The 56,533-nt window shown below is 64.1% G+C and carries 56 protein-coding genes and 1 tRNA gene (1 of these 57 running past the window's edge); 19 read left to right on the top strand and 38 right to left on the bottom strand.

Translation table 11 applies throughout. The features are described 5' to 3' along the window. Positions 1–165: 165 nt before the first annotated feature. The 3 genes from JYK05_RS05780 (at position 166) to JYK05_RS05770 (ending at position 1,285) form a co-directional block, all read left to right on the top strand. On the top strand, positions 166–501 hold the full coding sequence (locus JYK05_RS05780; protein ID WP_175940196.1) for a hypothetical protein: 336 nt from the start codon (positions 166–168) through the stop codon (positions 499–501). A gap of 105 nt (positions 502–606) precedes the next feature. After that, positions 607–981 (top strand): recombinase family protein, encoded by a 375-nt coding sequence (locus tag JYK05_RS05775; protein WP_175940195.1) that lies wholly within the window; start codon positions 607–609, stop codon positions 979–981. Positions 982–1,027: 46 nt separating this feature from the next. Next, the gene (locus tag JYK05_RS05770; RefSeq protein ID WP_175940194.1) at positions 1,028–1,285 is read left to right on the top strand and encodes a hypothetical protein; all 258 of its coding nucleotides are present in this window, start codon (positions 1,028–1,030) and stop codon (positions 1,283–1,285) included. Between the two features lie 214 nt (positions 1,286–1,499). On the opposite strand, the gene JYK05_RS05765 is transcribed toward JYK05_RS05770, so the two are convergent. Then, positions 1,500–1,576 (bottom strand) — tRNA-Met (locus JYK05_RS05765). A 230-nt stretch (positions 1,577–1,806) separates the two neighbouring features. On the opposite strand from JYK05_RS05765, the gene JYK05_RS05760 reads away from it, so the two are divergent. The 3 genes from JYK05_RS05760 (at position 1,807) to JYK05_RS05750 (ending at position 3,073) form a co-directional block, all read left to right on the top strand. After that, entirely contained in the window at positions 1,807–2,169 is a 363-nt protein-coding gene (locus JYK05_RS05760) for a DUF2946 domain-containing protein (RefSeq protein WP_175940193.1), read from the top strand. Between the two features lie 84 nt (positions 2,170–2,253). Then, positions 2,254–2,616, top strand: coding sequence for a copper resistance protein CopC (locus JYK05_RS05755; RefSeq protein WP_175940192.1), 363 nt, complete (start codon positions 2,254–2,256; stop codon positions 2,614–2,616). Positions 2,617–2,623: 7 nt separating this feature from the next. Beyond that, positions 2,624–3,073 carry a copper chaperone PCu(A)C gene (locus JYK05_RS05750; protein WP_175940191.1) on the top strand — a complete coding sequence of 150 codons (450 nt, stop codon included), beginning with the start codon at positions 2,624–2,626 and terminating at the stop codon, positions 3,071–3,073. Positions 3,074–3,135: 62 nt separating this feature from the next. Here the strand turns inward: JYK05_RS05750 and JYK05_RS05745 are convergent, their stop codons facing one another. Next, positions 3,136–5,679, bottom strand: coding sequence for a penicillin-binding protein 1A (locus tag JYK05_RS05745; protein WP_175940190.1), 2,544 nt, complete (start codon positions 5,677–5,679; stop codon positions 3,136–3,138). A 556-nt stretch (positions 5,680–6,235) separates the two neighbouring features. Here JYK05_RS05745 and JYK05_RS26275 point away from each other — a divergent pair. The 3 genes from JYK05_RS26275 to JYK05_RS05730 all read left to right on the top strand — a co-directional run bounded on the left by JYK05_RS26275 (position 6,236) and on the right by JYK05_RS05730 (position 8,923). Then, positions 6,236–6,655, top strand: a complete 420-nt coding sequence (locus JYK05_RS26275) for a hypothetical protein (protein WP_241269853.1) — start codon at positions 6,236–6,238, stop codon at positions 6,653–6,655. 225 nt (positions 6,656–6,880) lie between these two features. Continuing rightward, positions 6,881–7,561 carry a PspA/IM30 family protein gene (locus tag JYK05_RS05735; protein WP_206468063.1) on the top strand — a complete coding sequence of 227 codons (681 nt, stop codon included), beginning with the start codon at positions 6,881–6,883 and terminating at the stop codon, positions 7,559–7,561. A gap of 123 nt (positions 7,562–7,684) precedes the next feature. Further along, positions 7,685–8,923 (top strand): tetratricopeptide repeat protein, encoded by a 1,239-nt coding sequence (locus JYK05_RS05730; RefSeq protein WP_175940188.1) that lies wholly within the window; start codon positions 7,685–7,687, stop codon positions 8,921–8,923. A gap of 321 nt (positions 8,924–9,244) precedes the next feature. Here JYK05_RS05730 and glgX read toward each other — a convergent pair whose 3' ends face one another. Next, a complete protein-coding gene (gene glgX, locus JYK05_RS05725; protein ID WP_175940187.1) occupies positions 9,245–11,458 on the bottom strand; it encodes a glycogen debranching protein GlgX in 2,214 nt (737 codons plus the stop codon). 205 nt (positions 11,459–11,663) lie between these two features. Between glgX and JYK05_RS05720 the strand changes: the two genes are divergently transcribed. The 4 genes from JYK05_RS05720 (at position 11,664) to JYK05_RS05705 (ending at position 14,826) form a co-directional block, all read left to right on the top strand. Continuing rightward, positions 11,664–13,049: a DUF2252 domain-containing protein gene (locus tag JYK05_RS05720; protein WP_206468062.1), complete on the top strand. Its 1,386-nt coding sequence runs from the start codon at positions 11,664–11,666 to the stop codon at positions 13,047–13,049. Between the two features lie 185 nt (positions 13,050–13,234). Further along, entirely contained in the window at positions 13,235–13,678 is a 444-nt protein-coding gene (mscL, locus tag JYK05_RS05715) for a large conductance mechanosensitive channel protein MscL (RefSeq protein ID WP_206468061.1), read from the top strand. Between the two features lie 339 nt (positions 13,679–14,017). Next, positions 14,018–14,509 carry a hypothetical protein gene (locus tag JYK05_RS05710; protein WP_206468060.1) on the top strand — a complete coding sequence of 164 codons (492 nt, stop codon included), beginning with the start codon at positions 14,018–14,020 and terminating at the stop codon, positions 14,507–14,509. A gap of 107 nt (positions 14,510–14,616) precedes the next feature. Beyond that, positions 14,617–14,826 carry a dodecin gene (locus JYK05_RS05705; RefSeq protein ID WP_175940183.1) on the top strand — a complete coding sequence of 70 codons (210 nt, stop codon included), beginning with the start codon at positions 14,617–14,619 and terminating at the stop codon, positions 14,824–14,826. An 81-nt stretch (positions 14,827–14,907) separates the two neighbouring features. Here the strand turns inward: JYK05_RS05705 and JYK05_RS05700 are convergent, their stop codons facing one another. From JYK05_RS05700 to JYK05_RS05685, 4 genes are all read right to left on the bottom strand, one after another. Continuing rightward, positions 14,908–15,993, bottom strand: a complete 1,086-nt coding sequence (locus JYK05_RS05700; protein WP_175940182.1) for a BMP family ABC transporter substrate-binding protein — start codon at positions 15,991–15,993, stop codon at positions 14,908–14,910. A 191-nt stretch (positions 15,994–16,184) separates the two neighbouring features. Beyond that, positions 16,185–17,114, bottom strand: a complete 930-nt coding sequence (locus JYK05_RS05695) for an ABC transporter permease (RefSeq protein ID WP_206468059.1) — start codon at positions 17,112–17,114, stop codon at positions 16,185–16,187. A 22-nt stretch (positions 17,115–17,136) separates the two neighbouring features. Then, on the bottom strand, positions 17,137–18,243 hold the full coding sequence (locus JYK05_RS05690) for an ABC transporter permease (RefSeq protein WP_206468058.1): 1,107 nt from the start codon (positions 18,241–18,243) through the stop codon (positions 17,137–17,139). 2 nt (positions 18,244–18,245) lie between these two features. Beyond that, the gene (locus tag JYK05_RS05685) at positions 18,246–19,817 is read right to left on the bottom strand and encodes an ABC transporter ATP-binding protein (protein ID WP_206468057.1); all 1,572 of its coding nucleotides are present in this window, start codon (positions 19,815–19,817) and stop codon (positions 18,246–18,248) included. Between the two features lie 270 nt (positions 19,818–20,087). Here JYK05_RS05685 and JYK05_RS05680 point away from each other — a divergent pair, with 270 nt between their 5' ends. Further along, complete coding sequence (locus JYK05_RS05680) at positions 20,088–21,020, top strand: LysR substrate-binding domain-containing protein (RefSeq protein WP_175940178.1); 933 nt, start codon at positions 20,088–20,090, stop codon at positions 21,018–21,020. A 166-nt stretch (positions 21,021–21,186) separates the two neighbouring features. Here the strand turns inward: JYK05_RS05680 and JYK05_RS05675 are convergent, their stop codons facing one another. Further along, the gene (locus JYK05_RS05675) at positions 21,187–22,557 is read right to left on the bottom strand and encodes an 8-oxoguanine deaminase (protein ID WP_206468056.1); all 1,371 of its coding nucleotides are present in this window, start codon (positions 22,555–22,557) and stop codon (positions 21,187–21,189) included. A gap of 465 nt (positions 22,558–23,022) precedes the next feature. Between JYK05_RS05675 and uraH the strand changes: the two genes are divergently transcribed. Together uraH and JYK05_RS05665 are read left to right on the top strand one after the other, a co-directional pair. Beyond that, positions 23,023–23,376: a hydroxyisourate hydrolase gene (gene uraH / locus JYK05_RS05670; protein ID WP_206468055.1), complete on the top strand. Its 354-nt coding sequence runs from the start codon at positions 23,023–23,025 to the stop codon at positions 23,374–23,376. Between the two features lie 76 nt (positions 23,377–23,452). After that, positions 23,453–24,646: a urate hydroxylase PuuD gene (locus JYK05_RS05665; RefSeq protein WP_175940174.1), complete on the top strand. Its 1,194-nt coding sequence runs from the start codon at positions 23,453–23,455 to the stop codon at positions 24,644–24,646. A gap of 54 nt (positions 24,647–24,700) precedes the next feature. On the opposite strand, the gene ltaE is transcribed toward JYK05_RS05665, so the two are convergent. The 23 genes from ltaE to guaB form a co-directional block, all read right to left on the bottom strand. Next, a complete protein-coding gene (gene ltaE, locus JYK05_RS05660; protein WP_175940173.1) occupies positions 24,701–25,720 on the bottom strand; it encodes a low-specificity L-threonine aldolase in 1,020 nt (339 codons plus the stop codon). Positions 25,721–25,828: 108 nt separating this feature from the next. Next, positions 25,829–26,329 carry an ureidoglycolate lyase gene (locus tag JYK05_RS05655; protein WP_206468225.1) on the bottom strand — a complete coding sequence of 167 codons (501 nt, stop codon included), beginning with the start codon at positions 26,327–26,329 and terminating at the stop codon, positions 25,829–25,831. Further along, positions 26,329–27,339: an allantoicase gene (gene alc / locus JYK05_RS05650; protein ID WP_175940172.1), complete on the bottom strand. Its 1,011-nt coding sequence runs from the start codon at positions 27,337–27,339 to the stop codon at positions 26,329–26,331. Before alc ends, JYK05_RS05655 begins: the two co-directional genes overlap by 1 nt. Positions 27,340–27,370: 31 nt before the next feature. Then, entirely contained in the window at positions 27,371–27,892 is a 522-nt protein-coding gene (gene uraD, locus JYK05_RS05645) for a 2-oxo-4-hydroxy-4-carboxy-5-ureidoimidazoline decarboxylase (RefSeq protein WP_175940171.1), read from the bottom strand. Next, on the bottom strand, positions 27,889–28,845 hold the full coding sequence (puuE, locus tag JYK05_RS05640) for an allantoinase PuuE (protein WP_206468054.1): 957 nt from the start codon (positions 28,843–28,845) through the stop codon (positions 27,889–27,891). The genes uraD and puuE overlap by 4 nt, the downstream gene beginning before the upstream one ends. 134 nt (positions 28,846–28,979) lie before the next feature. Then, complete coding sequence (locus JYK05_RS05635; protein ID WP_206468053.1) at positions 28,980–29,714, bottom strand: aspartate/glutamate racemase family protein; 735 nt, start codon at positions 29,712–29,714, stop codon at positions 28,980–28,982. A gap of 68 nt (positions 29,715–29,782) precedes the next feature. Continuing rightward, entirely contained in the window at positions 29,783–31,285 is a 1,503-nt protein-coding gene (locus JYK05_RS05630) for an NCS1 family nucleobase:cation symporter-1 (RefSeq protein ID WP_206468052.1), read from the bottom strand. 328 nt (positions 31,286–31,613) lie between these two features. Further along, complete coding sequence (locus tag JYK05_RS05625) at positions 31,614–32,369, bottom strand: GntR family transcriptional regulator (protein ID WP_206468051.1); 756 nt, start codon at positions 32,367–32,369, stop codon at positions 31,614–31,616. Positions 32,370–32,666: 297 nt separating this feature from the next. Continuing rightward, positions 32,667–33,590: a muramoyltetrapeptide carboxypeptidase gene (gene ldcA, locus JYK05_RS05620; RefSeq protein ID WP_241269884.1), complete on the bottom strand. Its 924-nt coding sequence runs from the start codon at positions 33,588–33,590 to the stop codon at positions 32,667–32,669. Beyond that, a complete protein-coding gene (tadA, locus tag JYK05_RS05615) occupies positions 33,584–34,165 on the bottom strand; it encodes a tRNA adenosine(34) deaminase TadA (RefSeq protein WP_206468049.1) in 582 nt (193 codons plus the stop codon). The genes ldcA and tadA overlap by 7 nt, the downstream gene beginning before the upstream one ends. Further along, positions 34,162–34,560 carry a DnaJ family domain-containing protein gene (locus JYK05_RS05610; protein ID WP_159836014.1) on the bottom strand — a complete coding sequence of 133 codons (399 nt, stop codon included), beginning with the start codon at positions 34,558–34,560 and terminating at the stop codon, positions 34,162–34,164. Before JYK05_RS05610 ends, tadA begins: the two co-directional genes overlap by 4 nt. Before the next feature lie 250 nt (positions 34,561–34,810). After that, entirely contained in the window at positions 34,811–35,560 is a 750-nt protein-coding gene (locus tag JYK05_RS05605; protein ID WP_206468048.1) for an ABC transporter ATP-binding protein, read from the bottom strand. After that, a complete protein-coding gene (locus JYK05_RS05600; protein WP_371826415.1) occupies positions 35,557–36,447 on the bottom strand; it encodes an ABC transporter ATP-binding protein in 891 nt (296 codons plus the stop codon). The genes JYK05_RS05605 and JYK05_RS05600 overlap by 4 nt, the downstream gene beginning before the upstream one ends. Further along, a complete protein-coding gene (gene nikC / locus JYK05_RS05595) occupies positions 36,428–37,339 on the bottom strand; it encodes a nickel transporter permease (protein WP_206468047.1) in 912 nt (303 codons plus the stop codon). Before nikC ends, JYK05_RS05600 begins: the two co-directional genes overlap by 20 nt. A 46-nt stretch (positions 37,340–37,385) precedes the next feature. Then, positions 37,386–38,456: an ABC transporter permease gene (locus tag JYK05_RS05590; protein WP_206468046.1), complete on the bottom strand. Its 1,071-nt coding sequence runs from the start codon at positions 38,454–38,456 to the stop codon at positions 37,386–37,388. A gap of 4 nt (positions 38,457–38,460) precedes the next feature. Next, positions 38,461–40,050, bottom strand: coding sequence for an ABC transporter substrate-binding protein (locus JYK05_RS05585; RefSeq protein ID WP_206468045.1), 1,590 nt, complete (start codon positions 40,048–40,050; stop codon positions 38,461–38,463). A 15-nt stretch (positions 40,051–40,065) separates the two neighbouring features. After that, complete coding sequence (gene ddpX, locus JYK05_RS05580) at positions 40,066–40,629, bottom strand: D-alanyl-D-alanine dipeptidase (protein WP_206468044.1); 564 nt, start codon at positions 40,627–40,629, stop codon at positions 40,066–40,068. A gap of 96 nt (positions 40,630–40,725) precedes the next feature. Continuing rightward, positions 40,726–41,286: an RNA 2',3'-cyclic phosphodiesterase gene (thpR, locus tag JYK05_RS05575; protein ID WP_175940158.1), complete on the bottom strand. Its 561-nt coding sequence runs from the start codon at positions 41,284–41,286 to the stop codon at positions 40,726–40,728. 175 nt (positions 41,287–41,461) lie between these two features. Then, positions 41,462–42,709 (bottom strand): type II toxin-antitoxin system HipA family toxin, encoded by a 1,248-nt coding sequence (locus JYK05_RS05570; protein ID WP_175940157.1) that lies wholly within the window; start codon positions 42,707–42,709, stop codon positions 41,462–41,464. Next, on the bottom strand, positions 42,702–43,040 hold the full coding sequence (locus JYK05_RS05565; RefSeq protein ID WP_206468043.1) for a helix-turn-helix domain-containing protein: 339 nt from the start codon (positions 43,038–43,040) through the stop codon (positions 42,702–42,704). The genes JYK05_RS05570 and JYK05_RS05565 overlap by 8 nt, the downstream gene beginning before the upstream one ends. Before the next feature lie 362 nt (positions 43,041–43,402). Beyond that, positions 43,403–44,986 carry a glutamine-hydrolyzing GMP synthase gene (guaA, locus tag JYK05_RS05560; protein WP_175940155.1) on the bottom strand — a complete coding sequence of 528 codons (1,584 nt, stop codon included), beginning with the start codon at positions 44,984–44,986 and terminating at the stop codon, positions 43,403–43,405. A gap of 160 nt (positions 44,987–45,146) precedes the next feature. Then, positions 45,147–45,977 carry a hypothetical protein gene (locus JYK05_RS05555; RefSeq protein ID WP_206468042.1) on the bottom strand — a complete coding sequence of 277 codons (831 nt, stop codon included), beginning with the start codon at positions 45,975–45,977 and terminating at the stop codon, positions 45,147–45,149. A 55-nt stretch (positions 45,978–46,032) separates the two neighbouring features. After that, positions 46,033–47,493, bottom strand: a complete 1,461-nt coding sequence (gene guaB / locus JYK05_RS05550) for an IMP dehydrogenase (protein ID WP_175940153.1) — start codon at positions 47,491–47,493, stop codon at positions 46,033–46,035. A 195-nt stretch (positions 47,494–47,688) separates the two neighbouring features. On the opposite strand from guaB, the gene JYK05_RS05545 reads away from it, so the two are divergent. Then, a complete protein-coding gene (locus JYK05_RS05545; RefSeq protein ID WP_206468041.1) occupies positions 47,689–48,663 on the top strand; it encodes a DMT family transporter in 975 nt (324 codons plus the stop codon). Positions 48,664–48,675: 12 nt separating this feature from the next. Here JYK05_RS05545 and JYK05_RS05540 read toward each other — a convergent pair whose 3' ends face one another. Both JYK05_RS05540 and JYK05_RS05535 read right to left on the bottom strand, forming a co-directional pair. Continuing rightward, complete coding sequence (locus JYK05_RS05540) at positions 48,676–49,005, bottom strand: RnfH family protein (RefSeq protein WP_206468040.1); 330 nt, start codon at positions 49,003–49,005, stop codon at positions 48,676–48,678. Continuing rightward, positions 49,002–49,439, bottom strand: a complete 438-nt coding sequence (locus JYK05_RS05535) for a type II toxin-antitoxin system RatA family toxin (RefSeq protein WP_175940150.1) — start codon at positions 49,437–49,439, stop codon at positions 49,002–49,004. The genes JYK05_RS05540 and JYK05_RS05535 overlap by 4 nt, the downstream gene beginning before the upstream one ends. Positions 49,440–49,570: 131 nt before the next feature. Between JYK05_RS05535 and smpB the strand changes: the two genes are divergently transcribed. Next, a complete protein-coding gene (gene smpB, locus JYK05_RS05530; protein WP_175940149.1) occupies positions 49,571–50,020 on the top strand; it encodes an SsrA-binding protein SmpB in 450 nt (149 codons plus the stop codon). A 50-nt stretch (positions 50,021–50,070) separates the two neighbouring features. On the opposite strand, the gene JYK05_RS05525 is transcribed toward smpB, so the two are convergent. The 3 genes from JYK05_RS05525 to ppsA form a co-directional block, all read right to left on the bottom strand. Then, positions 50,071–50,997, bottom strand: coding sequence for an SPFH domain-containing protein (locus JYK05_RS05525; RefSeq protein WP_206468039.1), 927 nt, complete (start codon positions 50,995–50,997; stop codon positions 50,071–50,073). 40 nt (positions 50,998–51,037) lie between these two features. Beyond that, positions 51,038–51,466, bottom strand: coding sequence for an NfeD family protein (locus JYK05_RS05520; RefSeq protein WP_175940147.1), 429 nt, complete (start codon positions 51,464–51,466; stop codon positions 51,038–51,040). 93 nt (positions 51,467–51,559) lie between these two features. Next, positions 51,560–53,977 (bottom strand): phosphoenolpyruvate synthase, encoded by a 2,418-nt coding sequence (gene ppsA / locus JYK05_RS05515; protein ID WP_206468038.1) that lies wholly within the window; start codon positions 53,975–53,977, stop codon positions 51,560–51,562. A 440-nt stretch (positions 53,978–54,417) separates the two neighbouring features. Between ppsA and JYK05_RS05510 the strand changes: the two genes are divergently transcribed. Next, a complete protein-coding gene (locus tag JYK05_RS05510) occupies positions 54,418–55,236 on the top strand; it encodes a pyruvate, water dikinase regulatory protein (protein ID WP_175940145.1) in 819 nt (272 codons plus the stop codon). Between the two features lies 1 nt (position 55,237). Here JYK05_RS05510 and JYK05_RS05505 read toward each other — a convergent pair whose 3' ends face one another. Further along, positions 55,238–56,014: an RNA methyltransferase gene (locus tag JYK05_RS05505; RefSeq protein WP_175940144.1), complete on the bottom strand. Its 777-nt coding sequence runs from the start codon at positions 56,012–56,014 to the stop codon at positions 55,238–55,240. Between the two features lie 24 nt (positions 56,015–56,038). Beyond that, positions 56,039–56,533, bottom strand: partial view of a ribonuclease HII gene (gene rnhB, locus JYK05_RS05500; protein ID WP_175940143.1) — the 3' portion only. It continues 210 nt past the right edge of the window; 495 of the gene's 705 nt are visible here — the last part of the coding sequence; its start codon lies beyond the right edge, outside the window; its stop codon occupies positions 56,039–56,041.

The raw sequence follows: 56,533 nt of genomic DNA, 5'->3' as shown, positions 1-56,533 counted from the left end.
ACGGCCCGTCCCGCTGATGAAAGCGGTGCACTGACTAGGTGTCTTACTTTTTCTCGCCTATCGGCAGCAATACCTGACGCATTGGATCCACGCACGTCAGGCACGGTAAGGCGACCACTGTCATTGCCGCTGTCGGCGATACTATTCGAATCGCCTACGATCTCGATGATCGTGCAGTTGGGCAGAAACAGCAGCGCCGCACTCGTGCGCACGATCCTGAACATGATCCCCTCCGCCTTGATGTCGCTCGCCCGTCATCTGAGGCCGACGAGCGGCGCGACACGACCGTTCTGCAGCCCGATCCGCGAAGCCACGCCCGCTGCGGTGCGTCGCCACTCGCTGTGCTGTCAGCGCCTTGTTGTGAAGGGCCACTTCACCGATCACGGCAACGAACGCGCCAAAGGTCGGACGCGGTTTCATTACGGGCGGCAAGAGCTATGGTTGCGACATTGTGAAGACGGAGCGCGGCAGCGACTATCAGGTCAGCGCGAAGGAAGCTGAAACCATCGTTTCATTTTCAAGAAATTCGCCGCTGGCTGATCTACCCTGCAAATCTGTGACGACCTAAACGGCCGCGGCATTCCCTCACGGCGCGGCGGCACCTGAATGCGTTCGGCGCTCTTCGGCAGTCCCAACAAAGGCTCCGGCGTTCTCAACAACTCGTCGTACATCGGCGTCTATAACTGGAATAGGTCGCAACGGCTGAAGAATCCAGACAGCGGCAAGCGGGTGCGTGAGAACCGACCCGAGCACGAGTGGAAAACGGAGCACCGCGCGCACTATCGCATCGTGTCGGACGAGCTTTGGGAAGCCGTGCGTGCGCGCATGGTGAGCGACCGTCTGAACTCCGGCACAATAGGCAAAAGCGCGCCGCTGAAGACATTATTCTCTGCGCTGCGTGCATTGCGGCGCACTCACGGCGATCAACCCGCGCTACTACGGCTGCGTCACGCGCAAGGAGCGCGGCGAGCATCCCTGTGAAGGCATTTCCGTATTCCGCAAGCAGACCGACGAACGACTGCTTGGCGTGTTGCGCGACGAACTCTGTTCCGAAGCGGCTCAGGCCGATATCGACGCAGTCGTTCGGCGCTATCTAGGACACGATGACGGCGACCGCGACGCAGCCAAGCACGCGAAGGCGCAGTTCGACGCGCTGACGATGGAGATGGACAACCTGAGTCAAGCCATCGCCGAACTTGGCATCGCCCCCGCGCTCATCGAGCGGTCAAGCGCACGCAAGCCGAACGCGAGGCGTTACAACGAAGTTTGGCAAACAGGAGAATAGGCAGCGAACACTACGCAAAAACTGCGCAGCGTGCGTCGGAGAACCGCTGAACTGAAGGAGCTACTAGCTGGGAAAACAGGTGAAGCCCGGCAAATTGATGCCACCCTGTTCGGGCGGATCACGGTAGAACGACGTGACGGGGCTTACTACGCTAGTTTCGACGACATTTCTGAGCGACTTATTGCGACCACAGTCAGAAACGTGTCTATGAGAATGGTTGCGGGGGTAGGATTTGAACCTACGACCTTCGGGTTATGAGCCCGACGAGCTGCCAGACTGCTCCACCCCGCGTCCGTCGAAGAAAAGATTATAGAGCATCGTTTATGGAAAAGCAACGGTCCATGACGATCAATACTCGAAACGATGCCCGCGCGCTGCGTCGCTTCGACTCGTTACGCACCCAGCGCATCAGTAAAGCCGCACTTTCGTGCATGGCATAATCGCCCGTTCAGCGGCATCGGTTATTGCGGTTATCGGTTATCGGCTCGGGAACAGGCATGCATTCCTTGCGGCGCGGCATCATGGGAAAGATCGGCGGCATCGCGGCGGTGTGGGCGATGCTGCTTCTCTCGCTCGCGCCCGTCGTATCGCAGACGCTGAAGGCCGAGCCGTTCGAAGCGCTGCTCGCATCGATATGCGCGTCGCGTATCGATACGCCCGACATCCACTCGGCGCACCATGCCGGACACAGCGCGGTCGGCACGCTCGACGCCTGCGGCTATTGCGGCTTCGTCGGACACGCGCCGGCGCCGCCGAGCTTCGTTCGCGCGAGTATCTTCGCGCACTTCCCTCGCGACGCTTTCTCGGTAGCTAACGCCGACAGCGCGTCACCTCTTTCGCGCTTCGCTAACGCGCAACCTCGCGCGCCGCCTGCATTCGGCTGAATCGCCCATCATCCGCACGCGTGATCCGCTTCTCTGCGAAGCGATAAGGCGCGTCGCAACACCATGTTTTCGACAGGACACACCATGACGTTCCAATCCGCATTGCGGAGCGTGCTCGCGTTCGCGCTGGCCGCTTCCACGCAACTGGCGCTCGCTCACGCGCTGCCGAAGCTCCAGCAGCCCGGCCCCGGGGCGACGGTCAGCGCGCCGCACGAAGTCTCCATCGAGTTCGGTGAGCGCATCGAGCCGACTTTCAGCTCGCTTCTCGTCACCGACGCGCACGGCACGCAAGTCAACACCGCGAAGTCGGCCGTCGATGCGAACGATAAGAAGCACATGAGCGTCGCCCTCGGCGATCTCGCGCCGGGCGTCTATACGGTGCAATGGACCGCGGTCGCAGCCGACGGTCATCGCACGCAAGGTCACTACAACTTCACGGTCAAGTGAGGCCGCTTTGAACAAGAACACATTCCTCTCGGGCGCGCTCGCATGCGCGTCGTTCGCCGTCTTCGCCAGCGCCGCGCACGCGGCGACGCTCGAAGCGCATGATTGCTGGGTCCGCGCGATGCCGCCGAGTCTGCCGTCATCGGGCTACTTCGTCGTGTCGAACAACGGCGATGCGCCCGCGACGCTCACCGCCGCGACGAGTCCCGCGTTCGCCATGACGATGATGCACAAGTCGGAGAACAAGGGCGGCACGGCAACGATGGCGCCCGTCGATACCGTCGAGGTGCCCGCGCACGGCTCGCTGGAATTCGCGCCGAAGGGCTATCACCTGATGATGGAACAGCCCGCCAAGCCGCTCAAGATCGGCTCGACGATTCCGCTCGCCCTCACCTTCGCCGACAAAAGCACGCTCAACGTAGAGTGCGCGGTGAAATCGGCGGCGACAGTCGGCAAGTAACTCGCCGCCGAACGCAAAAAAACGCGCCAGCCACGGCGCGTTTTTTTTTTGAAGCAAGCTGATCAGGGCCGGTTGAACATATCCATGATCTGCTTGCGCTCGTCGGTGGTGACCTGCGGGACCGGCGGCGCCTGCATGCCCGCGGGGCCGACGCCGCCCGCGGTCGTCGAATCGCCCGCCATCGGGTTCGTATTGTCGAGACCGATGCTCGCGACGAAGCCCGCGCCCGGCGTGCGGTCCGCATAGAACAGTTCGCCGTCGACGGTCGTCACGCCGTCGGGCATCGCCATCTGCTGTTGCGGGATGCCGCGCAGCGCTCGTCCCATGTACTCGACCCAGATCGGCAACGCGAGCTGCGCGCCGAACTCTTTCGTGCCGAGTGACTTCGGCTGGTCGTAACCCATCCACGCCACCGCGACGAGCTGATGCTGATAGCCCGCGAACCAGCCGTCCTTCGCGTCGTTGGTCGTGCCGGTCTTGCCCTGCAAGTCGTTGCGCTTGAGCACGTTGGTGCCCGAGCCCGTACCCGAAGTCGCGACCGTGTGCAGCAGGCTGTTCATCACGTACGCGTTGCGCGGTTCGAGCGTCTGCGGCGCGTTCGCGCCCGCGGTCAGCGGATCGGCGCGCGAAATCACGGTGCCGCGCGCATCGGCGACTTGCGCGATCAGATACGGATTGATGCGATAGCCGCCGTTCGCGAACACCGAATACGCGCCGCTCAGCTGCAACGGCGTGACGAGCCCGGCCCCCAGCGCGAGCGGCAGATACGGCGGCGTCTTGTCCTTGTCGAAGCCGAACTTCTGCGTGACGAAGTCCTGCGCGTAGCCCGTGCCGATATACGACAGGATGCGGATCGACACGAGGTTCTTCGACTTCTGCAAGCCGGTGCGCATGGACATCGGGCCGTCGGGCTGATCGTCGTCCTTCGGCTCCCACGGCTCGCCGCCCGCGGGCGCCGGAAAGTACAGTGGCGCGTCGTTGATGATGGTCGCCGGTCCCAGACCCTTGTCGAGCGCCGCCGAGTAGATGAACGGCTTGAAGCTCGAACCCGGCTGACGCCACGCCTGCGTGACGTGATTGAACTTGTTCTTGTTGAAGTCGAAGCCGCCCACGAGCGCGCGGATCGCGCCGTCCTGCGGCACCATCGAAACGAGCGCGCCTTCCACCTGCGGCAACTGCGTGACCTGCCAGTTGTCCTTCGCGTCCTTCGTCAGGCGGATGATCGACCCCGGCCGGATGGCGAGCGCCTTCGACGCATTGCTGCGCAACGCCGCTGCCACGAAGCGCAAGCCTTCGCCAGAGATCGTCGCCGTTTCACCGCCAACGAACTGCACGCTCACCTGCTTCGGGCTCGCCGCCGTCACCACGGCCGCGACGAGATCGCCATTGTCCGGGTGATCGACGAGCGCGTCTTCGATGGCTTCGGCGCGGTCATCCGCCGCCGACGGCAGCGCGATGTTGCCCTCCGGCCCGCGATAGCCGTGACGCCGCTCGTAGTCCATCACGCCTTTGCGAACTGCGCGGTAAGCGGCGTCCTGATCGGCCGAATCGATGGTCGTCGTCACCGTCAGGCCGCGCGTGTAGGTCTCTTCCTTGTACTGCGCGTACATCATCTGTCGCACCATTTCCGCGACGTATTCCGCATGCACGCCGTACTCGGTGCCCGCCGACTTCGTGTGGATTTCCTCGGCGACGGCCTGATCGTACTGTTCGCGCGTGATGAAGTTGAGGTCCAGCATGCGCTTCAGGATGTACTGCTGGCGCACTTTCGCGCGCTTCGGATTCACGACCGGGTTATACGCGGACGGCGCCTTGGGCAGACCCGCGAGCATCGCGGCTTCGGCGAGCGTGATGTCCTTCAGGTCCTTGCCGAAGTACACGCGCGCCGCGGCAGAGAAACCGTATGCGCGCTCGCCCAGATAGATCTGGTTCATGTACAGCTCGAGAATCTGGTCCTTCGTGAGCGCGCGCTCGATCTTGTACGCGAGCAGCATCTCGTAGACTTTGCGCGTGTACGTCTTCTCGCTGGAGAGGAAGAAGTTCCGCGCCACCTGCATCGTGATCGTGCTCGCGCCCTGCGATGCGCCGCCGTGCATCAGGTCGGTCACGCCCGCGCGCAGGATGCCGACGAAATCGACGCCGCCGTGATCGTAGAAACGGTAGTCTTCGATCGCGAGGACCGCTTTTTTCATCTGGTCCGGAATGTCCTGAAAGCGCACGAGGCTGCGCCGCTCTTCGCCGAATTCGCCGATCAGCACGTGATCCGCCGTGTAGACGCGCAGCGGCACCTTCGGCCGATAGTCGATGAGCGCATTGAGCGACGGCAGGTTCGGCTCCATCACGACGAGCGCATAGCCCACGATGAGCGCGCCGACCACCGCCGCCACCGCCGCGAGACCCGCGAACCACAGCGCGATGCGCCCGGCCACCGAACGCCCGCCATCGCGGCCGCTCCGGTCATTGCCATTGTTCCGGCCGTTGCGGCCGTTTCCACCGCTACCGCCGCCGTCGCGGCCCGCCCCCGAGTCGTTGCGTGAGTCGTTCCAGCGCGGCTCGCGATCGTGTCGCGATGAATTCGAAGAGTCGGGGCGTTTGATGATAGGCATGACTGGGATGGTTCGGCGCGCCTTATAGCACGCTTGGTAGCGCGCACTGCGCGGCGTATCGAAAGAAGCGGATCAGGCGGCGGATCAAAGCGCGCGTGGAAGAACGCAAGCGCGGCAAAGACCGGCGAGCGAATGCATGAGCCGGTCCGACCGAAGAGTAACGGCACATTTTAAAGAATTCGGACGGGCCGCTACAGAATGAGCGGGCATTTTTTGTAAGCAAATGCCGCCAGTCGACGCGAAGAGGCTGGCCGAAAGCAACGTGCGCTTACCCACAGAAATTGTTGAGAGCCTTGTGGACAACCCTATGAGAAAATAGCCAAGCCGTTGATCGGACGCGGTTTTTCGTGCACGCTCATACGATGATCCAGGACGCGCATTCGGTGGACGCTGCAAAACAGCGAGCACGCACAGCCGCCTCGCGAACCGATATGATGGATACATGTATAGCCGGGGCTTTTCGCCGGCGAACGACCTGCGGTAACGAAGTGAGCGATCCCGGCGCCGGGACCGCGCATGCGATGTTTGCAATCGCCTTACTGTCTGCGAGCCGCTCATGACGACCAAGCCTACCGAACGCATCGTTGTATTCGTGACCCCCGCGCAGAAGCTCGCCATCAGCAAGACCGCGGACGACCTCGGCATCAGCGTGAGCGAACTCATGCGGCGGGCGGTGCTCAACTTCAACGCGACGAGCGAGCAGATCAAGGTGGCGGGCATCGTCGACCGTCTGCGCGCGCCGAAAGCCCCCGATCCGCTCGATGTCGCGCTACGCAGCGTGGCCGCTAAAGCAGCGGCCCGCGAAGCGCGCGAAGCTGCCGCGGGCGCGGCCAAGATCGCGCGATCGCAGGCTGCGGCGGCGGCTGCATCGACGGTGGCGACAGTGGCGACGACAAGCGTTCCCGTCAGCCGCGACGACACCGAAAGCGCCGGCGAGGACGCGTCGCTGACCGGCGACGAACGGCTCGGCGGCTAGGCTCGTCGCACGCCTCCCTCTTCACGGCGCGCGTCTGCGCAGCCGTTACATTCCTTCACCTTGCTTAAGTCCATATTAAGTCGCGACGTGCTCTAATGAACGGGTAAACCCGCGCGTGAATGCCGCGCGCTTGCGCTTGCATTCCGGGCGCGGCGCCTCACATTCGATGCGCGGCGCGCCAGCCGCGGTCTAGTGGTCCGTGGTTTTCATCCAGGAGATACATACATGTCGCTTTTCGATTCCATCTCGCGCACCGTCAAAGGTCTGCTGAACGATGCCGCCGACACCATGCAGGATCCCTCGCGCGACGCCCGCCAGATCGTGCGCGAACTGGACGACAGCATCGCGAAGGCGGAGAACTCGCTGATCGAGATCGAGGCGCAGGTCGCCACGCAGCAAAGCAAGCGCGACGCCGCCGCCGAGAAAGCGAAGAAGTACGAAGACGGCGCCAAACGCGCGCTGCAAAGCGGCGACGAAGGTCTCGCGCGCGAAGCGCTCGCGGCGCAAGCCAATGCCGAAACGGAGCGCGACGCGCTCGCGGCCGAACTGCAAACACTCGTGCCTTCGGTCGATCACCTGAAGCAGCAGATCGCCGACATGCGCCAGCGCCGCAACGATCTCAACGCGCGCTCGAACATCCTTCAGGCGAAGCAGCAGATCGCGCAGGCGAAGGACACGGCCGCCACGGCGCTGGGCGGCATCGGCGGAAGAAACCTGTCGGAAGATTTTCAGAAGCTGGAGGACAAGGTCGAGCTCGCGAACGCCCGCTCCGACGCGCGCCTGAATTCGGCGGACCAGAAGTCCGGCAAGGCGCTCGACGACAAGCTCGCGGCGCTCAATCGCGGCCCTTCGGTGGAAGACCGTCTGGAAGCCCTGAAAAAGCAGCTGAATACGCCGGCGCAGTAACCCCGGCGGCTGCCGCCGTCGCTTCGTGGACTTTTGCGCTTTCGGGTATCCGCCTTGCGATGTCTTGGCAATCACCGATCGCAGCTTCGAATGGAGACGGGCGTCGCAACGCCCGGCCCGCACATGAAAAAGACTTTGACGGCTCTCGCCTTATCGATGTCCCTCGCGCTGTCGGTCGCCTCGCCGCTCGCGTTGGCCGCCGTGCCGACCGCGCAGCAGGTCGAACAATCGATGACGCAGGGCAACTGGCAGAAAGCCGACGCGCAGTTGAGCGAAGTGCTCGACGCGCATCCGAACAACGCGCACGCCCACTATCTCTACGCGCAGGTGCTGGACCGCGAAGGCCGCGCGAGCGACGCGCTCTCGCATTTGCAGCAGGCGAAGACGCTCGATCCGTCGCTGAGCTTCACGGACCCGTCGCGATTCGCGTCCACCGAAGCCCGCATCCGCAACGACGCGAACCGCGCCAACGCGACGACCAATCGCGGCTCCAACGGCTCAGTCGCGCTGAATCCGTTCAACCCGGCGCAAGCCGCCGCGCCGCAGAAGCATGGGCCGTCGATGGGCATGTGGATCGGCCTCGCGGTGCTGATCGCGGCGATTGCGCTGGTGCTGCGCTGGGGCCTGCGACGCGCTCGCGCCCGTGACGACGGCCGCACCGAAGACGACCGCCGCGCCCAGCTCAAACGCGCGACCGAGTTGCTCAACGATGTGCGCACGCTGAAGCTGGACGTGAGGCTCTCGACCGCGCCCGGTCACGAGGCGCTTCTGCGCGACGTCGAGGGCGTGGAGACGCAGTTGCGCGAGATGGTGGAGTCGCTATCTAACGCGAAGAACCCGGTGCCGCCCTATGCCATCGAGGATCTCGAGAATCAGGTGGCGAGCCTGAAGGCGCGCGCCGAAGGCCGGCCCGATCCAACTGCGGCGAATGCGGCGAATGCGGCGAATTCCAGTGCGCAAGGGCAGTCGCCTTTCGCGCAGGAAGCCGAGCGCTTTGGGCGCGGCCAGCAGCCCTATGGTCCGCAGGCGCCGTATCCGCAACAGGGACCGTATCCGCCGCAACCAGGGCAGCAGCCGCCCGTCATCATCCAGCAAGGCGGCGGCTTCGGTGGCGGCATGGGCGGCCTCCTGACCGGCGTGCTGCTCGGCGAAGCCATGTCGCACGGACGCGACCGCGTGATCGAGCGCGAAGTGCCGGTCGAACGCCGCGACGTCGGCAACGACAATGGCGGGCTGGACTTCGGCAACAACAACGGCGGCGGCCTGGACTTCGGCAACGGGTCGAACGACTGGGATGACGGCAGCGGCGGCGGAGGCGGTCTCGATCTCGGCAGCAACGACGACAACTGGCGCGACACTTGAAGCGCTTCGTCGAGCCACAAGCAAGGCCCCGCTCGCGGGGCCTTCTTTTTTTCGTATGCGCGCTTCAGCCGCCGCCCAGAAAGCGCAGCAGCGCCCACAGAAACTTGAAGAAGCCGACGACGAATTCCCAGATGCGTTCGAGCTGATCCCACGTCGCCACGCGCAACAACGTGTGCAGGATCATGCGAGGGAGCGTCGGAGGGAACGTGAAGAAGGCATCGTGGAAAGAAAAAAGGCGGCTTGCGCCGCCTTTTGCGATTGCAAAGATCGCATGATAACCAATCGACACGGGCTCCCGCGTTATCGGCGGGAGCCCATGCGTCAACTGGCGGACGGCGTGTCGCCCTGCTCCGGCGGCACGTCGTCGGTCAGCGCTTCTTCCAGCCGCTCGAACACGCGTTTCGTGGCCCCGCGCGCCTGAAGCGCGAAAAGCAGCAGCGACCGGCCCGTGACCTGATAGACATCGCCCGAATCGAACTGCGGCAGTTCCTCGCGAACCGGCGCGTTCGTGTCGATCAGACAGCTCCATTGATCGGGGCCGGGAATGTCCGGCAGCGTGAAATCGACGACATCGTGGTACGCGTTCACGATCAACAGAAGCGTCGCGTCCGATGCCGGCTTGCGGATGCCGGTGGCCTGCGCGCGGCCGTCTATCACGAGACCGAAGCAGCGCATGCCGGGGTCGCCCCACTGCTCGGGCGTGAGCTCGTCCCCGCTCGGACTCAGCCATTTCACGTCGGCCACGCCCATATCCTCACGGACTTCGCCCGTCAGGAAGCGCTGGCGTCGCAGCACCGGCAGCGTGTGGCGCAGCGTCGTCAGCTTGCGCACGAACTCGGTGAGCGCGCGGCCGTCGTCGTCGATGCCCTCCCAGTCCACCCAGCTGATCTCGTTGTCCTGACAATACGCGTTGTTATTGCCCTGCTGCGTGCGGCCGAACTCGTCGCCCGCGAGGACCATCGGCGTGCCTTGCGAGAACAGCAGCGTCGCGAGCAGATTGCGCTTCTGGCGCTCGCGCAGCGCGCGGATCTCCGGGTCGTCGGTCGGGCCTTCGACGCCGCAGTTCCACGATTTGTTGTCCGAATGACCGTCCTTGTTGTCCTCGCCGTTCGCCTCGTTGTGCTTGTCGTTGTAGGACACGAGATCGTTGAGCGTGAAGCCGTCGTGCGCCGTGATGAAGTTCACGCTCGCCCACGGACGACGCCCGCGCTTGTTGAACTTGTCGCCCGAAGCGGTGATGCGCGTCGCCAGTTCCGCGGATTCGCCCTCGTCGCCCTTCCAGAACGCGCGCACGGTATCGCGATAGCGGTCGTTCCATTCGGCCCAGCCCGGCGGGAAGCCGCCGACCTGATAGCCGCCGGGACCGCAATCCCACGGTTCGGCGATCAGCTTGACGCTGGAGAGAATCGGGTCTTGCCGGCAACTGTCGAGGAAGCCGCCGCCTTCGTCGAAGCCATACGGCTCGCGGCCGAGAATCGTCGCGAGATCGAAACGGAAGCCGTCGACGTTCATCTCCGTTACCCAGTAGCGCAGGCTGTCGGTGACCATCTGCAAGACGCGCGGATGCGAAAGATTGAGCGTGTTGCCCGTGCCCGTGTCGTTGATGTAGTAGCGCGTCTGGTCCGGCATCAGCCGGTAGTACGACGCGTTGTCGATGCCGCGGAACGACAGCGTCGGCCCGCGCTCGTTGCCTTCGGCGGTGTGGTTATAGACCACGTCGAGAATCACTTCGAGGCCGGCTTCGTGCAAGCGGTCGACCATCTCCTTGAACTCCGCGACGACGCCGGCTCCGCGCGAGAAATAGCGCGGATCGGCCGCGAAAAAGCCGATGGTGTTATAGCCCCAGTAGTTCGTGAGGCCCTTGTCGAGCAGATAGCTATCGTTCACGAACGCGTGAATCGGCAGCAGCTCGACGGAGGTCACGCCGAGGCTCTTGATGTAATCGACCACTTCCTTCTGTCCGAGCCCTTCGAACGTCCCGCGCATGTTTTCCGGAATCGCCGGGTGCCGCTTGGTGAAGCCGCGCACGTGCGTCTCGTAGAAGATCGTGTGTTCCCATGGCACGCGCACGCGCGTCGCATGAGTCCACGTGAAGTTCTGGTCGATCACCTGGCATTTCTGCATGAACGGCGCGCTGTCGCGTTCGTCGAAGGTCAGATCGTCGCCTTCCGCGTTGAGCGTATAGCCGAAGAGCGCCGGGTCGAACTTCATCTCGCCGACGTGCGCCTTCGCGTACGGGTCGAGCAGCAGCTTGTTCGGATTGAAGCGATGCCCGTTCTCCGGCTCGTAGGGCCCGTGCACGCGGTAGCCGTACACGGCGCCCGGCGCCAGGCCATGCAGATAGACGTGCCAGACTTCGTCGGTGTATTCGGGCAGCTCGATGCGCTGCGTTTCCTTTTCGCCTTTCTCGTCGAAGAGGCACAGTTCGACTTTCGTCGCGTTCGCTGAAAACAGGGCGAAGTTGACGCCGTTTCCGTCCCACGTGGCGCCAAGCGGAAACGGGGACCCTTCGGCAATGCGGAATTGATTCGGCATGAGATGATCGGCAGAGAATGACGCGCGATGCGTCGGGATAAGGGTGCCGCATTGCACGGCATTAAGCGGATTGGGTAAGAGCAAGGCATGTGCCCGGCATCGGCGAAGCAGCGCTTTCCGAGTTGCGCCCCGTTACCGCGCGCGATCTGCGGTATGCTGGCCTGTCCATCGCACATGCAGCATTCGCTCGCCGAAGGAGGCACGTTTGTCCACGCGCTTCAGCTCCATCCCGACGACATCGCAAGCCAGCGGCACCGCCGACGAAAGCCGTGCCGCCGGCCGCGCGCTGCGCGACGCCATCCCTTTCGAAGCCCACGCGAACTGGCAGCCCGAGCCGGACCGCCCCGATCCCGTCGAGCGCGTGCTCGCCGTCAACGCCGGACGACAGGAGCGGCTCGTGCCGCTGCGCATGTCGCGCATGGCCGAATCGCCGTTCGCGTTTCTGCGCGGCGCGGCGACCGTCATGGCGTGGGATCTGTCGAGATCGCCGTCGATCGGCCACAACGTGATGATCGACGGCGACGCGCACATCAATAACTTCGGACTCTTTCGCACGCCGCGTCAGGACGTCGTATTCGATCTGAACGATTTCGACGAAACGATCGTCGCTCCGTGGGAATGGGACGTGAAGCGCCTGACCGCGAGCATCAACGTCGCGGCCCGCGAAAACAACGTGGACATGCAAGGTCGCGAGCGCGCCGTGCGTTCCGCGTGCGAGGCGTACCGCACGACGATGAACGAACTGCGCCAGGTGAGCCCGTACGATTTGTGGCAGATGCGCTCTTACGCGAGCGCACTGCACATCGACGCGCCCACGCATCTCGACGCCGACGAAAAAGCCACCATCGAGCGCACCGTCGAGCGCGCGATGAAACGCTCGCACGCGACGATGCTCGCGAAGGTCGCTGAGCCGGCCGGCAAAAGCTGGCGCTTCAAGGTCGATCCGCCGATCCTAACGCAACTCGACGCCGCCGAGAAGAATCACGTCATCGACGGCTTCAGGGCGTATCTGCAGACCATCGCGGGCGAGTGGCGCATGATGCTCGAACGCTACGATGTCGTGGATGTCGCGCATCGGGTGGTCGGCGTAGGAAGCGTCGGCACGCGTGCGTATCTCGTGCTGTTGATCGGCCGCGCGCTTGGCGATCCGATCTTCATGCAAGTGAAGGAAGGCATCGTGCCGGCCGCCGCGCCGTTCGTTCCGCCGCTGGAAGAGCCGTTCCGGCATCAGGGCAGGCGCGTCGTGCATGGTCAGCGGCTCCTGCAAAGCTCATCCGATGCGCTGCTCGGCTGGACGACCATCGCCGGGCGCGATTTCTACGTACGCCAGATGAAGCAAATTCGCGGCTCCGTTCCCGTCGACTGGCTGCATGGCGCCACGTTCGACTTCTACGCGTGGTGTCTCGGACTGCTGCTCGCCCGCGCTCATGCGCGCACCGGCGACCCGGCGCTCATCGCGGGCTACTGCGGCGCATCAGACAAGCTCGACGCCGCCTACGCGGTCTGGGCCGAGCGATACGGCGCTCAGACCGTCGCGGATCACGCGGCCTTTTGCGCGGCGATCAGCGTGGGGCGCGTTAAGGCTGCATAGCCGTACGTATCGCCCACGCAGTCACTCGCCGCGCGACGCGCCACCGGATTGACTATCATTGCCTTGCCTGCGAGCAAAACGCACGGCTTGCGCAGTAATGCTCGCGCTCGAAGAAGCGGCGCGCGCTCGTGTCCCGCCGCACCCTCACAACAATCGTTTCGGACCTGAAAAGGAGGAATCCCCGCATGAGCATGATCGAGGAATTCAAGAATTTCGCCCTCAAGGGCAACGTCATGGACCTCGCAGTCGGCGTCATCATCGGGGGCGCGTTCTCGACTATCGTGAACTCCGTCGTCAAGGATTTGATCATGCCGGTCGTCGGCCTCGCGACAGGCGGGCTCGATTTCTCGAATCTCTTCATCCGGCTCGGACACATACCGCCGACCTTCAAAGGCAATCCCGATTCGTACAAGGATCTGCAAACCGCGGGCGTGGCGGTGTTCGGCTACGGCTCGTTCATCACCGTGCTGATCAACTTCATCATCCTCGCATTCATCATCTTTCTGATGGTCAAGTTCATCAACAATCTGCGCAAGCCCACCGAAACGCCGGCGCCCGCCGCGCCGCCCGAAGACGTGCTGCTTCTGCGCGAAATCCGCGATGAACTCAAGAAGACGCCGCGCGTCTAGACAAGCGAGCGCGTCGAGCGCAACGAGCGGGCCTTAAGAGCCCCGCTTTGGGGCGCCCTATCCGCCTTTCGTTAGCATGGGCGCTTTTTTTCTTCGCGAAGGCTATTCGCGCGGCGCACAGCAGGACTATTATTGAGACAGATGTCAGATAGATACCCATAGGAAATGCCGAGGGGATGCCAGCGGGCCGCCAACGGGTCATCGGCACGATTCATGCGCTTCTGACGCCTGTCGGCGATTTTGCCGATCGCGCGTTCCGGAGGCCCGAATCACCGTGACCCGATCACATCGATGCGCTATAAAAGATCGACGTGCGGCACGCAAGACGGGAGTGGCCGCATGAGGACGCTGCGTTTCTTGCAATTCTTTTTCAGGCGAGTTTTTATGTCCTTCCCGAAAAAGCGTAGACGCGTGAAGGCTGATGGCGATGAGTCGTTTCTCGCCGTGCTGCGGCATTTCAAGCCGTTTGGCCAGCTCGATACCAAGATTGCACGCGCTCGCGCGCAGGACGAACCGGTGCTGTATGCCCATGCGCTTCCAGGACTCGATGTCCTGCTGTGCAGCGTGCGCGGCGCCCAGCCGCCATACCCGGCCATCGACGAGTTGCACCGGCGCTGCGTCGAATCCATCACGAATGCGCTGGAGCAGCCGCTCGACGGACTCGAGAACGGCGGCTACTGGTATGAGGCGAACGGCTTCGGCTTTCTTGTCTTTGCAAGTCGCGCCCGCACGCAGATTCTGAGCGAATTCGGCGCGACCGTTTCGGCTCGCAGACGCCGTGGCACGCGCCGTCAGGATGCAGGCGACGCCGCTTCGCGTCCGCTGCGTTGAAGGCCGGCATTTTGCATTCGATGTCTCCTGCGTGACACGGCAGCCTCGATGCGCCGTGGCGCGCGCCTTGCTGGATCGAAGTCCGAGCAAACCACAAGGAGAACAGCATGTCGGATCACGTTTATAAGCAGATCGAACTCACCGGCTCCTCGACTCAATCGAGCGACGACGCCGTGCGCGTGGCGCTGGCCAAGGCTTCGAAGACCTTGCGCAATATGCACTGGTTCGAAGTGACCGAGACGCGCGGGCATATCGAGAACGGCGAGGTCCTGCATTGGCAGGTGACGATCAAGGTGGGGCTGCGGATCGATGATTGAGCGTCGAGTGTTGGCGTTTTGCATGCCATAAGTGAAAACCGCGCCCTCGGGCGCGGTTTTCGTTTCGGCTGACTACGCGCCTTACTTCGGCAGCGACCCGTCCACGCCTTCCACATACCAGTTGATACGCTGCAGCTCCGGATCCGTCAGCGTCTTACCCGTCGGCACCTTTTCCGCGCCCGACTGATCCTTGATCGGACCGCTGAAGACATCCCACTTGCCCGAGTGCAGTTCGTCGCGCTTCGCTGCAACGGCCTGCACCGCCTTCGCCGGAATCGCGCCGGTGTTCAGATCCTCCAGGTCCACGGCCTTTTGCGGGATGCCGAGCCACACCGGATCGTTCTTCCACTTGCCGTCGAGCACCTTCTGGATCACGTCGTTGTAGTACACGCCCCAGTGCGCGACCACGGAACCCAGATGCGCATCCGGGCCGAACTTCTTCATGTTCGAATCCCAGCCGAACGCATGCACATGCTTTTCGTTCGCGGTGTTGAGCGTCGCGTTCGAATCGGTGTTCTGCAGCAGCACGTCCGCGCCCTGTCCGATCAGCGTCTCGGCCGCCTGCTTTTCCTTGCCCGGATCGAACCAGCTATTGATCCAGATGACCTTCGTATGGATCTTCGGATTCACCGAACGCGCGCCCAACGTGTAAGCGTTGATGTTGCGGACCACTTCGGGAATCGGCACCGACGCGACGAAGCCCAGCGTATTCGTCTTCGTCACATAGGCCGCCGCAATGCCCGCGAGATACGCGCCCTGATACATACGAACATCGTACGTGCCGAAGTTCTTTGCTTTCTTGAAGCCCGTCGCGGTCAGGAAGATCGTGTCGGGAAAGTCCTTCGCGACCTTCAGCTGGAAGTCCTGATAGCCGAAGCTCGTGCCGAAGATGACCTTGTTGCCCTTGTTAGCCAGATCGCGGAACACGCGTTCGGAGTCCGCGGATTCCGGCACGTTCTCGACGCGCGTGATCTTGATCTTGTTGCCGAACTTCGCTTCGGCTTCCTTGCTGCCGGCGTCGTGCGCGAAGGTCCAGCCCGCATCGCCCGGATTGCCGAGATAGACGAAGGCGACGCCCGGGGCGTCGGCGGCTCGCGCACTCGCGGCGGCGAGCGTCGCGGAGAGCGCGACAGTGGCCGTGATCGCCTTCAGCCAGGTTTTTTGCATCGTGATGCTCCTCTTTGGATGTTGTATGCAAAACGGGAAACGGTTCGCCTGAAGTTTCGTCGGTCAAAAAACTCGGCGGAACCTCAGGCGCGCGCGGTGCGGTGGCGGAACAACACACACCGACCGCGCAAATTGAATGCGGCACTTTGCATGCGGTACCGCGAATGCAAAATGCCGGCGCGCCACGCGCTTCAACTCGCTGCGAAAAACGGCTTGCCGAGCGATGCAGGCGCGTTGAGCTTGATCGTGTTCGGGTTGCGCGAAATCAGCACGAGCACGACGATGGTCGCGATATACGGCAGCATCGCGAGAAACTGCGTCGGCACCGGCACGCCGATGGCCTGCGCGTAGAACTGCAGCGCCATCACCGCGCCGAAGAGCAGCGCGCCGATCAGGAGACGCCCCGGCCGCCACGTCGCGAAGACGACGAGCGCGAGCGCAATCCAGCCGCGGCCTGAGGTCAGTTGCTCCTGCCAGACGTGCAGATAGACGATCGAGTAGTAGCCGCCCGCGATGCCCGCCATGCCGCCGCCGAAAAGCGTCGCGCCGTAGCGCACGCCGACCACCGGGAAGCCGACCGAATGCGCCACCGCCGGCGATTCGCCGACCGAGCGCAGCACAAGCCCCGCGCGGGTCTTGTAAAGGAACCAGCCGATCACCGCGAACATGACGAACGCAAGATAGCCGAGCGGCGTCAGCGAGAAGATCGCCGGGCCGAGAACCGGAATCGACGAGAGGCCAGGAATCGGCAGCACGTCGATGGTCGCGCGCACCGCGGCCGACGTGTACGGCTTGCCGACGTACGCCGAGAATCCGATGCCGAAGATCGTCAGCGAAAGGCCCGTGGCGACCTGATTCGCGAGCATCGTGATGGTGAGGAAGCCGAACAGCAGCGCCATCGCGAGCCCGGCGAATACCGACGCGACGATGCCGAGCCACGGACTGCCCGTGATCGACGTGACCGCGTAGCCCGTGACCGCGCCCATCAGCATCATGCCTTCGACGCCCAGGTTGAGCACGCCCGACTTCTCCGCGACGAGTTCGCCCGCGCCCGCGTACATCAGCGGAATGGCCGCGATGACCGCGCTCGATGCAAGATTGCTGGCTTGATTGATATCCATCTTCGAGTTCTCTTATGCGGTCTCAAGCAGCGCGGTGCGCCGGGGTCTTGCGCCTGATGCGGTAATTCACGAACAGATCGCAGCCGAGCAGACAAAACAGCAGCAACCCCTGAAACACGCCCGCGAGCGCCTGCGGCAATTGCAGCGATGTCTGCACCGCTTCGCCACCGAGGTACAGCAGCGCCATCAACAGACTCGCGAGCACGATTCCCACCGGATGCAGCCGCCCGACGAAAACGACGATGATCGCGGTGAAGCCGTAACCCGGCGACCAGCCGGCCTGAAGCTGCCCGATCGGTCCCGCGACTTCGCCCACGCCCGCGAGACCCGCGAGTCCGCCGGAAAGCAGCAGTGAAGTCCAGATGGTCTTCTTGTCCGAGAAGCCCGCGTAGCGCGCGGCGAGCGGCGCGAGGCCGCCGACGTTCATCCGGAAGCCCGCGAAGCTCTTACGCATGAAAAGCCAGACGAGCGGAATCGCGATCACCGTCAGAAACACCGACGCGTTGATGCGCGTGCCCTTCAGGAAGCTCCAGTGCCAGTCGCCATAGAGACGCGGGAACAAGGCGTCGTCGACGAACATCGCGGAAATCGGGAAGTTCATGCCTTCCGGGTCGCGCCACGGGCCGCTCACGAGATAGATCAGCAGCTGCGTCGCGACGTACGTGAGCATCAGGCTCGTGAGAATCTCGTTGGTGTTAAAGCGGCTTTTGAGCAGCGCCGGAATGGCGGCCCACAGCATGCCGCCCGCGATGCCGCCGATCACCATGAGCGGCAGCGTCCACCAGCCGGACGCATCGCCGACGTGTATCGCAATGCCGCCCGCGACGATGCCGCCGAGCAGCATCTGCCCTTCCGCGCCGATATTCCACACATTCGCGCGATAGCCGACCGCGAGCCCGAGTCCGATCAGGCACAACGGCGACGCCTTCAGCACGAGCTCGGACCAGCCATTCACGGTCGAGAGCGGCTCGATGAAGAACGCGTGCATCGCGCGCAGCGGGTCCTGGCCGACGACGCTGAAAATCAGGAAGCCGATGACCAGCGTCGCCACGGCCGCCACGACCGGAACCGCAAGCTGCATGGCGCGCGAGGGCGTCGGGCGCGCTTCGAGTCGATAGGGAAAGATCATGCTTATTTGCTCAAAGAATCCAGTTCGGCCGCGGCCGCGCGCTTGCCTTCGAACAGCCCCGCCATGAAGAGGCCGATCTCCTCGGCGTTCGTCTCGCCCGTCGCGCGCACCGGCGAGAGCTTGCCGCGCGCGAGCACCGCGAGCCGGTCGCAGATGTCGAACAGTTCTTCGAGTTCTTCCGAGATCACGAGAATGGCGACGCCGCGCGACGCGAGATCGAGCAATTGCTGGCGGATGAAACCGGCCGCGCCGACATCGACGCCCCAGGTCGGCTGCGCGACGACGAGCACCTTCGGCGCCTGCAAAATCTCGCGTCCGACGATGAACTTCTGCAAGTTGCCGCCCGACAGGCTCTGCGCGAGCGCGCCGCTGCCGCCGCAGCGCACGTCGAACGCCTGAATGCAGCGGTCAGCGAAGCTGCGCACCGCGCCCGCGCGAATCCAGCCGCCGCGCACCATTTGTTGCCGATGCGCGGTCAGTAGGCCGTTTTCCGCGAGCGACATCGCCGGGACCGCGCCGCGCCCGAGCCGTTCTTCCGGCACGAAGGCAAAGCCGAGCCGGCGCCGCGCGCCCGCCGTGAGCCGCGCCGCGGGCGTGCCGCAAATCGACACGGCATCGGCCGCGACGTGACGATCGCGAATCTCGCCCGAGAGCGCCGCGAGCAGTTCCGCCTGGCCATTGCCCGAGACGCCCGCGATGCCGAAGATTTCGCCCGCGCGCACCTCGAACGACACGTTCTGGAGCGACGTCCCGAACGGGTCCGGACTGGCCACCGAAAGATTCCTGACCGCGAGCAGCGCATCGCCCGGCGTGTGGGCGCGGCGCGTGTAGTCGGGCAGCGAATGACCTACCATCAGCTGCGCGAGCGACGCATGCGTTTCCTTGCGCGGATCGACATTGCCGGTCACGCGGCCGCCGCGCATCACCGTGGCGTTCTCGCACAGCGCCTGGATTTCGTCGAGCTTGTGGCTGATATAAAGAATGCTGCAACCCTCCGCTGCGAGCCGGCGCAGCACCGTAAAGAGCTTCTGCACGGCCTGCGGCGTGAGCACGGAAGTCGGCTCGTCCATGATGAGCAGCCGCGGGTTCTGCAACAGGCACCGCACGATCTCCACGCGCTGCCGCTCGCCGACCGTCAGGCTATGAACGTGCCGCTGCGGATCCACATCGAGCCCGTAGTCCTTCGACACATCCCGAATGCGCTTGGCGAGCGCCTTCATGTCGAACTTGTCGTCGAGCGCGAGCGCGATGTTTTCGGCGACCGTCAGTGTCTCGAACAGCGAGAAGTGCTGAAACACCATGCCGATGCCGAGCTTGCGCGCCGCCGCCGGACTGCCGATGTCGACGGTCTCGCCCTGCCAGCGGATCTCGCCTTCGTCCGGGCGCACGGCGCCGTAGATGATCTTCATCAGCGTGGACTTGCCCGCGCCGTTTTCGCCGAGCACCGCGTGGATCTCGCCGGGCATGACGACGAGATTCACGCCGTCGTTCGCCTTGACGGACGGGTACTGCTTGCTGATGCCGGACAACGCCAGGCGCGGTGGCGTTGTCGACTTTTGAATGGCGTCGCCCATTGAGCTCTGAATAAGCGCCCGGCCACCGAGCAGGCCGGACTGGAAAGGATTACCGCGAGAGCGAGCGCAGGACACCGTTGTCGCACGAACTCATATCGCGGGCAGAATTTACAGAATTCGAGACGCTAAGTCGATAACTCAAAATTAGCGCAACTCCCCGCCGAGCCAGTATTTGCGGGTTAGCCACACCTTGACGCAAAGTCTATGTCATATTAAAAATGATATGTTGTACCCCGCCGTCGATCAGCCAGAACATATAGTGGAGATATCATGAGTCAGCAACGCGAGGCGATCGATACGTACTTATTGCGCGTCTTGCATACCTTGCTGATGGAACGCAGCGTCACCCGCGCGGCCGTCAAGCTCAATCAGTCCCAACCCGCCATCAGCGCCGCGCTGCGCCGCCTGCGCGACATCACCGGCGATCCGCTGCTCGTGCGCGGCAAATCCGGCATGGTGCCGACCGAATACGGCCTGCGCCTGCTCGAACCGACGCAGAACGCGCTGCGCGAGATCGAGCGGATCAAGGTCCAGCAGCACAACTTCGACCCTTCGACGTCCGTGCGGTGCTATCGCATCGGCTGTCCCGACTATCTGAACGTGCTGTTCGTGCCGACGGTCGTCGAGCGTTTCCGGCAGGCCGCGCCGAACGCGACGCTCGAGTTCCATTCGCTCGGGCCCGCGTTCGATTACGAACTGGCGCTCGAAGACGGCAAGCTCGATATCGTCGTCGGCAACTGGCCGGAACCGCCCGAGCAACTGCATCTGTCGAATCTCTTCGTCGACAAGATCGTGTGTCTCGTCAGCAACACGCATCCGTTCGCGAAGCGCGGCGGGCTCACGCTCGATCAGTATCTCAACGCGCCGCACCTCGCGCCGACGCCCTATTCCGTCGGTCAGCGCGGAGCAATCGACGTGCATCTGGCGCGCGAGCGCCTGAAGCGCCATGTCGTCGTCACGCTGCCGTACTTCAATCTTGCGCCTTACGTGCTCATCAAGTCGGACCTCGTCTTCACGACCACGCGCCTGTTCGCCGCGCATTACGCGAAGTTCCTGCCGCTCGCGGTGGTGCCCGCGCCGCTCGACTTCCCGCCCATGCAGTATTACCAGCTCTGGCATGAGCGGTGTCACTACTCCGACGAAGTCCGCTGGCTGCGCAGTCTCGTCGCTGAGGCGACGCGGTCGCTGATCGATCAGCCTTGACCTGATCGCAGGCGCGGCGCGCCGTCGGTGCGCCGCGTTCGCCAGTTCGGGCGCCAGCGTGTTGTGCCGGTCGACGACCGCACTCTTTCACGCCCACTTACCCGACGATCACGCTCGTCGCGCACTGCGACGACGCGCTCGTCACCTTGACACGCGCATCGCGCCGTCAGTGCGCCGCATTCGCCAATTCTCCCGCCAGCGCGTTATGCCGCTCGACGACCGCGCGCAAGTCCACCGTCGTCAGGCGCCCTTCCTTCACGACCACTTTCCCGTCGATGACGCTCGTCGCGACCTGCGACGGCGCGCAGAACACGAGCGCCGCGACGGGATCGTGCAGCGCGCCCGCGAACGCCGGCTGCGACAGGTCGAACGAGACGAAATCCGCCGCCATGCCGGGCGCGAGCGCGCCGATGTCGTCGCGGTTCAGTACCTTCGCCCCGCCGAGCGTCGCGATTTCGAGCGCTTCGCGCGCGGTCATGGCATCCGGTCCAAACCCGACGCGCTGGAGCAAAAGCGCCTGCCGCACCTCGGCGACCATCTGCGCGCCATCGTTCGATGCCGAGCCGTCCACGCCTAGCCCGACGGGCACGCCCGCGTCGCGCATCGCGCGGATCGGCGCGATGCCGGACGCGAGCCGCATGTTCGAACACGGACAATGCGCGACGCCGGTTCCCGTGCGCGCGAAAAGATCGATGCCCGGCTTGTCGAGCTGCACACAATGCGCGTGCCATACGTCATGGCCGACCCAGCCCAGGTCTTCGGCATATTCGGCGGGCGTCATGCCGAACTTCTCGCGGCTGTACGCGACATCGTTGACGTTTTCCGCCAGATGCGTGTGCAGCGACACGCCGTACCGACGCGCGAGCGCCGCGGAATCGCGCATCAGCTCGCGGCTCACCGAAAACGGCGAACACGGCGCGACGACCACGCGCAGCATCGCGTAGCGGCCTTCGTCGTGATACGTCTCGATGAGGCGCTGCGAGTCCTTCAGAATCGCGTCTTCTTTCTCGACGACCGAATCCGGCGGCAGCCCGCCGTCTTTCTGGCCGACGCTCATGCTCCCGCGCGCCGCGTGAAAGCGCATACCGATGTCGCGCGCCGCCGCGATGCTGTCGTCGAGCCGGCTGCCGTTCGGGTAGATGTACAGGTGATCGCTCGATGTCGTGCAGCCGGAGAGCAGCAGTTCGGCCATCGCGGTTGTCGTGGAGACCGCGATCATCTCGGGCGTCAGATGCGCCCAGATCTTGTAGAGGTTCGTGAGCCAGCCGAAGAGTTCGGCGTTCTGCGCGGCCGGAACCGCCCGCGTCAGGCTCTGATACATATGGTGATGCGTGTTGACGAGGCCGGGAATGACGAGATGCCCGCGCATGTCGAGCACGTCGTCGGCGGTCTGCGGAAGCGCGCTCGTCGGCCCGACCGCGACGATGCGGTTGCCTTCGATAAAGAGGCCGCCATCGGCGATTTCGCGGCGCTCTGCGTCCATCGTGACGAGCATGTGGGCGTTCTTGACGAGCAGGCTGCGGGGTGTCGCGTTCATCGAATGTTCTCCGTAAACGGGTTGCATCAGGGTAAGAGGACCAGTGAAAGCCCCGGTTACCCAGCGTGGAACGCCGTCTTCGGGACGCGGCTCGATTGCGCGCGGTGTCACTGTCGGCAGCCAAAAACTTGGCGGCAATCACGGAGCCGTCATAGTCGAGTTCAGCCCGGCGATATATTTGCGAATTTTGGCGCAGGTAGCATCGCAGCGAAAGCCGTGCAGGTCGTCCGCGCACCGTGGCGTTGCGGGAGCGCGGCGCTCATGCGCCCGGCATTATCTTTCCTATCGCGGACGCACAGCGCGTCTCGAATTTCTACAATGCTGTACACGGCGCGCATCTGAAACGCCGACGGGTATGTAGCCACTGACGTGGAGCCTCGATCCGCCGCCGCCGCACGGTTCCCCACAGTGCGGATTTCGGATCGATGCGCGAGCCGGACATCGCACAACACAAGGAACATGCGAATGGGCAAGCTCACCACCCACGTCCTCGACACCGCGCACGGCCGCCCCGGCGCAAACATCCAAGTCGAGCTCTTCGCGCTATCCGGCGACACCCGGCGCGCAATCAAGACCACCCGGACCAACGACGACGGCCGCTGCGACGCGCCGCTGCTCGAAGGCGCGGAACTCAAAACCGGCGAATACGAACTCGTCTTTCACGCGGGCGATTATTTCGCCGCGCTTGGCGTGAAAGTGCCCGAACCGCGCTTCGTCGATCGCGTCGTGCTGCGCTTCGGCATCGCGGACGCCGCCGCGCATTATCACGTGCCGCTCTTGGTCTCGCCGTGGGCGTACAGCACGTATCGCGGCAGCTAACACGCGCCAGACATAGCGATCACAGCACGCCGCGCATCGACGGCGTGCGCATAACGAATCGGTAGTGGAGGAGTTCATGGAAGGCTTTATCACCGACTGGCTGAACCTGGTCTTGCGCTGTCTGCACGTGATCGTGGCGATCGCGTGGATCGGCGAGTCGTTCTATTTCGTCGCGCTCGACAACAGCCTGAAACCGCCGCAGGACCCGAACGCGCGCCGGCGCGGCGTGTTCGGCGACTTCTGGCACGTGCACGGCGGCGGCTTCTATCACATGCAGAAGTATTCGGTTGCGCCGCAGGACATGCCGGAGAACCTGCACTGGTCGTTCTGGCCGTCCTACACCACGTGGATGTCCGGCTTCGGCCTCTTCTTCGTGCTGTATCTGCTCTCGCCGAGCACCTATCTGATCGACAAGAACGTGCTCGACATGGGACCGGTCGTTGCGGTGTCGGCGGCGCTCGGCTTTCTGATGGCCGGCTGGATCGTCTACGATTCGCTCTGCCGCCTGCTCGGCCACAACGACAAGCTGCTCGGCATCTGCGTCGGCATCTACGTGCTGATCGCGGCGTTCGTGGCGTGTCACGTATTCTCGGGCCGCGCGGCGTATCTGATCACCGGCGCGATGATCGCGACGATCATGTCCGCGAACGTGTTCTTCGTCATCATTCCGGGACAGCGCAAGATGGTCGCGGCAATGCTCAAGGGCGAAACGCCGAACGCCATCTACGGCAAGCGGGGCAAGCAACGTTCCGTGCACAACACGTACTTCACGCTGCCGGTCGTCTTCGCGATGCTGTCCAACCACTACGCGATGACTTACACGCACAAGTACAACTGGGTGATCCTCGTGCTCATCATGCTGGCGGGCGCGCTGATCCGTCAGTTCTTCGTGATGCGTCATCGCGGGCAGGTGCTGTGGTACATGCCGGTCGCGGGTCTCGTGCTGGTGCTCGGCGCATTCGCGTGGACGATGCCCGCGCCGACGGTGCCGGTCGCGCAGGCCGCTGGTGCGCCGACGATCAAGGTCGCCGACATTCAGCCGATCATCCAGCAGCGTTGCGCGGCGTGCCACTCCGCGCATCCGACGATGATGGGCAGCGCGCCCGCAGGCGTTCTCCTCGACACGCCCGCCGAGATTCGCCAGAACGCGCAGCGCGTGCATCAGCAGGCGGTGACGCTGAAAGCGATGCCGCTTGGCAACGTCACGCAAATGACGGATGCCGAGCGTCAGAAGATCGCTGCATGGTTTGACGGAGGCGCGGTGCAGTAAGCATCGCTGCCGATGCGAGACGGGCCGATCGGTTAGCGCCGATCGGCCCGTTTTTCATTGCGCGGCGAAGTAGGCTTTGACCGCGTCGATGACCGTGTCGATATCTTCGCGCGACACATCGCGATGCGTCACGAACCGCGATGCGTACAGCATCTGCGTGAGAATGCCGCGTTCCTTGAGCCAAGCTTCGAGCGGCGCGCAGTGCTTCGCGGGAATCTGCGCGAACACCATGTTGGTCGCTTGCGACTGAATCACGATTCCGTCGATGCCGGCAAGCCCCGCTGCGAGCCGCGCCGCGTTCTCGTGATCCTGCGCGAGCCCGTCGACATGATGATCGAGCGCGTGAAGGCACGCCGCCGCGAGCACGCCCGCCTGCCGCATGCCGCCGCCGAGCACCTTGCGCCAGCGGTGCGCGACATCGACGAGCGCCTTGCTGCCCACCAGCACCGAACCGACCGGCGCGCCGAGGCCTTTCGAAAAGCAGATGGAGACGGTATCGAACGGCGCGCACAGTTCGCTCACCGGCCGGTCCGACGCCACCACCGCGTTGAAGATGCGCGCGCCGTCCAGATGCGTCGAGAGGCCGCGATCGCGGGCCAGCTTCGTCGCCTGCGCCACGTAGTCGGCCCGCAGCACTTTCCCGCCGATGGTGTTTTCCAGCGCGAGCAGGCGCGAACGCGCGAAGTGGTCATCGATGGGCTTGATCGCCGCCGCGATCTTGTCGAGCGGCAACGAGCCGTCCGGCGCGTTTTCGATAGGCTGCGGCTGAATGCTGCCGAGCACCGCCGCCCCGCCGCCTTCGTATTTGTACGTGTGCGCCGCCTGCCCGACGATGTACTCGTCGCCGCGCGCGCAGTGCGCCATCAGCGCGGCGAGGTTGCTTTGCGTGCCGCTCGGAAAGAACAGGCCCGCTTCCTTGCCGGTGCGCTCCGCGAGCGTGGACTGGAGCTTGAGAACGGTGGGATCGTCGCCCCAGACGTCGTCGCCGACTTCGGCGGCCGACATGGCGGCGAGCATCGCCTGGCTCGGGCGGGTGACGGTATCGCTGCGTAGGTCGATCTGGCGTGCTGGCATCGTGAGTCGCTTGGTCGGAAGTAGCCGCATAGTGTAGCGCGCAATAAAAAAGACCGGCCATGCTGCGCCGGTCTTTCCGTGACTGCCATGGGCGATTCGGGCGATGCCTCAGCGCAGCGCCTCTTGTGTCAGCCACAACGACTCTCTCAGGTCCTGCTCGTTCAGATTCAAGCCTTCCCCGCCGCGATCGACGACGATGAAATCGCTGACCTTATCCAGCGCAATGAGCGGATGATGCCAGACGCCTTTTGCGTAATTCACGCCCTGCCAGCCGCGCGTGACGAACGCGCGAATCTGCGATTCGTCGAGTTCTCCCGCCGGCGCGACGACCACGAGATACGGCCGATCGTCGAGCGGAATGAACGCCTGCGAGCCGAGCGGATGACGCTCCATCATCTTTACTTCGAACGGCAGCACGCGCGGCTGTCCGCGAAAGAGATTCACGAGCGTGCGGCCGCCCTCATCCGTCACGTCGACCTTGCAGAGATCGTGAAAGCGGATCGTCGTGCCGAGGTTGATCGGGATCTGCTTCGCGCCGTCGAGCTCGATCACATCGCCGAAAGGCTCGAACGCCGCGCGCGTCAACGGTTCGATCGCGAGCGTCTTCATCATGCAAGCGTTCCGAAAAGACGCAGGCGCGACACGCCGCCGTCCGGGTAGATGTTGAAGCGCACGTGCGTGACCGGGCCGAGCGCCGCGAGTTCGGACTCGAAGAAATGCTGCTTGTCCATCTGCAGCTTCTGTTCCGACAACAGCACCGGCCAGAACATGGCCTGCGTGACGAGCGAGCTGTCCGTGCCGCCCTTCACATACGCCGCCTGCAAAGAGCAGCGGTCGGGGAAATTGCCCTTGAAGTGTGCGGTATCCACTTCGACTTTCTTGATAATGCCCGGCTGCGCGAGCGCGACGATACACCAGTCGTTGCCCGGCTCGCGGCGGCGGCGGGTTTCCCAGCCATCGCCCATATTGACGCCGCGGCCCGGCATCAAAAGCGTGGACGCGAGACCGAAGTGCTGGTTGTTCGTGCCGACCATGTACGCGCCGTTTTCCATCGCGGCGAGATCGAACAGTTCATTGCGATCCGCGTTGCGCCAGTCGAGTTGCGGCTGACCGTACACCCGCAAACGCGCGATGCCGCCGTCCGGATAGATGTTCACGCGCAAGTGCGTGAACGGCTCGGCCGAGGCGACATCCAGATAGTGATGGCTATTGCCCTGCAGCGTCGTGGACGGCACGATTTCCGTCCATTGCGTGGACTGGCTCGGCGCGCCGTCGGCGACATGCGCGCCTTCGATCGACGCCGCCGGCGGGAAGTTGCCGGTGAAGTGGCTCGTGTCCAGATCGATGCCCTTGATCACGCCCGGCCGCGCCAGCTTGACGATGCACCAGTCGTAGCCGGTCGTGCGCTTGCGGCGCGTTTCCCAGCCGTCCATCCACTTGCCGTGCTCGTCGTATTTGCCGGGGATGAACACGGCCGGCTCGGGGTTCAGCATGCGTTCCTTCGGCGCGAAGAAATCGTCGCTCGCCTCGAGTGCCTGCGCGCCCAGACGCGGGTCCGCGAGATTCACATAGCGGCGCGTGAAGTCGGGCGCGTTGGGATCGAGTGTCGGAATTGCCATTGTCTTCGTCCTATTGTCGTTGCAAGGGGGATCAGGCGCGGATCAGGTCGTCGAGCCTGAAGCGCGCGATCCGGTAAATCTGGTCGAGACTCGTGCGAAGCTCCTGGTCGCGGTCATGATTCACGCGCGCCTCGAAGTTCGCGATGATGCCGTGACGGTCATAGCCGCGCACCGCGAGAATGAACGGGAAGCCGAACTTCTCGCGATACGCCGTGTTGAGCGACTGGAGCTTGTCGAACTCTTCCTGCGTGCAGAGGTTCAGCCCCGCGCCGCTCTGCTCACGCGTCGATTCGGCCGTCAGTTCGCCGCGCACGGCGGCCTTGCCCGCGAGTTCCGGGTGAGCGTTGATGAGCGCGAGTTGCTTTTCTTCGCCCGCCGTCTCCACCGCTTGCGACATGGTCGCGTGCAATGCGTCGATGCTCGAAAACGGGCGCTTGGCCGCCGCGATCTCCGCGACCCACGGCGAATGCTCGAAGATGCCGGCGAGCACGGTCACGAACGCGTCGGCGGGCATGGTGTTGAGTTGGTCGAGTGTGGTTTGCATCGCCTTCATGCCGCCGTCCCGTTGTCTGCCTGCGTTTGATCGTAAGGGTGATGTTCGCGCCAGTGCCGCGCGATATCGACGCGCCGCGTCACCCACACGCGGTCGTGCTTTTCGATGTGATCCAAAAACTTCTGCAGCCCGCGAAAACGCCCCGGCCGGCCGAGCAGCCGGCAGTGCATGCCGATGGACAGCATCTTCGGCGCTTCGTCGCCTTCTTCGTAGAGCACGTCGAAGGCATCGCGCAGGTACGTGAAAAAGTGGTCGCCCGTATTGAAGCCTTGCGGCGTGGCGAAACGCATGTCGTTGGTATCGAGCGTGTACGGCACGATGAGTTGCGGCGTGCTTTTGCCGTTGCCGAGCTCGACGTCCATCCAGAACGGCAGATCGTCGCCGTAGTAGTCCGAGTCGTACAGAAAGCCGCCGTATTCCGCCACCAGCCGATGCGTGTTCGGACTGTCGCGGCCCGTGTACCAGCCGAGCGGCCGCACGCCCGTCACGCGTTCGATGGCTTCCATGCCGAGACGCATGTGCTCCGCTTCGCGCTCCGGCGACATGTCCTGATAGTGAATCCAGCGATACCCGTGGCACGCAATCTCATGCCCCAGCTCCACGAACGCCCGCGAAAGCTCGGGATGCCGCTCCATCGCCATGCCCACGCCGAACACGGTTAGCGGCAGGCCGCGCTTCTCGAACTCGCGCAAGATGCGCCAGACGCCTGCGCGCGAGCCGTATTCGTAGATGGACTCCATGCTCATGTGACGCGCCGGATACGACGCCGCGCCGACGATCTCCGACAAGAACTGCTCGGAGCCGGGATCGCCGTGCAGCACGCAGTTTTCGCCGCCTTCTTCGTAATTGAGCACGAATTGCACGGCGACGCGCGCACGCCCCGGCCAGTTCGCCTGCACGGGATGGCGGCCGTAGCCGATCAGGTCGCGTGGATAGTTCGGATCTAGAGACATGGCTGGGTCGGGAAACGGGGCGTTGGAAAGCGGAATGTCGACGATTCAGTGTAGCGAAAACGCCCGGACGCGCCCATACAGCGGCGCAGATATTGCGGGTCACGTCACCGGTATGTGTCGATCGTTTCAGACGTTCAGCGCGGGCCGAAATCGGCGAGCACGCCGTCGTAGCGTTTCGCGAGCGGCCGCGCGAAGTCGCCGCGCTTCGCCGTATGCAGCCTGAGCGCGATGAGCGCCTCGGCCCATTTGACGGCCGCCGTCACGCCTTCCACGACCGGCGCGCCGATAGCGTCCTCCACTTCGCGGCAGAATTCGGCCATGCCCGCGCAGCCGAGCACGATGGCGTCCGAGCCGTCTTCGTGGAGCGCGCGCCGGCATTCGTCGATGATCGTCTGCCGCGCCGCCGAGCCCGGTTCGTCGAGTTCGAGCACCGCGACGTCCGTCGCACGCACGTTCTTGCAGAAGCGCGTCATGCCATAGCGCTCGGCGAGATGCCATGCCATGCCGCACGTGCGCCGCAGCGTCGTCACGACCGAAAAGCCCGGCGCGATGACGCTCGCCGCGTGCATCGCCGCTTCTGCGATGCCGATCACCGGCCCGCGCGCCAGTTCGCGCGCCGCGTACAGCGCCGGGTCGCCGAAACACGCGATCACGTAGCCGTCGAAGCCCTGCCGCTCGCCCGCCTCCACTTCGGCGAGCAGCCCGAGCGAGGCAATGGCTTCGTCGTAATAGCCTTCGATGGAAGGCGGGCCCATCGTCGGGCTCACCGCGATGATTTCGGTGCCCGGCGCGGCGACCTCGCGCGCGCAGCGGGCCATCGATTCCGTCATGCGCTGCGTGGTGTTCGGGTTGATCAGTTTGATGCGCATTGCTGTCTCCTGCTCATTGCGTCTCTCCGTCCGCCGCAACGTGTCGCGGCGGCTCGGTTCCCTTCACTTCAAGCCGCGTGCTTGCGATCCGCCAGCATCCAGTAGAACAACGCGCCGAGCCCCGCGCCGATGAACCACGAGAAGTTCGCGGCGCCTTCGAGCGAAGGCAGCATCACGCACAGAATCGCGATGACTGCGGCGGGCAAGAGCGCCATCACTGCGCGGCGATTCACGCCCTTCGTGTACCAGTACTTGCCGGTGTCGGACGTCGTGTAGAGGTCGTTCACCGCGAGCTTGCCGCGCTTGAGCAAATAGAAGTCGAGAATCAGCACGCCATACAACGGTCCGATGAAGCTGCCGAGAATATCCAGCGTGTAGTGGATCACGGCGGGGTTGTTGAAGAGGTTCCACGGCGTAATGAAGATGGACGCGGTCGCGGCCATCATCCCGCCCATGCGCCAGCTGATGAGACGCGGCGCGACGTTGGAGAAGTCGAACGCCGGCGACACGAAGTTCGCCACGATATTGATGCCGATGGTCGCGATGGTGAACGTCAGCGCGCCGAGGATGACGGCCGTCGGATGATCGATGCGGCCCACCGTTTCCACCGGATCGGTAATCAGTTGTCCGAACACCGGCAATGTGGCCGCCGTCGTGATGACCGTCACGAGCGAGAACGCGAGGAAATTGACCGGCAGCCCCCAGAAGTTGCCGCGCTTCACGCTGCGAAAGCTCTTGCAATAGCGCGAGAAGTCGCCGAAGTTCAGCATCGGCCCGGAGAAATAGGACACGACGAGCGAGATCGCGGTGATCATCACCGGCACGACTTCCATGCCGTGATACTTCACGCCGCCAAGATTCAGCCCGATGTTGTGGATGCCCGCGCGCCACACCATGTATCCGGCGAGCCCGAACATCACGACATAGACGGCAGGTCCCGCGAAGTCGATGAACTTCTTGATCATCTCCATGCCGCGCCAGAACACGACCGCCTGCAACACCCACAGCAGCATGAAGCCGGCCCAGCCGAGCGCCGACAGCCCGACGAAGCCGTAGCGATGCACGTCCGCATAAGGCATCAGCGACGGCACGAACTTCAGCACGACGATCACGAGCGCACTCGAAGCCAGATACGTCTGAATGCCATACCACGCCACGGCGATTAGCCCGCGAATGACGGCGGGGATATTCGCGCCGAGCACGCCGAACGTCGCGCGGCACGCGACCGGATACGGCACGCCTGCGACCTGACTCGGCTTTGCGATGAGATTGCACAGCAGATTCACGAGCCCGATGCCGATCAGAAGCGACACGAGCACTTGCCAGCTCGTCAGCCCGAGCGCGAAGAGACTGCCCGCGAACACATAGCCGCCGACGCTATGCACGTCCGACATCCAGAACGCGAAGATGTTGTACGCGCCCCACGTCTGATTCCTGAGCGGCGCGAGATCTTCGTTGTACAGACGATCGCTGTAGCCGGCGGGCAAGCCGGTATCGTGCTCGGAAGATTCGTACGGGGTTTCATAGGGCGGCAGTGCTGAACTGCCGGGCGTTGCACTGAACTGAGCCATGACCTCTCCTTGGATGGGCGGCTTGCGTCATGAAAAAGCGGCAATTGCTTGGGATCAAGCGTCGTCGGATACCTTCGCGAACGGGCTCGCCGCCACGCTCGCGCGGTACTCTTCGGATTTGCTCCATCGCCTGCGGCGTAGTGCCGAGAGCGAGCGGGCTTAAGCCCGCTTCGCTCGCCGTCAGGCGTTTTTCATTGCACGCTCATCGATGAGCGTCTCGTTCAGTGCGGCGCATGTTGCGCGCTTTTTCGCGCATGCGTCTTGCCACGCGTCCGCTGCATCAGCGCGGGCGCGGTCTCCGGTCATGTGTGTTCGTGCTACGGCTTGCTTACGCGCCGAACGCCTTCTCGCGTTCGCCCGGCCTTGCGAATACTTCTTTCAGATCGACCGCGCCACGGGCGGGCCGCTCCAGCATCTTCAATTCGACATCGCGCAGATGTTGCGCCATCAGATCCGCGGCTTTTGAGGCGTCGCCGGCATCGAGCGCGGCGAGAATCGCTTCGTGATCTTCGAACGAGCACGAACTTTTGCCGAGCGATTCATACAGCGCCGAGATCAGCGTTGAGCGCGCGACGAGTCCGGACAGACAATCGCACAGCACGGCGTTGCCGGTGAGCGCGGCGAGTTCGGTGTGGAACTCGCCCGACAGCCGAATCCATGCGGAAAAGTCGCGGTTCTCGAACGCTCGCCTTTCGCGCCCGATGGTCGCGCCGATCGACTTCAGCCGCCGCGTGCCGTGCCCTTTGCAGATGCGCTCGACGACAGCCAGCTCGACGATGCGCCGCATCTCGAACACGTCGTGCACTTCCTGCAGCGACGGACTGGCGACGAACGCGCCGCGATTCGGTTCGAGATCGACGAGCCGCTCGCCTGCCAGTTGCGACAGCGCCTGGCGCACCGGGCCGCGTTTCACGTCGAACACTTCGCACAACTGCGCTTCGGTCAGCTTCGCGCCGGGAGCAAGCCGGTGTTCGAGGATCGCGGCGCGGATGTTCTCGGCGATCGACTCGGGGCTCGCTGCGACGGCTCCGTTCAGGGAATCGGCGGAAGCGTTCGATGCAGCACTCGTTTTACGGTCGGACATGATGTGCTCGCTTGCATGTTGACCATCTTAGAATCGACATAAAGATTGTCAACAATTCAAATTAAAAATCTTGGTGAAGGACCGCATCGCGCGAGATGATGTCTGCCTGCAAGCCAATACGGGCAAGCCTTTCAGGCGATTACGCCACTTTTTGTCGGCATTGCCTGCCGGATTTTGTCGACAATCCCGTGTGCGCGAATGGTGCATCGCGACTCACGGTGACGCATAATACAGACCGTTAGTTGCGCGTTCATCCGAAGAAAAAGGCACTCGAAACAAGTGCCCTCACCCGCAAACTCAAGCCAGATGCGGATAGTCCGACAGCGCCAGCGTGAAACCGCGCTCGTTCGCGACAAGGTGTGCAGTCGCACCAAAAGGCAGCGTGAGCAGATTATCGACGTGCCCGAACTGCAAGCCCGTCACAAACGGCACGCCGGTCGTCGCCCTCATCTGCTCGATCACCGCGTCGAGCGAGAAGCCGTTGTCGTAGTCGGACAGCCGTCCGCCCGAGAACTCTCCCATGATCACCGCTTGCTGCCGACCGAGCACGCCCGCCTGATGCAGCTGATAGATCATCCGCTCGATGCGGAACGGATGCTCGTTCACGTCTTCGATGAAGAGAATGCCGCCATCGACCGGTGGCAGATACGGCGTCCCGACGAGCGCGGCGAGTATCGCAAGGTTGCCGCCCCACAGCATGCCGGTCACATCCACTGACTGGCGCTGCGGCGTTTGGCTCGTCACGGTGAACTTCGGCTGCGAGATCGCCTGCCAGAAGTGGTGCATGGTGAACGCGCTCAGGTGCTCCGCGCCGAAGTTTCCGGCGAACATCGGGCCGCCGAAGCTCTTCACCGCCGAACGCGCATACAACGCGCACTGAATCGCCGTGAAATCGCTATGGCCGACGAGCGCCACGGGTTCGTCGGCCAAGCGCCGCAGGCCGTCGTAGTCGAGGCCGTGCAGGATGCGCGATGCGCCATATCCGCCGCGCACGGCCAGCACGATATCGGGCAACGGCCGCGACGGATCGGCGAGACGGTTCAGATCGGCGGCGCGTTCGCTGTCGGTGCCGCCGAATCGCTGGAAGCGCCGGCGCGTCGCATCGAGATTTTCGAGCCGATGACCCTGCGCCCGCAAACGCCCGATGCCCCGCTCGACGGCGGCGGGATCGTGCGGATAGCCGGAAGGCGCGATAAGGTCGATGGTGCGTGATTTCACGATGTTCGGTTCGTGTTGGTGAAGGAATCGGCTGTTAGGCGCGCGGCGCGCTCTTCGCGCGCGAGAAGCCGGCGCTCGGCGAAGAAGTTCTTGAGCGCGTGGCCGCATTCGTCGGCGAGCACGCCGCCCGTCACGGCCGTGTGATGATTCAGCCGCTCGTTCGCGAACATATCGACGACGCTGCCGCACGCGCCGGTCTTCGGGTCGGCCGCGCCGTACACGACCCGGGCGATGCGCGCGTGCATGATGGCGCCCGCGCACATCAGGCACGGCTCCAGCGTCACATAGAGTTCGCAGCCCGGCAGCCGATAGTTCCGCAGCGCCTGCGCCGCGGCCCGCAGCGCGACCATTTCCGCGTGAGCGGACGGATCGTGCCCGCGAATCGGATGATTGAAACCCGTGGCGATGACTTCGTCGCCCAGCACGACGACCGCGCCCACCGGCACTTCGCCCGCGCGGCGCGCTTCGTCGGCGGCGCGTTGCGCGAGCGCCATGAAGCGGCGATCGCGGTCGCTGGCGGGAGCGGGATCTTCTGGTGTGTCGGGAGAAGCGCCGGCAGGCGGCTCGGTGAGCGTCAAGGCTGCTCCGGCTCCGTGTCGCCACGCGCCGCGACGCGCTCCGAGAGCCGCTCCGCGATGCGCCGGCGATATTCGTGCGGCACGCAGCCGCCGCCGCGCAGCGATTCGAGCGCCATGTCGAGCGCGAGCATCTTCACCTGAATGCGGCAGCGGGCGGCAGGATCGGTCACTTTGTCGAGTTCGTCCTGCAGGCCACGCAGCGCGCGAAGCTGCTCAACGGCGGGCGGAACGAAACCCGCGTTCTTGAGAATGCGGTTGGCGACGCGCACTTCCTCGGGAACGAGAAGATCGTCGTCCAACTGAAGCGGCGCGCCTGCGCCCGGCAAGTTGTTCAACTCGCCGCGAGACACGGCTTCGTTGATCCGCTGTTCTACCAGAGCATCTAGCAATTTCATCGGGGATTACGACCGGCTTTCGAATGACGCCGAAGCGGTCTGTCACGATTTGCGGGGTTAGCGTGAAGTCGGAGCCGCCGGAACAACGCGCTCGCGCGTGGTTCGGCTCACTTCGACAATTCATCTCGTATTCTATCAGCGGCGGCCCTGATTGCTTCGCGCGGCGCACGGCCGTTCGCGCGCGCCGGCCGTATAGAGAAGATATGCGGGGTTTCCGCGCCATCGCTTGCCGCGCGTCGGCCGTCTGTGCTTACGAGCGCACGGGCTCGCGCGTGTAGCCTTGCGTCGCGAGGAGAAGCCGCCGCGTGTACTCGTGCTTGACGTCGTGCGCCCTCACCGCCTCGACGCCGAGTTGCTCGACGACTTCGCCGTTGCGCATGACGGCCACCCGCTGACACAGGAAGCCGACGACCGCGAGATTGTGGCTCACGAGGATCATCGTGAGCTTGCGCTCGCGATGCAGACGCCGCAGCAGGTTCAAAATTTCGGCCTGCACGGAGACATCGAGCGCGGACGTCGGCTCGTCGAGCAGAAGCACGCGCGGCTCGACGATCAGCGCGCGCGCAATCGACACGCGTTGCCGCTGTCCGCCCGACAGTTGATGCGGATAGCGAAAGCGGAACGCGGCCCCGAGGCCGACTTCGGCGAGCGCATCCAGAATGCGCGCGTTCTGATTGCCGATGCCGTTGATCGCGAGAGGCTCGCGCAATGTCCGGTCGACGGTGAAGCGCGGATGCAGGGAGCCGTACGGGTCCTGAAACACCATCTGCACGTCGTGCTGCGGCCGATGCGCGATGGCCTGCCCGTCGATGCGCATGGCGCCTTCTGCAAGCGGCACAAGGCCCGCGAGCGCGCGCAGCAGCGTCGACTTGCCGCTGCCCGACTCGCCGACGAGACCGAATACTTCGCCATCCTCAACGCGCAAGGACACGTCGCGCACGGCATCGACATGGCCGGTTTTCGTCTTGAAGCGAATGTGCGCGTGGTCGATCTCGATCATCGCGCGGCTTCCTCGATCGTTTCCGCGAGCCACGACGGATCGCGGCGCAGCGTCGGCAATTCGTCGGGCGGATTGGTCAGCGGCGGGCTGGCCGCGAGCAGCCCGCGCGTGTACGGATGCCGCGCGTTGGCGAGTTCACGCGCCGCGCACGTCTCCACGACGCGCCCGCCGTACATCACCGCGACGCGATCGCAGAACGACATGACGAGCGGCAAGTCGTGGCTGATGAACACGAGCCCCGTGCGATGACGCTCGATCATCTCGTCGAGCACGGCGAGCACCTGCATCGACACGAGCACGTCGAGCGCGCTCGTCGGTTCGTCGGCGATCAGCAGGCGCGGGCCGGCGCTCACCATCATCGCGATCATCACGCGCTGGCCCATGCCGCCGGACAGCTCGTGCGGATACGCGTCCGCCACGCGCTCGGGGTCGCGGATATGCACGGCCGCGAGCGCATCCACGATGCGCGCACGCATCGCGCGCCGGCTCAGGCCGCCGTCCTGACGCGCGATGGTTTCGCGCATCTGCTGGGCGACCGTCATCACCGGATTGAGCGAGTACTTCGGGTCTTGCAGGATCATGCTCATCTGCGTGCCGCAGAGGCGCCGGCGCGCTTTGGGCTTCATCGCGAGCAGATCGTGGCCGTCGAAGCGCAAAGCCTTCGCGGACCATCGCGCTTCGGGCGGCAAGAGGCCGAGCAGCGCGCGGCCGGTCAGCGACTTCCCCGAGCCCGATTCCCCGACGATGCCGAGCCGCTCGCCGCGCCGCACCGTCAGCGAGACGCCGCGCACCGCAGGCATCGCGACGCCGTCGTGGCCGGCGAAGGCGACTTCGAGACCGTCGATTTCAGCGAGCGCATCTTCCATGTCAGCCTCCATGACGGGGATCGAAGACATCGCGCAGACCGTCGCCGAGCAGATTGAACGCGAGGCTCACCGCGAGAATCGCGAGGCCGGGAATGGTCGCCACCCACCAGGCGTCGAGCAGCACGTTACGGCCCGAGGCGACCATGTAGCCCCATTCCGGACTCGGCGGCTGCGCGCCCAGCCCGAGAAATCCGAGCCCCGCGACCGCGAGAATGATGCCGGCCATATCGAGCGTCGCGCGCACGATCACCGACGACGAGCACAGCGGCACGATATAGCGCAGCAGAATGCGCGTGTGCGATGCGCCCGCCAGCCGCGCCGCGTGGATGAAATCCGCCTGCGCGAGCCGCAGCGATTCGGCCCGCGCGAGCCGCGCATAAGGCGGCCACGCGGTGATGGAAATGGCGATGACCGCATTCAACACGCCCGGCCCCAGCGCCGCCGCGAACGCGAGCGCCAGCACGATCTTCGGGAACGCGAGCGCGACATCGGTCACGCGCATGAGCGCCGTGTCGACGAAGCCGCCGCAATAGCCCGCCAGCGTGCCGATCAGGAGTCCGACCGGCACCACGAGCACGACGACGAGCATCGCGATGGAAAGCGTGAGACGCGAGCCGTGCACCAGTCTCGACAGGATGTCGCGGCCGAGTTGATCCGTGCCGAACCAGTGCGCCGCGCCCGGCGGCATCAGACGATCGGCGAGCACCTGCCGCAGCGGGTCCTGCGTGACCAGAAGCGGCCCGACAGCCGCCGCCACGACGAGCACGATCAGAATGACGAGGCCCAGCATGCTGAGCGGATTGCTCGAAAACCGCCGCCAGCGCCGGTACGCGCGCCCGAGCGCGGCCTGTCGCGGGGACGCGGGCGTGTCGGTCAGGAGCCACGCGCGCCACGTGGCTGGCGGAGGTTTCATCGGCGTGCGCTTGGCGGGCGAATGCATGCGGCAAGGTTCTCCGTTGTCAGCGAGCGCGCGGATCGAACACGCGGTAGAGTGCATCCGTCAGCAGATTGAGCGCGATGAACGTCGCGCCGATCACGAGCGTGCTGCCGAGCACTGCGTTCATGTCGGCGTTCAGCAGCGCGCCCGTCAGATACGAGCCGATGCCCGGCCATGCGAAGACGATCTCGGTCAGCACCGAGCCTTCCAGCAAATAGCTATACGCGAGCGCGATGACCGTGAGCAACGGCACCGCGATATTGCCGAACGCATGACGCCAGATCACGCGGCGCTCGGGCAAACCCTTTGCGCGCGCGGTCGTCACGTACTCCTGGCTCAGTTGTTCGAGCATGAACGAGCGCGTCATGCGCGAGAGATACGCGATCGAATAGAACGCCAGCACGCCCGCCGGCAGCGCGATATGCGAAAACGCGTTGGCGAACACGTCCCACTCGCGGGCGATGAGCGCATCGATCAGCAGACTGCCGGTGCGCGTATCGACCATGCCGTCGTACAGCGGATCGATGCGGCCCGGTCCCGACACCCAATGCAGCCGCGCGTAGAACAGCAGCAGCCCCATTAGCGCGAGCCAGAACACCGGCACCGAACTGCCCGCGAGGCCGATCACGCGCGCGACGTGATCGACCATGCGGTTGTGCCGCACCGCAGCAATGACGCCGAGCGGCACGCCGATCATCACGCCGATGAACGTCGAGAGCGTCGCCAGTTCGAGCGTCGCGGGAAAGACGCGCCGGATGTCGTCGATGACGGGATTCGCCGTCAGCAGCGACACGCCGAGATTACCGTGCAGCACGTCGCGGGCGTAAATCAGGAATTGATCGACGAGCGGCTTGTCGAGCCCGAGTTGCGCGCGCGCCGCGGCATACGCGCTCGCCGATGCGCGGTCGCCGAGAATCGCGAGCACGGGGTCGATCGGGATCTTGCGCCCGATGAAGAACGTGATCGCCAGCAAGCCGGTGAACGTGACGGCGAGCATCGCGATCCAGCGCAAGAGCGCGAGCGCGATCCGCGCGCCGCCGCGATTCGCGTTCGCGGCGCGCAGGCGATCGAGCACGGACGGATGCGGCGTCATCGCGTCATTGCTTCTTCAGGTTGCGATACGACACGAGATCGTTGATCGGCCCGACTTCCAGACCGGTCACGCCCGGACGCGCCGCCACTTGCGAAACCTTCTGGAACATGATGACGAAAGGCGACTTGGCGAGCATTTCGCGCTGCATTTTCTCGTACATCTGCGCGCGTTTCGTCGTAGAGCTTTCCGCGAGCGCCGCGTTGGTTTCCTTCGTCAGGTCCGGAATATTCCACGCATTGCGCCACGCGAGCATCTTGAAGCTGGACGCATCCGAGTTGTCGGGATTCCACGCGAAGCCCTGCGCGTTGCTGTGCGGATCGATATAGTCCGCCGACCATTCGCCGATATAGATGTCATGCGCCCGCGCCCGATAGCGGCCGAGCGTCTGCTTGTTGTCGCTCGGGATGAGCTGCACTCTGATGTTCGCGAGCGCGAGATTCGCCTGCACCGCCTGCGCGATCTCGCTGTACGGATAGTCGTTGCGCACGTCCATCTTCACGGTGAAGCCGTCCGCGAGCCCGGCTTTGGCGAGCAGCGCCTTCGCTTTCGCGACGTCCTGATGATACGGATTCTCGTTGAGCGCGCCGAGAAAGCCTTCGGGCAAGAAGGTTTCATGGACCTTGTACGTCGTGCGGATCACGTTCTTCTGGATGCCCTGATAGTCGATCAGCCACTTCATCGCTTCCCAGACTTCCGGCTTCGCCAGGTACTGATTCTTGTTGTTCAGGCCGAGATACATGAGCGTCGCCTGCGGCACGGCCGTCGCCTTGATGACGCCGTTCTTCGAGAGCGTGTCGAGGTCGTCGGGGCTCAAATCGCGCGCCACGTCGATATCGCCGTTCTGGATCATCAGGCGCTGGCTCGCCGCCTCGGTCACATGGCGCAGCACGATGCGCTTCATCGCGAGCGGCAGGCGATAGCCGTCGAAACGTTGCAGCACGATGCTGTCGTTCGCCGTCCACTTCACGAGCTTGTACGCGCCCGAGCCGGCCTCGTTGGTCTTGAGCCAGTCGTTGCCGTAGTCGTTACCTTTGGCATGCGATTCCAGCAGCTTGCGATCCACGACCGACGCCGGCCACGCGCCCAGCACGTTGAGCACGAAAGTCGGCGCGTAGCGTTGATCGGTCGTGACGGACACCGTGCTGTCGTCGATCTTCTTCACGTTCGCGAGCGCGTTGGCTTTCGTGATGCCGATGCCCGCGAGCACCGCCGCCGCGCCCTTGTCGAGCAACGCCGTGCGCTGAATGGACCACGCGACGTCATCGGCCGTGAGCGGATTGCCGGAATGGAACTTGAGGCCGGAGCGGATCTTGAACGTGAACGTGAGCCCGTCCGGGCTGACCGTCCACGACTGCGCGACGTCGCCGTTGAACTTCGACGGGTCTTTCAGATCGACGCGCACCAGCCGGTCGTACGTGTTCGCGACGTATTCTTCCGGCACGAGCTCGTAGACTTCGCCCGGATCGAGCGTGGTGAATTCGTCGAGCAGCGTCGCCATGACGAACATGTCCTTCGGCGTCGCCGCGTGCGTTGCGGAGGCGAAGCTCAACGCCAGCGTCATCGCGACAAGGGCCTTTCGTGCGCTCAGTCTCATGGTTGTTTTTCCCGTTCACATCAGCCGCAAGGGGCCGCTTTCTTCGTTGTCGATGAGCGCGAGTTCGCGCGATCCGGGTAATTCGTAATGCCACCATTCGCTCGGAATATGCGCGAAGCCCGCGCCGTGCATCACGCCGAGCAAGAGCGTGCGATTGCGCTGCACGTGAGCCGGCAGACCCGCGTGAAAGTGGCCGGACTCGGGCACCATCGCGTCGAAGCCGGTGCCCATGTCGAACTCGAGGCCGTCGCTATCGACGAGCGTCAGGTCCACCGCCGTGCCGCGACTGTGATTCGAGCCGCGGCCGAGATCGGCGATGAACGTGGGATCGGGCAGGAAGTTCCACAGCACTTCCTGCGCTTGCGGCGGGCGGTAGGCGTCGAAGATCTTCAGCGTCGCGCCGAAGCTCTGCGCGATCGTCACCGCTTGGCGCAGCGCCGCTTCGGCGGGTTCGAGCAGCAGGCAATGCTGCGTCTTGTAGATGGGCTTGCCGGTGAGATTGCGATCGGTCGCGTAGACGAGGTCGATCTGGACGTGATGCGTTTCGGGCGTGACGGGCAGCAGACGGGATCGAGTCATGTAATCGGAATCCTTGGGTCGAACCCTTCAACCATAACGCGGACGAAAAATCCGCGAAACAGTTTATTCCGAATGTGCGGCGTCTTATGCGGCGTCTTATGCGTCGAGCGGCCAGCGTTCGATGACCTGATGCTCCGAGCGTCCGAGCAGACTGCGCACGAGGGCGAACTCGCGCACGGTCCATGTGATCGGCTGAACGGCTTGTCGCGCGACGCGATGCTCGTCGTAAAGCAACGTCACGTGCGGGATGAAGCGCGGATGCGATTTGACGAAGATGCCGACTGATTGCAGCGTTTTGTCGAGTTGATCGACGAAAGCGGAGAACGCGTCGCCCGGCTCGCCCGCTATGACGAGCGGCCGCTTGGGACGGCGCGTGGCGAAGGTTTCGACGCGGTCGAGCGTCACGTCGAATGACGGCATGTGAACCGATGAAGCCGCCGCGTGGGTCGCAGCCAGCGTGTCGGCCGGCACGCCCGCGAAAACGCCGAGGTAATGCAGGGTGATGTGCAGGCGGTCGGCGGGAATGGGCCGCGCCTTTAGCGCGTGTTCTGCGCGAAGGCGCGCCGCGTGGTCCCCGATGCGCTCGGCAGCGGCGGCATCGGGGTAGACCGCGAAGAAGAGCGAGTCGGTGGGACGGTCAGGGCGAGGGGTGTTCATGCGTCTTCACAGGTTTGACTCGCGTGCCGATCGTGACGGCTGACGCCGGCACACACCGAATCAGCGCCCATGTTGTTTGGAAAAAAATCCACGAACGTTGGCTGTCTCAGGCGACTTGTCAGCGCCTTACCGTTGTTGATACTGTCAGACGCATTGAAAGGAGGTCGCCATAGCGTCACAACCGCAATGCCGCATCAAGATCATCATGTTCGAAGGCACTTGCCATGCGAGCGATCTCTGCGCGCCGGCAACCGACTTCCTGAGCAACCGCTCGCCATGTACGGGTCACGTCTGCCACCTCGCGGATCGTGGCCCGAGCCTGCTTCAACGACAAACCGAAGAACTCCGCCGCACTTTCTAGCAGGTCGAGCGAACATGTCCCTTCGTCGAGATCGATGTTGGTCGTCAGAATGCGCGCCTTGACGTCGGTTGGCGTGGGGTTGAGGTCATAGGCCGGTGACAACACCCAGCCGTCGCGGCCGGTCCAGAGGAAACCATGGTTACGCAAATGGTCATCGACATTTGAAACCAGTACGTTGAACGTCACACGGCGATACAACTGGGCAGCGTCGGCTCTCGCCCTGGCACCATGTTGTGTCAGTGCATCAACCAGTTCGGGATAGCTGCCGCGTTGGCCGTCCCGAGATCCTGTCATCGACATTGCCGAGAGAAAGGGAATGCGAACACCGCCAGCGCGATCGAAGCGGCGCGACAACAGCACAGGCTTGCCCGCTACCTGAAGCAGCTGGTGATGCGGGGTCGAAATGCCGGCGCGCTCAGCCAATCGCAGGGCGACCTCCTCCCAGGCCTCGATGCTGTATTCGTCGAGTTCCTTTGGAAATTTGGCAATCGACAAATGGCCGTACTGGTCGATGACCGACGCCTTGGGACGCGCGCCACCGAGCGATGATCCAGGCGCGAAGATCAGTTGCAAATCTTCATCCGTTTCCTCGTCTCGCAGGATACGCTCGGTGATTTGAAGCAGCCGGCCCAATTCGATCAGCGCGGGGACACCCGCAGGCACGGGCGCCTGGAATTCACTATCTCCGCCCCAACGGAATCGCAGGGCGCCGAGACGCGTTTCATCCGCCACGCCCAACAAGTAGTCAAGTTCACCAAGCGTCCGGACGCGCCTCCCCTCCCGTTCGGCCTGTCGACGCTCCGCGCGTTGCATGAGTCGCCGTCCCCAGGTATCGGGCGCTGAATCGCCGATTGAACCGAAAATGGACTGATCTGGCGGCGGTGGAAAAACGCCGCGCGTCAACGCCAGCGCCGGCTCAATTGAGAACCGCCCGTCGTCGGCCAGCCATGTCTCGTCGTATTCGAACGTGACCGTTTCTTCTCGACGCGACGCATGACGCCTGAGGAGGCCTACCGGACGCGGCGAGCCATCTAGATCGATGTGCACCTCGACATCAGTCATGATCGCCCTTTCCTCTGCCGCTGCGAGGCAACCTGACGCGCTGAGGCAACGCGGCGGTTGCCAGCGACTGCCCGACGGTGTCCCGCGAGGCGTCGGCGACCTGAGTCAGTCCGTCCAGCAGCCCAAGCGCCTGTAGCACGGCCGCATAGATGCCGATGCTCACCCCCGCATCGCCCGCCTCGACCCGCTGCAAAGTCGCTCTCGACGTGAACGCACGCTCGGCGACCACCGCCATGGTCAGTCGGCGACGGCGGCGGGCGTCGTGAATATCGGCGCCCAATTTGCGCAGCGCGCGCCGGACGGTGGCCGGAGGCGCGTGAGGTGTCGGCATGTTGCTAACTTCGTAAGTCTTTACAGCTCTTAATGTATCACGAAGTCAGCATTCCCCAACCGTTGGAGTCAGAGGGAAATTTGACGTCGGGCGATACTTGAAACGCGTTCTCGTCGAGCCAGGTATTTGACCATCACCAGCCTGTAGCGCGCCGCCGGGTCATAGTCCCCGGCAGGTCTCTTGCACACGGCCCCCGCATACCGTCAGCACTACCGTAGAATCGCGCCCGCTACACGCCGGCACGAATGGATCGACGAAAAATCCTCGTAGCTTTTGATTGGTTGCAAAAGAACCCGCAAGCGATAAACAAGCACCGATTAGTCACCGGTCGCAGCAGCCAATACTGCGACCATTTACTCCCCTCACTCCCACTCGATCGTCGCAGGCGGCTTGCCCGAGATGTCATACACCACCCGATTGATCCCGCGCACTTCGTTGATGATGCGATTGCTCACATGTCCGAGCAATTCATGCGGCAGATGCGCCCAGTGCGCGGTCATGAAGTCCATCGTCTGCACCGCGCGCAGCGCGACGACGTAATCGTAGGTCCGGCCATCGCCCATCACGCCGACGCTCTTCACCGGCAGAAACACCGCGAACGCCTGACTCGTCAGCTCGTACCACGACTTGCCGGTTTCCTTGTCGATGGTATTGCGCAGCGTCTCGATGAAAATCGCGTCCGCGCGGCGCAGCAGATCCGCAAACTCGCGCTTCACTTCGCCAAGAATCCGCACGCCGAGGCCGGGACCGGGGAACGGATGGCGATACACCATCGCGGGCGGCAGGCCCAGCTTCACGCCGAGTTCGCGCACCTCGTCCTTGAACAATTCGCGCAGCGGTTCGAGCAGCTTCAGCTTCAGCGTCTCGGGCAGCCCGCCCACGTTGTGGTGGCTCTTGATCGTATGCGTGCCCTTCTTGCCCTTGCCCGCCGATTCGATCACGTCGGGATAAATGGTGCCCTGCGCGAGCCATTTGGCGTCGGTGAGCTTGTGCGATTCGGCGTCGAACACTTCGATGAACTCCGCGCCGATGATCTTGCGCTTCGCCTCCGGATCGGTCACGCCAGCGAGCTTCTCGAGGAACGCTTCGCTCGCATCGACATGAATGACCTTCACGCCGAGATGATCCGCGAACGTCGACATCACCTGCTCGGCTTCGTTCTCGCGCAAGAGGCCGTGATCGACGAACACGCACGTCAGCTGATTGCCGATCGCGCGATGCAGGAGCGCCGCGGCCACCGACGAATCCACGCCGCCAGACAAACCGAGAATGACGTGCTCGTCGCCGACCTGCGCGCGAATCTTCGCGACGGCTTCGTCGATGTAATGGCCCATCTCCCAATCCGCCTTCGCGCCGCACAGTTCGAGCACGAAGCGGTCGAGCATCGCGCGGCCCTGCACCGTGTGCGTGACTTCCGGGTGCCACTGCACGCCGTAGAAGCGGCGGTCGTCGTCGGCCATCGCGGCGATCGGGCATGCGGGCGTCGAGGCCATCAGCTTGAAGCCGGCCGGCATGTCGGCCACCTTGTCGCCGTGGCTCATCCAGACCTTGAGCATCGACTCGCCTTCGGCGGTCCTGAAGTCTTCGATGCCTTCCAGAAAGCCCGTGTGGTTCAGCGCCTGCACTTCCGCGTAGCCGAACTCGCGCACCTTGCCGAGTTCGACCTTGCCGCCGAGCTGGTCGGCCATCGTCTGCATGCCATAGCAGATGCCGAGCACCGGCACGCCGAGATCGAACACGATCTGCGGGGCGCGCGGCGACTTCGCCTCGGTGACCGAATTCGGGCCGCCCGACAGGATGATGCCTTTCGGCGCGAACTCGCGGATGAACGTCTCGTCGACGTCGTACGGATGGATTTCCGAGTAGACGTGCGACTCGCGGATGCGCCGGGCGATCAGCTGGGTGACTTGGGAGCCGAAATCGAGAATCAGGATTTTGTCGTGCATGGCTGCGGCCAAAGGCTAAGTGAACGAATGGTGTGGGCGGCCGGTCCGGTGCTGCCGGCTCCGGCTGCCAATAAATCGACGGCCGGCGCGAAGGCCGACCGTCCTTGTGTTTGCTTGCTGCGCGCGCCGCCGCGCTCGCTTTCGCGCATCTGCGGGCGCCTCAGCGCGGCGTCCCGCTCGCCGGGTCCGGCGCCACGCGGCCCGTCAGCGGATCCACGCGCCGACCGGTCGCCGGATCGATGTCGCTGCCGATCACCGGGTCGATGCGCCTGCCGGTGGCCGGGTCGATCTCGCGGCCCGTTTGCGCATCGAGCGTGCGGCCCGTGACCGGATCGACGACGCCGGCTTCCGTGCGCGTGCGCGCAACCGGTGGCGCGGTATCGGCATCGATCGGACGCCCCGCCGGATCGACCGCGCGGCCGGTGACGGGATCGATGGCAGTCGCTTCGGGCGCGCGCGCGGCGGGACGCGTTGCCGTATCCGACGGCGGCACGACGGTCGTGGCAGGCGGGCGCGTTTCGTCGCGCTTTTGCGCCGCCTTCTTTTCCGCCCGCTCCGCCGACGCCGCGCCGGCCAGTGCCGCGCGTTCCCGCCGCCGCACCGCGCCCGCGAGCCTCACGCTGCCGAGCCCCAGCACCAGCAACACGATGCCGATCAGCGCCGCGCCGACCTGCCCGAAGCCGTCGACCTCAGGCGTGCGCAGTCCGAGGAGCCAAACCAGCACGACGATGCCCGACAGCCATTCGACATGCCCCGACGCCCTCGCGGCTGCGGCGGTCAGCGCACCGTCGATGGCCGCGTGCAGCGACAGCCACGCGAAACCGATCAGCGCGATGCCGAGCAGTTGCCCGGCGAACGCCGGTTCCACTCGCATCGCGTCGAGTTGCAGCGCGTCGTAGAGTCCTGCCCACGGCGTCAGCAGGAACAGCACGCCGAACACCAGAAAAATGAGGGCATTGACGACCAGCACGACGCGCAGCAACGGTTTCATGATCGGTCCACGAGGTTATCGGCGCAAAAGCCGGGAGACGGCGGGAGCAAGCCGGTCAGTCAACGTGATAGTTCGGGGCTTCCTTGGTGATCTGCACGTCATGCACATGGGATTCGCGCATGCCCGCCGCCGTGATCTGCACGAATTCCGCCTTGTCGTGCAGTTCCGCGATGGTGCGGCAGCCGCAATAGCCCATGCTCGCGCGCACGCCGCCGACGACCTGGAACAGGATGGCGTTGACCGAGCCCTTGTAGGCCACGCGGCCTTCGATGCCTTCCGGCACGAGCTTGTCGATGTTCGCCGAGTTGTCCTGGAAGTAGCGATCCGCCGCGCCGTCTTTCATCGCGCCGACCGAGCCCATGCCGCGGTACGCCTTGTACTGACGGCCCTGGAACAGGAACACGTCGCCCGGCGACTCTTCGGTGCCGGCCAGCATGCTGCCCATCATCACGACGTTCGCGCCTGCCGCGAGCGCCTTCGCGACATCGCCCGAGAAACGCACGCCGCCGTCCGCGATGACCGGCACGCCGCTGCCGCGCAGCGCCTCGGACACGTTCGCGATAGCCGTGATCTGCGGCACGCCGACGCCCGCGACGATACGCGTCGTGCAGATGGAGCCCGGGCCGATGCCGACCTTCACGGCGTCCGCGCCGTACTCGACGAGCGCCTTGGCTGCTGCCGCCGTCGCAATGTTGCCGCCGATCACCTGCACGCGCGGATAGTTCTGCTTGACCCAGCGCACGCGCTCCAGCACGCCCTGGCTATGTCCGTGCGCCGTGTCGACGACGATCACGTCCACGCCCGCCTGCGCCAGCAGATCGACACGCTCTTCGTTGTCCGGGCCCACGCCGACCGCCGCGCCGACGCGCAGCTTGCCGTCTTCGTCCTTGCAGGCGTCCGGGTTCTCGGTCTGCTTCGTGATGTCCTTCACGGTCATCAGCCCGCGCAGTTCGAACGCGTCGTTGACCACCAGCACGCGTTCCAGGCGATGGCTGTGCATCAGCGCCTTCGCTTCGGCGAGCGACGTGCCTTCCTTGACCGTCACGAGACGCTCGCGCGGCGTCATGATGTTGCGCACCGGTTCGTCGAGCCGCTCTTCGAAACGCAGGTCGCGGTTGGTGACGATGCCGATGAGTTGCGTGCCTTCCACCACCGGGAAGCCCGAAATGCCATGCTGCTGCGTGAGCGCGATCACGTCGCGCACGCGCATTTGCGGCGGCACGGTGATCGGGTCGCGCACGACGCCGGACTCGAAGCGCTTGACCTTCGCGACTTCGCGCGCCTGTTCCTTCGCGGTGAGATTCTTGTGAACGATGCCGATGCCGCCCATCTGCGCCATGGCGATGGCGAGCCGGCCTTCGGTGACCGTGTCCATGGCGGCGGACACGAGGGGCATATTCAGGGAGATGTTGCGAGTCAGCTGGGATTTCAGGCTGGTATCGCGCGGAAGAACGCTGGAGAACGCAGGCACGAGGAGCACGTCATCGAACGTGAGTGCTTTCTGGATCAGACGCATGGCAAATCCTATGGGCGCAAAAGCAGATTATACCGATAGTTCCCCGCATTTTCACTGCCCGAACAGCAGGTTACGGCCGATCGACGCAAAATGCGGGCCGGCGGCGGCGCGCCATGCGGTGCACGTTTGAACAAGACGCGGGCGGTGCGCCGCGCTACGCTTTCGCGTCATTCGAGTGCAAGTCGGAGTCGGTCAATGCAGCGCGGTGTCGTTTATGGAATGCTGGCGGGAGCCATCTGGGGTTTTATTTTTCTCGCGCCGCGCCTGTTGCCGGACTTTTCGCCGCTCATGCTGAGCATCGGGCGCTACGTGATGTATGGCGCCGTGTCGCTGGCCGCCGCCCTGCCGTTCGCGCGACGGCTCGCCGCAAAGCTCACGCGCGCCGATGTTATTGCGCTCGTGAAGCTCGCGCTCGTCGGCAATCTGCTCTACTACATGCTGCTCGCGAGCGCGGTGCAACTCGTGGGCGTGGCGCCGTCCTCGCTGATCGTCGGCATTCTGCCGGTGACGGTGACGCTGGCAGGCCGGCGCGATCACGGCGCGGTGGAGCTCAAGCGCCTCGCCGCGCCGCTCTTGCTGGTGCTCGCGGGCATCGCGTGCATCAATCTGGACGTGTTCAGCGACGTCTTCACGCATCACGGCGACGCGAGTGCGAGCAGCGTGCTCACGCGCCTAGCCGGGCTCGCGTGCGCAGTCGGCGCGCTGGCGTCGTGGACGTGGTATGCGGTCGTCAACGCGCGCTATCTGCAGGCGAACCGCCACTTCGACGGCAACGAGTGGTCCGTGCTGTGGGGCATCGTGACAGGCGTGCTCGGCGCGGTCCTCGGGACGGTTGTCTGGATGTTGCCCGCCGGCGTCGCGCAGGCGAGCGTGCCGGCCGCGCGCTGGCATCTGTTCTGGATCGTGTGCTTCGCGCTGGCGACGGGCGGTTCCTGGCTCGGCAACATGCTGTGGAACGCGGCGGCGAAACGCCTGCCGCTCACGCTTTCCGGGCAGATGATCGCGTTCGAAACGCTCTTCGCCCTGCTCTATGCTTTCGTCTACGACGCCCGCTGGCCGCGCGCGCCGGAGATGCTGGCTATCGTGCTGCTGCTGGCGGGCGTGAGCTGGTCGGTGCGGCAACATACCGTCGAGCCGGCGGCGGCATCGAAGGAAGCGCCCGCGCATTGATGCTGTCCTAGGTCAGCGCGAATCCTTCGACTGCCATTTGCGCCCTTCGATGGACCCCGCCTTGCGCGCCTTGTCCACGCGGCGCTGACGCGCGGTCTTCGGATCGACCTTCAGCGGCCGATAAATCTCGACGCGGTCGAAATCGGCGAGCGCCGCATCGAGCGTTTGCAGCTTGCCGAACACGCCGACCTTCTGCGTCGTCAGATCGATGTCGGGATGCGCTCTCAGCACGCCGCTTGCCTCGATGGCTTCGCGCACGGTCGCGCCATCGCGCAGATCGACCCGCGTGAGGAAGCTCTTGCCGTCCGGCAGGCCGTAGCAGACATCGATATGCAGATTCATTTTTTGCCGTACCGTTGATCCGCGCGCTTCACGAACGAATCGACGAACGTGTTCGCGATATGGCTGAACACCGGCCCGATGATCTTCTCGAGAATCAGGTTCGAGAACTCATAGTGCAGCGCGAACTCGATCTTGCACGCGTCGGCGCGCAGCGGCGTGAAGCGCCAGTAGCCCGTGAACTTCTTGAAAGGGCCACTCAGGAACTCCATATCGATGTTCGTCGGACGCTTCTGCACGTTGCGCGTCGCGAAGTGCTGCTTGATGCCCTTGAAGTTGATGTCGATCTTCGCTTCCATGCCGGTCTCGTCCTGGCGGCCGATCTCGACGCCGCCGCACCACGGCAGGAAGTTGGGGTAGTCGGCGACATCGGTGACGAGGTCGAACATTTCTTCCGCTGAATGGCGGATCAATACGGTTTTCTGGACGTCGGCCATAAGGGCGCAGCGGGTGACTGGATCGGGTGGCGGCGCGCGCGGCTTTAAGCGATGAGCTACGTCTGCCCATCGTGCGTCAAGCGGCGCGCTGCTAAAATCGTGATTTTAAACGAGTTGGGCACTTTCCATTCATGAGCATCATTGACAACAGAAAAGCCTTCTTCGATTACTTCATCGAAGAACGCTACGAGGCCGGTCTCGTGCTCGAAGGCTGGGAAGTCAAGGCGCTGCGCGAAGGCCGCGGGCAGATCAAGGAAGGCTATGTCGTGATCAAGAACGGCGAACTGTTCCTGATCGGCACGCACATCAGTCCGCTGCCCGAGGCGTCGAAGTTCGCCAACCTGGACCCGGTGCGCACGCGCAAGCTGCTCTTGCATCGCGAGCAGATCGACAAACTCATCGGCAAGGTGGAGCAGCGCGGCCATACGCTCGTGCCGCTCAACTTCCACTACAAGGAAGGCCGCGTGAAGTGCGAAATCGGTCTGGCGAAGGGCAAGAAGCTGCACGACAAGCGCGAGACCGAGAAGAAGCGCGACTGGGAACGCGAGCGCGCCCGCTTGATGCGCACCGCCGCACGCTGATCTTCGTCGTTGCATACAACAAGGGGCGCTTCGAAGCGCCCCTTCTTGCATCAACTCTTTCGGATGACGCCGCCGCCCTCGCCCTTCACGATGGCGAGCGCCGACGCGATCATCGAACTCATGTCGGACATGTTGCCCGGCACGATCAGCGTGTTGCCGGTCTTCGCAATGTTGGCGAACGCGCCGACATACTGCTCGGCGACCTTGAGGTTCACGGCGTCCATGCCGCCCGCCGACTGAATGGCGGCGCCGATCTTCTCGATGGCCTGCGCGTTCGCCTCCGCCACCGCGAGAATCGCCGACGCCTCGCCCTGCGCCTGATTGATCGCTGCCTGACGTTCGCCCTCGGACTTCTGGATGGCCGCTTCGCGCGCGCCCGACGCCAGATTGATCTGCTCCTGCTTGCGCCCTTCCGACGCCGCGATCAGCGCGCGCTTCTCGCGCTCGGCGGTGATCTGCGCCTGCATCGCGTGGAGAATCTCCTTCGGCGGCGTCAGGTCCTTGATCTCGTAGCGCAGCACCTTCACGCCCCAGTTGGACGCAGCTTCGTCGAGCGCATTCACGATGCTGTGATTGATGTACTCGCGCTCCTCGAAGGTCTTGTCGAGTTCCAGCTTGCCGATGACCGAACGCAGCGTGGTCTGCGAAAGCTGCGTGATGGCGAGCACGAAATTGCTCGAACCATACGACGCCTTCATCGGGTCGGTGACCTGAAAGTACAGCACGCCGTCCACCTGAAGCTGCGTGTTGTCGCGCGTGATGCAGACCTGGCTCGGCACGTCGAGCGGAATTTCCTTCAGCACGTGCTTGTACGCGATGCGATCGACGAACGGCAACACGATGTTCAGCCCCGGCGTGAGCGTGGCGTGATAGCGGCCGAGGCGTTCCAGCACCCACGCGTGCTGTTGCGGAACGATCTTGACCGTGTTCACCACGATCACGATTGCGATGACGAGCAGGACGACGGCGATAGTCATGTGTGACTCCTTCAGTTCTTATGCGGCGAGTGTGCGTGCTCTAGCGTTTGGCGGCGACGACGAGCCGGCTTCCGTCGAGCGCGGTGATGCGATACCAGCGCGCGCTTTCCGATTCGCCCGGCGCCAGCTCGACGTCCCACTCCGCGCCGCGGTACATCGCGCGGGCGCGGCGGTCGTGCCATTCGGCCACTTCCAGCGTCGCGCCGATGTCCAGGTTCACGGCGGCATCGCGCGAGGCGTCGCGCCGCTTCCAGCTTCCGAAGCGCGACCGGCGCAGCGCTGCGACAGCGATCAACGCGACGAGCGCCGCGACGCCCAGTTGCACGTGCAGCGCAAGCCCGACGGCGAACGCGATGCCGCCCGCGATCATCCCGAGCGCGATCATCAACAGATAGAACGTGCCGGTGAAAAGCTCGGTGACGATCAGCGCGCCGGCTGCAATCCACCAGATGAGTTCATGGGTCGCCATGCCAGTCTCCAAACAAAAACACCCCGGAAGGTCCGGGGTGTTTTTTATAGCACGCAGCGCCTTCCCGAAAGCATCCGGAAAGGCGTGACCGACTTATTTTGACAATGTGGTCGCGAGTTGCTGCCACGTGTCGATGATCGTGTCCGGGTTCAGCGACATCGACTCGATGCCCTGCTTCGCCAGCCACTCGGCGAGATCCGGATGATCCGACGGCCCCTGGCCGCAAATGCCCACGTACTTGTTCAGTCTCAGGCACGTCTCGATGGCGCGCTTGAGCATGAACTGCACGGCTTCGTCGCGCTCGTCGAAGTCGGCCGCGAGCAGTTCCATGCCGGAGTCACGGTCGAGACCGAGCGTCAACTGCGTCAGGTCGTTCGAGCCGATCGAGAAACCGTCGAAGTATTCGAGGAACTGCTCGGCGAGAATCGCATTGCTCGGCACTTCGCACATCATCACGAGCTTGAGACCGTTCACGCCGCGCTTCAGCCCGAACTTCTCGAGCAGCCCGACCACGCGCTCCGCCTGCTTCAGCGTGCGCACGAACGGCACCATGATCTCGACGTTGTCCAGACCCATCTCCTCGCGCACCTTCTTCAGCGCGATGCATTCCATGTGGAACGCCTCGGCGAAGTCTTCCGCGATGTAGCGCGACGCGCCGCGGAAACCGAGCATCGGGTTCTCTTCGTCCGGCTCGTAGCGCGAACCGCCGATCAGCTTCTTGTACTCGTTCGACTTGAAGTCCGACAGGCGCACGATGACGGGCTTCGGATAGAACGCCGCCGCGATCGTGGCGATGCCTTCGGTCAGCTTGTCGACATAGAACGCGCGCGGCGACGCATGACCACGCGCGACGCTTTCGACCGCTTTCTTGAGATCGGCGTCGACGTTCGGGTACTCCAGAATCGCCTTCGGGTGCACGCCGATGTTGTTGTTGATGATGAACTCGAGCCGCGCGAGGCCGACGCCCGCGTTCGGCAACTGCGCGAAGTCGAACGCGAGTTGCGGATTGCCGACGTTCATCATGATCTTGACCGGGATCTTCGGCAGTTCGCCGCGCTGCACTTCGGTCACTTCGGTTTCGAGCAGGCCGTCGTAGATCTTGCCTTCGTCGCCTTCCGCGCACGACACGGTGACGAGCGCGCCGTCCTTCAGCACGTCGGTCGCGTCGCCGCAGCCGACCACCGCCGGCACGCCCAGCTCACGCGCGATGATCGCCGCGTGGCAGGTGCGCCCGCCGCGATTCGTGACGATGGCCGATGCACGCTTCATCACCGGCTCCCAGTTCGGATCGGTCATGTCGGCGACGAGCACGTCGCCCGGCTGCACGCGTTCCATTTCCGACGGATCGTAGATCACGCGCACGGGACCCGCGCCGATCTTCTGGCCGATCGCGCGGCCCGTGGCGAGCACGTTCGACTGGCCCTTCAGCTTGAAGCGCATCTCGGCCTTGCCCGCCGCCTGGCTCTTCACCGTTTCAGGACGCGCCTGAAGGATGAACAGCTTGCCGTCGCGGCCGTCCTTGCCCCACTCGATGTCCATCGGACGCTGATAGTGCTTCTCGATGATGACCGCGTACTTCGCGAGCTCGATCACGTCTTCGTCGGAGATCGAGAAGCGGTTGCGCTGCTCGTGCGGCACGTCGACGGTCTTGACGCGGCCCGGTTCGCCCGGCTGCGTGAACTCCATCTTGATGAGCTTCGAGCCGATGGAACGACGGATGATCGGATATTTGCTCTGCGCGAGCGTGGTCTTGAAGACGTGGAATTCGTCCGGGTTCACCGCGCCCTGCACCACGGTTTCGCCGAGGCCGTAGCTCGACGTGATGAAGACCGTGTCCTTGAAGCCGGACTCGGTGTCGATGGTGAACATGACGCCCGCGGCGCCGACGTCCGAGCGCACCATGCGCTGCACGCCGGCCGACAGCGCGACTTCCGCGTGCGTGAAGCCCTTGTGGACGCGATACGAGATGGCGCGGTCGTTGTACAGCGACGCGAACACGTGCTTCATGCGATCGAGCACGTCTTCGATGCCGACCACGTTCAGATAGCTTTCCTGCTGCCCCGCGAACGATGCGTCGGGCAGGTCTTCGGCCGTGGCGGACGAGCGCACGGCGAACGACAGCTCTTCGGGCGAGCTCTTTTGCAGGACTTCGAATTGACGGCGGATTTCGTCTTCGAGACGCGGCTGCAGCGGCGCGTCGACGATCCACTGACGGATTTCCTTGCCGGCCTCGGCAAGCGCCTTCACGTCGTCGACGTCAAGCGTCTCGAGACGTTTGGCGATGCGCTCCGTCAGTTCGTTGTGATGGAGGAAGTCGCGGAATGCGAGCGCGGTCGTGGCGAAGCCCGTCGGCACGCTGACGCCGGCTTCGGAAAGCTGGCTGATCATTTCGCCGAGCGACGCATTCTTGCCACCGACGATTTCCACGTCGGTCATTCGCAACTGCTCGAATGGAACTACATACGCTTGATCCTTTGCGACATCGTTCGCAACATTGACTGCGTTGGTCATACAAGCCCCTAAGGTGGATGGAATTCACGATCGCACGAGTGGGCTCGCATGCGGCGGCGCTCATTGGAAGCGCCGGCGCATCTCGTACAACCTGTTTGATAAGCCTTCGCGGCGGTGAGGAACCGCACTCCGGTTTGCCGAAAATCGCGCAGTCATGCGGTGAAAACGCACGAACTACCCGTCAATTGAGGAAGATCAGGCTCAATCTCGACGCAATTGCTTATCGAACAGGTTGCCGCTATTCTACCGTGCCGATTCTCGCATTTGTCCGGGCACGGACAGTAAATCCACGGCAAAATCGAGGTCTTTCACGCCTCTTGGTGCGCCTGCGCACACGTTTGGGCCGCTCAATGTAACACACGCTCAGGCGAGGCCGCCTGACCGCGCACGCTCCGGTTCGAGCGTGCTGTTTTCAACTCGTTCCCACTGGTTCACCGCTGATGCCGCCTTCCGTATTCATCGTTTCCGACGGTACCGGGATCACCGCCGAAACGTTCGCCCATTCGATCCTCGCCCAGTTCGACCAGAAATTCCGGCTCGTGCGCGTGCCGTTCGTCGATTCCATCGACAAGGCGCATGCCACCGTCGAGAAGATCAACGAAGCCGTGTCGCTCGACGGACGCCGTCCGATCGTGTTCACGACGCTCGTGGACAGCGCATCGAACGAGATCGTCAAGCGCTGCAACGCGCTCGTGCTCGACATGTTCCAGACGTTCATCGAGCCGCTCGAACACGAACTGGAAATCAAGTCGACGCACGCGATGGGCCGCGTACACCAAAACGCCGACACCGAGGAATACAAGAACCGCATCGAGGCGATCAACTTCTCGCTCGCGCACGACGACGGCCAGTCCAACCGCAATCTGACCGAAGCGGACGTGATTCTGGTGGGCGTGTCGCGCAGCGGCAAGACGCCGACGAGCCTCTACCTCGCGATGCAATACGGCGTGAAGGCTGCAAACTATCCGCTGATTCCGGAAGACTTCGAACGAGGCAAGCTGCCGACGCCGCTTCTGGAACATCGCGACAAGATGTTCGGCCTGTCTATCGACCCGCAGCGGCTCGCGGAAATTCGCAACGAGCGGCGCCCCGGCAGCAAGTACGCCGCGCTCGAAAATTGCCGCTACGAGATCAACGAAGCCGAGAGCATGATGAAGCGCGAAGGCATCAAGTGGCTGTCCTCGACGCATAAGTCGATCGAGGAAATCGCCACGACGATCCTTCAAGAGATCAAGCCGGAGCGGCCTTCCTATTATTGATTCAGCGCTGCTGGCGGCACTGTTCGAAGAGACAGATGGCCGCCGCAGCCGCCACGTTCAGCGATTCCATGCCGCCCGGCTGCGGAATGGTCACGCGATGCGTCACGGCATCGCGCCAAACCTGCGACACGCCCGCGCCCTCGTTGCCGAACACCCACGCGACGGGCGACGACAGATCGCAATCGTAGATGGCGACGGCGCCGTGCGAATCCGTGATCGTCACCGGCACGTCGAGCCGCGCGATGAGTCCGGCCGGATCGACGTCCTCGAAGATTTCCAGCAGAAAATGCGCGCCCATACCCGAGCGCAGCACCTTCGACGACCACGCGTACGCGGTGCCCGGCGCGCAGAAGACGCGGCCGACGCCCGCCGCCGCCGCGCTGCGCAGAATCGAGCCGACATTGCCCGCGTCTTGAATGCCGTCGAGGATCACGCACGTCTCGCCGACGCGTTCGGGCAACGCCGTTTCGATCTTTTCGACGAGCAGCAACATCCCGACGCCGTGCACGACGCTCGATAGCTGTCCGAAAAGCGCATCCGGCAATACGATCACGCGCTTCTCTTCGATGCGCGCCACGATCTCGCGGGCTTCCGCATGCGCCAACGCGCCTTCGGTGACGACACACGTTTCCGGCTGGCCCGCAGTGTCCAGATAAGCAGCGGCGAGATGCAGACCTTCGAGCAGCGCGTGACCGCTGCGCCGCTGCTGCGCCGTCGAGCCGGCGAGCGCCTTCAGGCGCTTGTAGAGCGGGTTGTCCCGCGAAGTGACGGATTTCACGTTGGAATGGAACGGCAAGGCCGCTCAGAACGGATGCGCTTCGGGATCGGCATTCAGCGCGGCGGTTGCCTGAATGACCTCGGGCGCGATATCGGGCAGCACCGAGCCGAAGCGAAGATGCGCCTCGCGCACCGGCGCGAACGAACGCCGGTGATGCTCGCAAGGCCCGTGTTCGCGCAGCGCGGCAAGATGCTGCGGCGTGCCGTAGCCCGCGTGCACGTTGAAACCGTACATCGGATGCGCCTCGTGCAGTTCGCACAGCACACGGTCGCGCGTGACCTTCGCGAGAATCGACGCCGCCGAGATTTGCTTGACGAGCGCATCGCCGCCGATCACGGCTTCCGCGCGTATCGACAGCACCGGGCAGCGATTGCCGTCCACTTTCACGAGCGTCGGCGCAACCGACAAGCCTTCGACCGCCCGCTTCATTGCGAGCATCGACGCGTGAAGGATGTTGATGGTGTCGATCTCCTCGACGCTCGCCGACGCGATGCAATACGCGAGCGCGCGATCGACGAT

Source organism: Caballeronia sp. M1242 (assembly GCF_017220215.1).
GTDB lineage: Bacteria > Pseudomonadota > Gammaproteobacteria > Burkholderiales > Burkholderiaceae > Caballeronia.
Note: the sequence above shows the minus strand (reverse complement) of the source record. Positions and strands in the feature narration are given on the sequence as shown.

Excerpts from the sequence above, each read along its gene's own strand:
- JYK05_RS05780 (WP_175940196.1), top strand. The coding sequence starts at position 166 with ATGATCGTGCAGTTGGGCAGAAACAGCAGCGCCGCACTCGTGCGCACG.
- JYK05_RS05775 (WP_175940195.1), top strand. The coding sequence starts at position 607 with ATGCGTTCGGCGCTCTTCGGCAGTCCCAACAAAGGCTCCGGCGTTCTC.
- JYK05_RS05760 (WP_175940193.1), top strand. The coding sequence starts at position 1,807 with ATGGGAAAGATCGGCGGCATCGCGGCGGTGTGGGCGATGCTGCTTCTC.
- JYK05_RS05755 (WP_175940192.1), top strand. The coding sequence starts at position 2,254 with ATGACGTTCCAATCCGCATTGCGGAGCGTGCTCGCGTTCGCGCTGGCC.
- JYK05_RS05745 (WP_175940190.1), bottom strand. The coding sequence starts at position 5,679 with ATGCCTATCATCAAACGCCCCGACTCTTCGAATTCATCGCGACACGAT.
- JYK05_RS26275 (WP_241269853.1), top strand. The coding sequence starts at position 6,236 with ATGACGACCAAGCCTACCGAACGCATCGTTGTATTCGTGACCCCCGCG.
- JYK05_RS05735 (WP_206468063.1), top strand. The coding sequence starts at position 6,881 with ATGTCGCTTTTCGATTCCATCTCGCGCACCGTCAAAGGTCTGCTGAAC.
- JYK05_RS05730 (WP_175940188.1), top strand. The coding sequence starts at position 7,685 with ATGAAAAAGACTTTGACGGCTCTCGCCTTATCGATGTCCCTCGCGCTG.
- glgX (WP_175940187.1), bottom strand. The coding sequence starts at position 11,458 with ATGCCGAATCAATTCCGCATTGCCGAAGGGTCCCCGTTTCCGCTTGGC.
- mscL (WP_206468061.1), top strand. The coding sequence starts at position 13,235 with ATGAGCATGATCGAGGAATTCAAGAATTTCGCCCTCAAGGGCAACGTC.
- JYK05_RS05710 (WP_206468060.1), top strand. The coding sequence starts at position 14,018 with ATGAGGACGCTGCGTTTCTTGCAATTCTTTTTCAGGCGAGTTTTTATG.
- JYK05_RS05705 (WP_175940183.1), top strand. The coding sequence starts at position 14,617 with ATGTCGGATCACGTTTATAAGCAGATCGAACTCACCGGCTCCTCGACT.
- JYK05_RS05700 (WP_175940182.1), bottom strand. The coding sequence starts at position 15,993 with ATGCAAAAAACCTGGCTGAAGGCGATCACGGCCACTGTCGCGCTCTCC.
- JYK05_RS05695 (WP_206468059.1), bottom strand. The coding sequence starts at position 17,114 with ATGGATATCAATCAAGCCAGCAATCTTGCATCGAGCGCGGTCATCGCG.
- JYK05_RS05690 (WP_206468058.1), bottom strand. The coding sequence starts at position 18,243 with ATGATCTTTCCCTATCGACTCGAAGCGCGCCCGACGCCCTCGCGCGCC.
- JYK05_RS05685 (WP_206468057.1), bottom strand. The coding sequence starts at position 19,817 with ATGGGCGACGCCATTCAAAAGTCGACAACGCCACCGCGCCTGGCGTTG.
- JYK05_RS05680 (WP_175940178.1), top strand. The coding sequence starts at position 20,088 with ATGAGTCAGCAACGCGAGGCGATCGATACGTACTTATTGCGCGTCTTG.
- JYK05_RS05675 (WP_206468056.1), bottom strand. The coding sequence starts at position 22,557 with ATGAACGCGACACCCCGCAGCCTGCTCGTCAAGAACGCCCACATGCTC.
- uraH (WP_206468055.1), top strand. The coding sequence starts at position 23,023 with ATGGGCAAGCTCACCACCCACGTCCTCGACACCGCGCACGGCCGCCCC.
- JYK05_RS05665 (WP_175940174.1), top strand. The coding sequence starts at position 23,453 with ATGGAAGGCTTTATCACCGACTGGCTGAACCTGGTCTTGCGCTGTCTG.
- ltaE (WP_175940173.1), bottom strand. The coding sequence starts at position 25,720 with ATGCCAGCACGCCAGATCGACCTACGCAGCGATACCGTCACCCGCCCG.
- JYK05_RS05655 (WP_206468225.1), bottom strand. The coding sequence starts at position 26,329 with ATGAAGACGCTCGCGATCGAACCGTTGACGCGCGCGGCGTTCGAGCCT.
- alc (WP_175940172.1), bottom strand. The coding sequence starts at position 27,339 with ATGGCAATTCCGACACTCGATCCCAACGCGCCCGACTTCACGCGCCGC.
- uraD (WP_175940171.1), bottom strand. The coding sequence starts at position 27,892 with ATGAAGGCGATGCAAACCACACTCGACCAACTCAACACCATGCCCGCC.
- puuE (WP_206468054.1), bottom strand. The coding sequence starts at position 28,845 with ATGTCTCTAGATCCGAACTATCCACGCGACCTGATCGGCTACGGCCGC.
- JYK05_RS05635 (WP_206468053.1), bottom strand. The coding sequence starts at position 29,714 with ATGCGCATCAAACTGATCAACCCGAACACCACGCAGCGCATGACGGAA.
- JYK05_RS05630 (WP_206468052.1), bottom strand. The coding sequence starts at position 31,285 with ATGGCTCAGTTCAGTGCAACGCCCGGCAGTTCAGCACTGCCGCCCTAT.
- JYK05_RS05625 (WP_206468051.1), bottom strand. The coding sequence starts at position 32,369 with ATGTCCGACCGTAAAACGAGTGCTGCATCGAACGCTTCCGCCGATTCC.
- JYK05_RS05610 (WP_159836014.1), bottom strand. The coding sequence starts at position 34,560 with ATGAAATTGCTAGATGCTCTGGTAGAACAGCGGATCAACGAAGCCGTG.
- JYK05_RS05605 (WP_206468048.1), bottom strand. The coding sequence starts at position 35,560 with ATGATCGAGATCGACCACGCGCACATTCGCTTCAAGACGAAAACCGGC.
- nikC (WP_206468047.1), bottom strand. The coding sequence starts at position 37,339 with ATGAAACCTCCGCCAGCCACGTGGCGCGCGTGGCTCCTGACCGACACG.
- JYK05_RS05590 (WP_206468046.1), bottom strand. The coding sequence starts at position 38,456 with ATGACGCCGCATCCGTCCGTGCTCGATCGCCTGCGCGCCGCGAACGCG.
- JYK05_RS05585 (WP_206468045.1), bottom strand. The coding sequence starts at position 40,050 with ATGAGACTGAGCGCACGAAAGGCCCTTGTCGCGATGACGCTGGCGTTG.
- ddpX (WP_206468044.1), bottom strand. The coding sequence starts at position 40,629 with ATGACTCGATCCCGTCTGCTGCCCGTCACGCCCGAAACGCATCACGTC.
- thpR (WP_175940158.1), bottom strand. The coding sequence starts at position 41,286 with ATGAACACCCCTCGCCCTGACCGTCCCACCGACTCGCTCTTCTTCGCG.
- JYK05_RS05570 (WP_175940157.1), bottom strand. The coding sequence starts at position 42,709 with ATGACTGATGTCGAGGTGCACATCGATCTAGATGGCTCGCCGCGTCCG.
- JYK05_RS05565 (WP_206468043.1), bottom strand. The coding sequence starts at position 43,040 with ATGCCGACACCTCACGCGCCTCCGGCCACCGTCCGGCGCGCGCTGCGC.
- guaA (WP_175940155.1), bottom strand. The coding sequence starts at position 44,986 with ATGCACGACAAAATCCTGATTCTCGATTTCGGCTCCCAAGTCACCCAG.
- JYK05_RS05555 (WP_206468042.1), bottom strand. The coding sequence starts at position 45,977 with ATGAAACCGTTGCTGCGCGTCGTGCTGGTCGTCAATGCCCTCATTTTT.
- guaB (WP_175940153.1), bottom strand. The coding sequence starts at position 47,493 with ATGCGTCTGATCCAGAAAGCACTCACGTTCGATGACGTGCTCCTCGTG.
- JYK05_RS05545 (WP_206468041.1), top strand. The coding sequence starts at position 47,689 with ATGCAGCGCGGTGTCGTTTATGGAATGCTGGCGGGAGCCATCTGGGGT.
- JYK05_RS05540 (WP_206468040.1), bottom strand. The coding sequence starts at position 49,005 with ATGAATCTGCATATCGATGTCTGCTACGGCCTGCCGGACGGCAAGAGC.
- JYK05_RS05535 (WP_175940150.1), bottom strand. The coding sequence starts at position 49,439 with ATGGCCGACGTCCAGAAAACCGTATTGATCCGCCATTCAGCGGAAGAA.
- smpB (WP_175940149.1), top strand. The coding sequence starts at position 49,571 with ATGAGCATCATTGACAACAGAAAAGCCTTCTTCGATTACTTCATCGAA.
- JYK05_RS05525 (WP_206468039.1), bottom strand. The coding sequence starts at position 50,997 with ATGACTATCGCCGTCGTCCTGCTCGTCATCGCAATCGTGATCGTGGTG.
- JYK05_RS05520 (WP_175940147.1), bottom strand. The coding sequence starts at position 51,466 with ATGGCGACCCATGAACTCATCTGGTGGATTGCAGCCGGCGCGCTGATC.
- ppsA (WP_206468038.1), bottom strand. The coding sequence starts at position 53,977 with ATGACCAACGCAGTCAATGTTGCGAACGATGTCGCAAAGGATCAAGCG.
- JYK05_RS05510 (WP_175940145.1), top strand. The coding sequence starts at position 54,418 with ATGCCGCCTTCCGTATTCATCGTTTCCGACGGTACCGGGATCACCGCC.